The 57,671-nt window shown below is 49.9% G+C and carries 51 protein-coding genes (1 of these 51 running past the window's edge); 34 read left to right on the top strand and 17 right to left on the bottom strand.

Annotated elements, in window-relative coordinates:
* A protein-coding gene (gene mreC / locus ACYVJG_RS06700) for a rod shape-determining protein MreC (protein ID WP_460430361.1) crosses the window boundary here: on the bottom strand, nucleotides 1-748 show its 5' portion. The gene continues 155 nt to the left of window position 1, outside the view; 748 of the gene's 903 nt are visible here — the first part of the coding sequence; the start codon lies at nucleotides 746-748; the stop codon falls past the left edge of the window.
* A 64-nt stretch (nucleotides 749-812) separates the two neighbouring features.
* A complete protein-coding gene (locus ACYVJG_RS06695) occupies nucleotides 813-1,856 on the bottom strand; it encodes a rod shape-determining protein (RefSeq protein ID WP_022653873.1) in 1,044 nt (347 codons plus the stop codon).
* A gap of 168 nt (nucleotides 1,857-2,024) precedes the next feature.
* Here ACYVJG_RS06695 and gatC point away from each other — a divergent pair, with 168 nt between their 5' ends.
* The 19 genes from gatC (at nucleotide 2,025) to ACYVJG_RS06600 (ending at nucleotide 23,101) form a co-directional block, all read left to right on the top strand.
* Nucleotides 2,025-2,312 carry an Asp-tRNA(Asn)/Glu-tRNA(Gln) amidotransferase subunit GatC gene (gatC, locus tag ACYVJG_RS06690; protein WP_022653872.1) on the top strand — a complete coding sequence of 96 codons (288 nt, stop codon included), beginning with the start codon at nucleotides 2,025-2,027 and terminating at the stop codon, nucleotides 2,310-2,312.
* 34 nt (nucleotides 2,313-2,346) lie between these two features.
* On the top strand, nucleotides 2,347-3,801 hold the full coding sequence (gene gatA / locus ACYVJG_RS06685) for an Asp-tRNA(Asn)/Glu-tRNA(Gln) amidotransferase subunit GatA (RefSeq protein ID WP_460430360.1): 1,455 nt from the start codon (nucleotides 2,347-2,349) through the stop codon (nucleotides 3,799-3,801).
* Nucleotides 3,802-3,834: 33 nt separating this feature from the next.
* Nucleotides 3,835-5,262 (top strand): Asp-tRNA(Asn)/Glu-tRNA(Gln) amidotransferase subunit GatB, encoded by a 1,428-nt coding sequence (gene gatB / locus ACYVJG_RS06680; protein WP_460430359.1) that lies wholly within the window; start codon nucleotides 3,835-3,837, stop codon nucleotides 5,260-5,262.
* The gene (gene rsmH / locus ACYVJG_RS06675; RefSeq protein ID WP_460430358.1) at nucleotides 5,262-6,239 is read left to right on the top strand and encodes a 16S rRNA (cytosine(1402)-N(4))-methyltransferase RsmH; all 978 of its coding nucleotides are present in this window, start codon (nucleotides 5,262-5,264) and stop codon (nucleotides 6,237-6,239) included. The genes gatB and rsmH overlap by 1 nt, the downstream gene beginning before the upstream one ends.
* Nucleotides 6,221-6,547 carry a cell division protein FtsL gene (ftsL, locus tag ACYVJG_RS06670; RefSeq protein WP_460430357.1) on the top strand — a complete coding sequence of 109 codons (327 nt, stop codon included), beginning with the start codon at nucleotides 6,221-6,223 and terminating at the stop codon, nucleotides 6,545-6,547. Before rsmH ends, ftsL begins: the two co-directional genes overlap by 19 nt.
* Nucleotides 6,544-8,313 carry a peptidoglycan D,D-transpeptidase FtsI family protein gene (locus ACYVJG_RS06665; protein WP_460430356.1) on the top strand — a complete coding sequence of 590 codons (1,770 nt, stop codon included), beginning with the start codon at nucleotides 6,544-6,546 and terminating at the stop codon, nucleotides 8,311-8,313. Before ftsL ends, ACYVJG_RS06665 begins: the two co-directional genes overlap by 4 nt.
* Nucleotides 8,310-9,809, top strand: a complete 1,500-nt coding sequence (locus tag ACYVJG_RS06660) for a UDP-N-acetylmuramoyl-L-alanyl-D-glutamate--2,6-diaminopimelate ligase (protein WP_460430355.1) — start codon at nucleotides 8,310-8,312, stop codon at nucleotides 9,807-9,809. Before ACYVJG_RS06665 ends, ACYVJG_RS06660 begins: the two co-directional genes overlap by 4 nt.
* Nucleotides 9,806-11,170, top strand: coding sequence for a UDP-N-acetylmuramoyl-tripeptide--D-alanyl-D-alanine ligase (locus ACYVJG_RS06655; RefSeq protein WP_460430354.1), 1,365 nt, complete (start codon nucleotides 9,806-9,808; stop codon nucleotides 11,168-11,170). The genes ACYVJG_RS06660 and ACYVJG_RS06655 overlap by 4 nt, the downstream gene beginning before the upstream one ends.
* A 99-nt stretch (nucleotides 11,171-11,269) precedes the next feature.
* Entirely contained in the window at nucleotides 11,270-12,355 is a 1,086-nt protein-coding gene (gene mraY, locus ACYVJG_RS06650; protein ID WP_460430353.1) for a phospho-N-acetylmuramoyl-pentapeptide-transferase, read from the top strand.
* A 47-nt stretch (nucleotides 12,356-12,402) separates the two neighbouring features.
* Entirely contained in the window at nucleotides 12,403-13,791 is a 1,389-nt protein-coding gene (gene murD, locus ACYVJG_RS06645) for a UDP-N-acetylmuramoyl-L-alanine--D-glutamate ligase (RefSeq protein ID WP_460430352.1), read from the top strand.
* Nucleotides 13,792-13,832: 41 nt separating this feature from the next.
* Nucleotides 13,833-15,008: a putative lipid II flippase FtsW gene (gene ftsW, locus ACYVJG_RS06640; protein ID WP_460430351.1), complete on the top strand. Its 1,176-nt coding sequence runs from the start codon at nucleotides 13,833-13,835 to the stop codon at nucleotides 15,006-15,008.
* Nucleotides 15,005-16,072 (top strand): undecaprenyldiphospho-muramoylpentapeptide beta-N-acetylglucosaminyltransferase, encoded by a 1,068-nt coding sequence (murG, locus tag ACYVJG_RS06635; protein ID WP_460430350.1) that lies wholly within the window; start codon nucleotides 15,005-15,007, stop codon nucleotides 16,070-16,072. Before ftsW ends, murG begins: the two co-directional genes overlap by 4 nt.
* A gap of 159 nt (nucleotides 16,073-16,231) precedes the next feature.
* Nucleotides 16,232-17,632 carry a UDP-N-acetylmuramate--L-alanine ligase gene (gene murC / locus ACYVJG_RS06630; protein WP_460430349.1) on the top strand — a complete coding sequence of 467 codons (1,401 nt, stop codon included), beginning with the start codon at nucleotides 16,232-16,234 and terminating at the stop codon, nucleotides 17,630-17,632.
* 47 nt (nucleotides 17,633-17,679) lie between these two features.
* Nucleotides 17,680-18,615: a D-alanine--D-alanine ligase gene (locus ACYVJG_RS06625; RefSeq protein WP_460430471.1), complete on the top strand. Its 936-nt coding sequence runs from the start codon at nucleotides 17,680-17,682 to the stop codon at nucleotides 18,613-18,615.
* A 6-nt stretch (nucleotides 18,616-18,621) separates the two neighbouring features.
* Nucleotides 18,622-19,368 carry a cell division protein FtsQ/DivIB gene (locus tag ACYVJG_RS06620; protein WP_460430348.1) on the top strand — a complete coding sequence of 249 codons (747 nt, stop codon included), beginning with the start codon at nucleotides 18,622-18,624 and terminating at the stop codon, nucleotides 19,366-19,368.
* A 47-nt stretch (nucleotides 19,369-19,415) separates the two neighbouring features.
* Nucleotides 19,416-20,630, top strand: a complete 1,215-nt coding sequence (ftsA, locus tag ACYVJG_RS06615) for a cell division protein FtsA (RefSeq protein ID WP_460430470.1) — start codon at nucleotides 19,416-19,418, stop codon at nucleotides 20,628-20,630.
* A gap of 131 nt (nucleotides 20,631-20,761) precedes the next feature.
* Nucleotides 20,762-21,955, top strand: a complete 1,194-nt coding sequence (gene ftsZ / locus ACYVJG_RS06610; RefSeq protein WP_460430347.1) for a cell division protein FtsZ — start codon at nucleotides 20,762-20,764, stop codon at nucleotides 21,953-21,955.
* A 2-nt stretch (nucleotides 21,956-21,957) separates the two neighbouring features.
* The gene (gene lpxC / locus ACYVJG_RS06605) at nucleotides 21,958-22,881 is read left to right on the top strand and encodes a UDP-3-O-acyl-N-acetylglucosamine deacetylase (protein WP_460430346.1); all 924 of its coding nucleotides are present in this window, start codon (nucleotides 21,958-21,960) and stop codon (nucleotides 22,879-22,881) included.
* A gap of 40 nt (nucleotides 22,882-22,921) precedes the next feature.
* Nucleotides 22,922-23,101, top strand: coding sequence for a hypothetical protein (locus ACYVJG_RS06600; RefSeq protein ID WP_460430345.1), 180 nt, complete (start codon nucleotides 22,922-22,924; stop codon nucleotides 23,099-23,101).
* Here the strand turns inward: ACYVJG_RS06600 and ACYVJG_RS06595 are convergent.
* Entirely contained in the window at nucleotides 23,098-24,984 is a 1,887-nt protein-coding gene (locus ACYVJG_RS06595; RefSeq protein ID WP_460430344.1) for a DUF4214 domain-containing protein, read from the bottom strand. The two genes, ACYVJG_RS06600 and ACYVJG_RS06595, sit on opposite strands and share 4 nt — an antisense overlap.
* 107 nt (nucleotides 24,985-25,091) lie before the next feature.
* Here ACYVJG_RS06595 and ACYVJG_RS06590 point away from each other — a divergent pair, with 107 nt between their 5' ends.
* The 3 genes from ACYVJG_RS06590 (at nucleotide 25,092) to ACYVJG_RS06580 (ending at nucleotide 28,276) form a co-directional block, all read left to right on the top strand.
* Nucleotides 25,092-26,321: a glycosyltransferase family 4 protein gene (locus tag ACYVJG_RS06590; RefSeq protein ID WP_460430343.1), complete on the top strand. Its 1,230-nt coding sequence runs from the start codon at nucleotides 25,092-25,094 to the stop codon at nucleotides 26,319-26,321.
* A 6-nt stretch (nucleotides 26,322-26,327) separates the two neighbouring features.
* The gene (locus tag ACYVJG_RS06585; protein WP_460430342.1) at nucleotides 26,328-27,914 is read left to right on the top strand and encodes a M10 family metallopeptidase; all 1,587 of its coding nucleotides are present in this window, start codon (nucleotides 26,328-26,330) and stop codon (nucleotides 27,912-27,914) included.
* Between the two features lie 62 nt (nucleotides 27,915-27,976).
* On the top strand, nucleotides 27,977-28,276 hold the full coding sequence (locus ACYVJG_RS06580; protein ID WP_460430341.1) for a hypothetical protein: 300 nt from the start codon (nucleotides 27,977-27,979) through the stop codon (nucleotides 28,274-28,276).
* A gap of 27 nt (nucleotides 28,277-28,303) precedes the next feature.
* On the opposite strand, the gene rng is transcribed toward ACYVJG_RS06580, so the two are convergent.
* From rng to secA, 3 genes are read right to left on the bottom strand one after another with little or no spacing between them, the layout of a single operon-like run.
* Entirely contained in the window at nucleotides 28,304-29,800 is a 1,497-nt protein-coding gene (gene rng / locus ACYVJG_RS06575) for a ribonuclease G (protein WP_460430340.1), read from the bottom strand.
* The gene (locus ACYVJG_RS06570; RefSeq protein ID WP_460430339.1) at nucleotides 29,800-30,429 is read right to left on the bottom strand and encodes a Maf family protein; all 630 of its coding nucleotides are present in this window, start codon (nucleotides 30,427-30,429) and stop codon (nucleotides 29,800-29,802) included. Before ACYVJG_RS06570 ends, rng begins: the two co-directional genes overlap by 1 nt.
* Nucleotides 30,408-33,131: a preprotein translocase subunit SecA gene (secA, locus tag ACYVJG_RS06565; protein ID WP_460430338.1), complete on the bottom strand. Its 2,724-nt coding sequence runs from the start codon at nucleotides 33,129-33,131 to the stop codon at nucleotides 30,408-30,410. Before secA ends, ACYVJG_RS06570 begins: the two co-directional genes overlap by 22 nt.
* A gap of 253 nt (nucleotides 33,132-33,384) precedes the next feature.
* Between secA and ACYVJG_RS06560 the strand changes: the two genes are divergently transcribed.
* Both ACYVJG_RS06560 and ACYVJG_RS06555 read left to right on the top strand, forming a co-directional pair.
* The gene (locus ACYVJG_RS06560; protein ID WP_460430337.1) at nucleotides 33,385-34,572 is read left to right on the top strand and encodes an HD-GYP domain-containing protein; all 1,188 of its coding nucleotides are present in this window, start codon (nucleotides 33,385-33,387) and stop codon (nucleotides 34,570-34,572) included.
* 126 nt (nucleotides 34,573-34,698) lie between these two features.
* Complete coding sequence (locus tag ACYVJG_RS06555) at nucleotides 34,699-36,423, top strand: methyl-accepting chemotaxis protein (RefSeq protein WP_460430336.1); 1,725 nt, start codon at nucleotides 34,699-34,701, stop codon at nucleotides 36,421-36,423.
* A gap of 108 nt (nucleotides 36,424-36,531) precedes the next feature.
* Here ACYVJG_RS06555 and ACYVJG_RS06550 read toward each other — a convergent pair whose 3' ends face one another.
* The 3 genes from ACYVJG_RS06550 to ACYVJG_RS06540 form a co-directional block, all read right to left on the bottom strand.
* Nucleotides 36,532-37,023: an aminoacyl-tRNA deacylase gene (locus ACYVJG_RS06550; protein ID WP_460430335.1), complete on the bottom strand. Its 492-nt coding sequence runs from the start codon at nucleotides 37,021-37,023 to the stop codon at nucleotides 36,532-36,534.
* Nucleotides 37,024-37,028: 5 nt separating this feature from the next.
* The gene (gene pyrE / locus ACYVJG_RS06545) at nucleotides 37,029-37,676 is read right to left on the bottom strand and encodes an orotate phosphoribosyltransferase (RefSeq protein WP_022654131.1); all 648 of its coding nucleotides are present in this window, start codon (nucleotides 37,674-37,676) and stop codon (nucleotides 37,029-37,031) included.
* Between the two features lie 117 nt (nucleotides 37,677-37,793).
* A complete protein-coding gene (locus ACYVJG_RS06540) occupies nucleotides 37,794-38,573 on the bottom strand; it encodes an exodeoxyribonuclease III (RefSeq protein ID WP_460430334.1) in 780 nt (259 codons plus the stop codon).
* Between the two features lie 196 nt (nucleotides 38,574-38,769).
* Here ACYVJG_RS06540 and ACYVJG_RS06535 point away from each other — a divergent pair, with 196 nt between their 5' ends.
* Nucleotides 38,770-38,919 carry a hypothetical protein gene (locus tag ACYVJG_RS06535; RefSeq protein ID WP_460430333.1) on the top strand — a complete coding sequence of 50 codons (150 nt, stop codon included), beginning with the start codon at nucleotides 38,770-38,772 and terminating at the stop codon, nucleotides 38,917-38,919.
* A gap of 2 nt (nucleotides 38,920-38,921) precedes the next feature.
* Nucleotides 38,922-40,460, top strand: a complete 1,539-nt coding sequence (locus ACYVJG_RS06530) for a methyl-accepting chemotaxis protein (protein ID WP_460430332.1) — start codon at nucleotides 38,922-38,924, stop codon at nucleotides 40,458-40,460.
* A 156-nt stretch (nucleotides 40,461-40,616) separates the two neighbouring features.
* Here ACYVJG_RS06530 and ACYVJG_RS06525 read toward each other — a convergent pair whose 3' ends face one another.
* The 7 genes from ACYVJG_RS06525 to ACYVJG_RS06495 form a co-directional block, all read right to left on the bottom strand.
* Entirely contained in the window at nucleotides 40,617-41,033 is a 417-nt protein-coding gene (locus ACYVJG_RS06525) for an HIT family protein (protein WP_460430331.1), read from the bottom strand.
* A 4-nt stretch (nucleotides 41,034-41,037) separates the two neighbouring features.
* Nucleotides 41,038-41,655: a hypothetical protein gene (locus tag ACYVJG_RS06520; RefSeq protein WP_460430330.1), complete on the bottom strand. Its 618-nt coding sequence runs from the start codon at nucleotides 41,653-41,655 to the stop codon at nucleotides 41,038-41,040.
* A 12-nt stretch (nucleotides 41,656-41,667) separates the two neighbouring features.
* Nucleotides 41,668-45,525, bottom strand: a complete 3,858-nt coding sequence (locus ACYVJG_RS06515; protein ID WP_460430329.1) for a DUF3683 domain-containing protein — start codon at nucleotides 45,523-45,525, stop codon at nucleotides 41,668-41,670.
* Nucleotides 45,526-45,595: 70 nt separating this feature from the next.
* Nucleotides 45,596-46,342 carry a response regulator gene (locus tag ACYVJG_RS06510; protein ID WP_460430328.1) on the bottom strand — a complete coding sequence of 249 codons (747 nt, stop codon included), beginning with the start codon at nucleotides 46,340-46,342 and terminating at the stop codon, nucleotides 45,596-45,598.
* A gap of 160 nt (nucleotides 46,343-46,502) precedes the next feature.
* Entirely contained in the window at nucleotides 46,503-47,489 is a 987-nt protein-coding gene (gene pdxA / locus ACYVJG_RS06505; RefSeq protein WP_460430327.1) for a 4-hydroxythreonine-4-phosphate dehydrogenase PdxA, read from the bottom strand.
* On the bottom strand, nucleotides 47,486-48,790 hold the full coding sequence (locus tag ACYVJG_RS06500) for a peptidylprolyl isomerase (protein WP_460430326.1): 1,305 nt from the start codon (nucleotides 48,788-48,790) through the stop codon (nucleotides 47,486-47,488). Before ACYVJG_RS06500 ends, pdxA begins: the two co-directional genes overlap by 4 nt.
* Nucleotides 48,787-51,063 carry an LPS-assembly protein LptD gene (locus ACYVJG_RS06495; protein WP_460430325.1) on the bottom strand — a complete coding sequence of 759 codons (2,277 nt, stop codon included), beginning with the start codon at nucleotides 51,061-51,063 and terminating at the stop codon, nucleotides 48,787-48,789. Before ACYVJG_RS06495 ends, ACYVJG_RS06500 begins: the two co-directional genes overlap by 4 nt.
* 30 nt (nucleotides 51,064-51,093) lie before the next feature.
* Between ACYVJG_RS06495 and ACYVJG_RS06490 the strand changes: the two genes are divergently transcribed.
* The 7 genes from ACYVJG_RS06490 to ruvB are packed head-to-tail and all read left to right on the top strand — an operon-like array spanning nucleotide 51,094 to nucleotide 56,608.
* Complete coding sequence (locus ACYVJG_RS06490; RefSeq protein WP_022654235.1) at nucleotides 51,094-52,125, top strand: aminoglycoside phosphotransferase family protein; 1,032 nt, start codon at nucleotides 51,094-51,096, stop codon at nucleotides 52,123-52,125.
* Entirely contained in the window at nucleotides 52,125-52,808 is a 684-nt protein-coding gene (gene murU, locus ACYVJG_RS06485) for an N-acetylmuramate alpha-1-phosphate uridylyltransferase MurU (RefSeq protein ID WP_460430324.1), read from the top strand. The genes ACYVJG_RS06490 and murU overlap by 1 nt, the downstream gene beginning before the upstream one ends.
* Nucleotides 52,799-53,332 (top strand): crossover junction endodeoxyribonuclease RuvC, encoded by a 534-nt coding sequence (ruvC, locus tag ACYVJG_RS06480; RefSeq protein WP_460430323.1) that lies wholly within the window; start codon nucleotides 52,799-52,801, stop codon nucleotides 53,330-53,332. The genes murU and ruvC overlap by 10 nt, the downstream gene beginning before the upstream one ends.
* Nucleotides 53,329-54,285 (top strand): UbiA family prenyltransferase, encoded by a 957-nt coding sequence (locus tag ACYVJG_RS06475; protein ID WP_460430322.1) that lies wholly within the window; start codon nucleotides 53,329-53,331, stop codon nucleotides 54,283-54,285. Before ruvC ends, ACYVJG_RS06475 begins: the two co-directional genes overlap by 4 nt.
* Before the next feature lie 10 nt (nucleotides 54,286-54,295).
* Nucleotides 54,296-54,871, top strand: coding sequence for a Holliday junction branch migration protein RuvA (gene ruvA / locus ACYVJG_RS06470; protein ID WP_460430321.1), 576 nt, complete (start codon nucleotides 54,296-54,298; stop codon nucleotides 54,869-54,871).
* Nucleotides 54,872-54,874: 3 nt separating this feature from the next.
* On the top strand, nucleotides 54,875-55,555 hold the full coding sequence (locus ACYVJG_RS06465) for a phosphatase PAP2 family protein (RefSeq protein ID WP_460430320.1): 681 nt from the start codon (nucleotides 54,875-54,877) through the stop codon (nucleotides 55,553-55,555).
* 18 nt (nucleotides 55,556-55,573) lie between these two features.
* Nucleotides 55,574-56,608: a Holliday junction branch migration DNA helicase RuvB gene (gene ruvB / locus ACYVJG_RS06460; protein WP_460430319.1), complete on the top strand. Its 1,035-nt coding sequence runs from the start codon at nucleotides 55,574-55,576 to the stop codon at nucleotides 56,606-56,608.
* Between the two features lie 3 nt (nucleotides 56,609-56,611).
* Here ruvB and ACYVJG_RS06455 read toward each other — a convergent pair whose 3' ends face one another.
* Entirely contained in the window at nucleotides 56,612-57,202 is a 591-nt protein-coding gene (locus ACYVJG_RS06455; protein ID WP_460430318.1) for a hypothetical protein, read from the bottom strand.
* Between the two features lie 162 nt (nucleotides 57,203-57,364).
* On the opposite strand from ACYVJG_RS06455, the gene ACYVJG_RS06450 reads away from it, so the two are divergent.
* The coding region (locus ACYVJG_RS06450) for a hypothetical protein (RefSeq protein ID WP_460430317.1) at nucleotides 57,365-57,671 on the top strand (307 nt) is incomplete at its 3' end.

Raw genomic sequence — 57,671 nt, 5'->3', positions numbered from 1 at the left:
CGGCGTGACGTTCAACACTGCTGACCCGTGCAACATCCAATCCAGCAGGATAGACCCCATCAATGCCCGACGTAACCAACAGATCGCCAGCGCGAATATCAGCGCTGCCACTGACAAAGCGCAATTCAATACCGTTACCCGTACCAAAGAGCACCGTGCGCAGTCCGTTGCGTTGCACCATCACCGGTACGGAATGATTTTTTTCAATAATGAGGGTGACTTCTGAGGTCAGCGGTGAAACACGTGTAATTTGACCAATCAAACCACGATCATCCACCACCGGAAAGCCAGATTCAATGCTGTCTTGGCTTCCTTTGTCGATCACGATTTTGTGGCTAAATGGGTCACGGCCGGTATATAACACCTCAGCCAGACGTGCCTCGCCTTCCCGCGCTTGGGCTAATTGATGTAAGGCGCGCAGTTGGCGGTTTTCTTGGGCAAGTTCTTCATGGCGTTGTAAACGTGCAGACAAAATCAGCGCATGTTCACGCAAGGCACGGTTTTCTGCTTGTAGCTCACTTTGCTTTACCATGAACTCGCTGCCTTGCCGAATCAAGCTGGTTGGCGTATTCACCACCCATTGTAATGGGTAGAGCAGCAGCGACAGGGTATCGCGCAGCGGAACCAATAAACCTAGCCGGCCATCGGCAATTAAACAGGCTATCGACAGCACAGCGCAAATCATCAGCTTGGTGAGCGGACGTAGACCACGGCGAAAAAAGGGAGGCGGGGAAGATGCAATGTCCATACACACTCAAGATGAAACAAGCGACGCCGCACAAGGCGGCGTCGAATGGAACGCAAAAAAGCAATTAGTCGTTGGTAAAGATGGTACCAACTGCCTTGTCCATTTTTTCTAAGGCTTTGCCCGAGCCGCGCACCACACAAGTCAGTGGGTCTTCTGCCACAAACACGGGCAATCCAGTTTCTTCGGCTAACAAGCGGTCGATGTCACGCAATAAAGCCCCACCACCGGTCAACACCATGCCTTTGTCGGCAATATCTGCCCCCAATTCTGGTGGTGTTTGTTCCAAGGCAATTTTCACTGCCGAGACAATTTGATTCAATGGTTCGGTGAGGGCCTCGAGAATTTCATTACTCGAAATGGTGAAAGCACGTGGAATCCCCTCGGCGAGGTTACGGCCTTTGACTTCCATCTCTTTCACTTCCGGTGCGGGGAAGGCCGAACCAATCGTTTTCTTGATTTCTTCAGCCGTGGTTTCACCAATCAACATGCCATAGTTACGGCGAATATAATTGATGATGGATTCATCGAATTTATCACCGCCGACGCGAACCGAGTTTGAATAAACGATGCCACCGAGTGAAATCACCCCGACTTCGGTTGTCCCACCGCCGATATCGACCACCATCGACCCCGTGGCCTCTTCCACTGGCAGGCCAGCACCAATCGCTGCTGCCATCGGTTCTTCGATCAGTTCTACGCGGCGGGCACCTGCGCCCAAGGCCGACTCACGAATGGCGCGGCGTTCTACTTGAGTGGAACCACAAGGCACACAAATCACAATGCGTGGACTAGAAGCAAAAAAGCGGCTTGGGCTGACTTTTTTAATAAACTGTTTGAGCATTTGCTCGGTGACAGTGAAGTCAGCAATCACACCATCTTTCATTGGGCGAATCGCCGAGATAGAACCGGGGGTTCGACCTAGCATTTTTTTAGCTTCAAGACCGACGGCCAGAATCGATTTTTTGTTGCTGCTGGCTTCGTGTTGAATCGAGACCACAGAAGGCTCGTTAAGGACAATGCCTTTTCCGTTGACGTAAATCAACGTGTTGGCAGTGCCCAAGTCAATGGCAAGATCGTGAGAAAAATAGCCGGTGATGGAGCGAAACATGGTTAACCTGTCGTGTGTGTGCGAAAAAGTCGTATTGTCAGGTACAAAACGGCTCGAATTGAGTTCGTGGTATTAAGCGGACGTCTGAGCTTGGCCGAGAATGGGCAGAAATAAGCGCTCTATGATACCCTACAAAGCTTGGATTATTAAAGTTTTCACGGGGTTCTTATGTCTTTATCTGCTGCAGACATTACACGTCTTGCGCGTTTGGCAAGAATTGGCATCGAAGCTGGGGAAGTGGATGCGGTAGCCAATAAACTCAACAATGTGTTTGGTTTGATTGAAAAGATGCGTGCCGTGGATACCACTGGTGTGGCGCCAATGTCGCATCCTCAGCCATTAGGATTACGGTTACGTGACGATGTGGTCAGTGTCGAGAACCAACGCGAAGCGTTTTTGGCCTGTGCCCCACAAACTGAAGCTGGCCTCTATTTAGTGCCACGCGTTATTGAATAATCGAGTTGATTCTGTTCCTCGCCCTAGGATGTTTATGATTCACGCTACGCTAAAAGAGCTGACCCGTGCCTTAGCTGCGCGGGAGCTATCCAGCCGTGAGCTGGTGAGTGCTTACCTTGATCGCATTGCTGCGGTTAACCCGACTTTAAATGCTTTTATTTCTGTTGCCGAGCGCGAGAGTGCCTTAGCGGCGGCAGATGCGGCAGATGCGGCACGCGCAGCTGGCCAAGCCGGTTTGTTTACTGGTATCCCCTTGGCACATAAAGATTTATTTGTCACCCGCCAATTGCCGACCACCTGTGGCTCAAAAATGTTGGCCAACTTTGTTTCACCCTACGACGCCACCGTAGTCGAGCGCTGTCAAGCCGCTGGTTTTATCAATTTAGGTAAAACCAATATGGACGAATTCGCGATGGGGTCGACCAACGAGAGCAGTTATTTTGGTGCGGTGAAAAACCCTTGGGATGTGCAAGCCGTGCCGGGGGGCAGTTCTGGTGGTTCGGCGGCGGCGGTGGCCGCTCGGATGGTGCCGGTGGCAACAGGCACTGACACCGGTGGTTCGATTCGCCAACCGGCGGCATTTTGTGGGATTACCGGTATTAAACCTACGTATGGTCGTGTCAGTCGTTATGGCATGGTGGCTTATGCCAGCTCACTCGATCAAGGTGGGCCGATGGCACAAACTGCCGAAGATTGTGCGTTGTTGTTAAACGTGATGGCTGGCTTTGATGGCCGTGACTCGACCAGTCTTGATGTGGCAGCGGAAGATTTCTGCCGTGATTTACAGCAACCCTTGACCGGTTTGAAAGTCGGTTTGCCAAAAGAATTTTTTGCAGCTGGGTTAGATGGTGATGTGGCGCGGGTCATGGATGAGACCGTGCAACAGCTGAAACAACTGGGTTGCGACATCGTTGAGATCACGCTGCCTAAAACCGAATTGGCCATTCCTGCTTACTATGTGATTGCGCCAGCAGAAGCCAGCTCGAACTTAAGCCGCTATGACGGGGTGCGTTACGGTCATCGTGCAGCAGAATATCGTGATCTCAACGATATGTATGAACGTACGCGTGCCGAAGGCTTTGGGGCTGAAGTGAAGCGGCGTATTTTGGTCGGCACGTATGTGTTGTCGCATGGCTATTACGATGCGTATTACTTACAGGCGCAGAAAATTCGCCGCCTGATTGCCGACGATTTCCAAGCTGCCTTTGCGCAATGTGATGTGATTTTAGGGCCTGTGGCCCCCACGCCGGCATGGAATTTGGGCGAAAAAGCCGACGATCCTGTGCAAATGTATTTAGCTGATATCTACACGTTATCGGTCAACTTAGCTGGCTTACCGGCAATGAGCGTACCGGCTGGGCTATCGGCGCAACAACGGCCAATTGGTGTGCAACTGATCGGAAACTATCAACAAGAAGCGCGTTTGTTGAATGTGGCCCACCAGTTCCAACAAGTGACCGACTGGCATCAGCGTCGCCCTGCTCTCTAATCTCTGCCTCGTCTTGCAAGAAAGATCCTGTCTATGAAATGGGAAGTTGTGATTGGTCTGGAAGTGCATGCGCAGCTTTCGACCCATTCTAAAATTTTCTCGGGTGCCAGTACGGCATTCGGTGCCGAGCCGAATACACAAACGGCAGCGGTGGATATTGCGCTCCCGGGTGTGTTGCCGGTGATGAATCGCGTGGCATTACAAAAAGCCATCCGTTTTGGCTTGGCGATTGGTGCCAAAATCAACCAAACCTCGGTATTTGCACGCAAAAACTATTTCTACCCTGACTTGCCAAAAGGCTATCAAATCAGTCAGTTAGATTTGCCGATTGTTGAAGGTGGGCAAATCACCATTACGGTAGGCGAAGCAGAAAAAACCGTGCGTTTAACCCGCGCCCATTTGGAAGAAGATGCGGGTAAGTCGTTGCATGAAGATTTTCATGGCATGACCGGCATCGACCTCAACCGTGCAGGCACACCGTTGCTAGAAATTGTGTCCGAACCCGATATGCGTTCGGCGGCAGAAGCCGTGGCGTATGCGCGTGCTTTACACGGTTTGGTGACTTGGTTGGGCATTTGTGACGGCAATATGCAGGAAGGCAGTTTCCGCGTAGATGCCAACGTCTCGGTCCGGCCTGAAGGTCAAGAGGCCTTTGGCACTCGCCGTGAGATTAAAAACCTCAATTCTTTCCGTTTCCTTGAACAAGCGATCAACTACGAAATTCAATGGCAAATTGAGACCTTAGAGGATGGCGGACGAGTGCAACAGGCCACCGTGCTGTTTGACCCTGATAGCGGTGAAACACGCCTGATGCGGACCAAAGAAGATGCCCACGATTATCGCTACTTCCCCGATCCTGATTTATTGCCCATGAAAATCAGTGATCAAGAAGTGGCCGCGATTCAAGCCGAACTGCCCGAATTGCCGAGCCAAATGAAAGCCCGTTTTGTCGAGCAATATGGGGTGTCTAGCTATGATGCTGCGTTATTGACAGCAAACCTAGACATTGCTCGTTTCTTCGAGGCCATTGTGGCCGAACAAGTCGAAGGCAAATTGGCTGCAAACTGGCTTAACGGTGAATTTGCCGCACGCTTGAACCGCGAAGAAAAAACCTTGGCCGATTCGCCAATCAATCCGGCGCGCTTTGCCTTGTTGTTACGCCGCATCAGCGATAACACTTTGTCGTCAAAATTAGCAAAACAAGTATTTGATGCAATGTGGAATAGCGAGCTATCAGCAGACGACATCATTGAACGCGATGGTTTGAAGCAAGTTTCTGATGTAGGCGCGATTGAAAAGCTGGTGGAAGAGGCGATTGCCGCCAATCCAAAAGCGGTGGAAGAATTCCGCGCTGGCAAAGAAAAAGCCCTGAATGCTTTGGCCGGTCAGGTGATGAAAGCCTCTAAGGGCAAAGCCAACCCTGCACAGGTGCAAGAGATTTTGCGCCAGAAATTAGCATAATGACGACGGTGGCAGCCAACACTTCTGCCCAATCTGCTTTCGTTCACCGCACTGTCCTCTTGGACGAGGCGGTGGGCGCCTTAGCGATACGGGCAGACGGGGTGTATGTTGATGGGACGTTTGGCCGTGGTGGACACTCGCGTTTGATTTTATCCAAACTCGGTGAACAGGGCCGTTTGGTGGTGTTTGATAAAGATCCTCAGGCCATTGCCTGTGCACAAGCGATAGCTGACCCTCGGCTGGTGATTGTGCATGATGGTTTTACCACTTTCCGCCAACAGTTAGATGCCTTGGGCATCGCACAAGTTGATGGTGTATTACTCGATTTGGGAGTGTCTTCCCCGCAAATTGATCAAGCAGAACGTGGTTTTAGTTTCCGCTTTAATGCGCCCTTGGATATGCGGATGGACACCACCCGTGGCATGACTGCAGCCGAGTGGTTAAATACAGCGGCAGAGGCTGACATTGCCGAGGTGATAAAGACATATGGCGAAGAACGGTTTGCTCGCAAAATTGCAGCGGCAATTGTGCAAATACGGGCCGAAAGCCCGCTTGAAACTACGGGCCAGCTCGCCCGCTTGTGTGCGGAAAACGTCCGCTCTCGCGAACCGGGTCAAGATCCGGCGACACGAACCTTCCAAGCTATTCGCATTTTCATCAATCGCGAACTTGAGGAATTAAAAGCGGTATTGCCGCAGATTGTCGCCAGTTTGCGTGCCGGTGGCCGCTTGGCGGTGATTAGCTTTCACTCGCTGGAAGACCGCATAGTCAAACATTTCCTGCGTGATCTAGAGCAAACCGACGATTTACCGTCATGGGTTGCGGTGCGCCGTGAAGACATTCCTGCATCGCCGATTACCACGGTGGGTAAGCCTATCAAAGCCTCTGCCGCCGAGGTTGCGGCCAATCCACGGGCACGCAGTGCCATTATGCGGGTGGCAGAACGCACAGCAACGGCATGGGAGCAGCCAGTGTGATTCGTACCAACTTGGTTTTGTTAGCCATTTTGATTGTGTGTGCGATGAGTGTCATCAGTGCCCGTCATCAGTCGCGCAAGCTGTATAGCGACCTACAGCGTGAGATCAAATTTGCTGCCCAACTCGAAGTGGAATATGGCCGCCTACAACTAGAACAAAGTACGTGGGCGGCACATGGTTTGATTGAGCGTGCCGCGACTGACCGTCTGCAAATGCAAATGCCCGAGCCAAAAGAAATTCAGGTGTTACCGAGCCGAGGTAGCTTACATCTTCCTGCGCCAAAAACCACTTCTGGGGGCCAGCGATGAGTCTGTGGCGTGGTTCTAGCAATCTTTTGCAGCAGCGTAACCGTGTCAATAAGCCAGCGAGCAGCACCGTTCGTCTTCCAACCATGCGTGTGCGTTTGGTGGCATTGGGTTTGGGTCTGCTTTTGGTGGCGCTGTTGAGCCGAGCGGTGTATCTACAAATCTACAAACAAGATTTTTTAGAGGGCCAAGGTGAGGCGCGTTATAGCCGTACTTTGCGTCTAGAAGCCAATCGAGGCCAAATTGTTGACCGCAACGGTGAACCCTTGGCGATTTCCACGCCGGTAAAATCAATTTGGGCCAGTCCTGCTGATATGGCACCGATTGAGCCTGCTAAATTACAGCAACTGGCACGTCTGTTAGAAATGTCGTCAGGTGAGGTGCAGGAAAAATTGGCCGACCAGCGGCGCGAATTTGTGTATCTCAAACGCCAAGTCAATCCTGATTTGGCAGACCAAATCATGGCCTTAAAAATTCCGGGTATTGCGGCACAGCAAGAATTCCGCCGTTTTTACCCTGCCGGTGAAATGATGGCGCATGTGATTGGCTATGTCAGTGTCGATGGCAAAGGTCAGGAAGGCTTGGAGCTGGCACGGGAAAATATGTTGGCTGGGCGGCCGGGCAGCCGCCATGTGATTAAAGACCGGCGTGGCTATATTGTTGAAGATGTGGCAGCGATTGAACATCCACGAGATGGCCAAACGCTGGCCTTATCGTTGGATCGCAAAATTCAATATTTGGCCTACCGTGAACTGAAGGCAACCGTCGAACAATTTAAAGCCAAAGCCGGTGGGTTGGTGGTGTTAGATGCCCACAGTGGTGAAGTGTTGGCGATGGTGAATTTGCCGACTTTCAATCCAAACAATCGTGCCAAGCTCGACCCCGCTATGCGCCGCAATCGCGCTTTGGTTGATTTATTCGAACCTGGTTCAACACTCAAGCCATTTCCGATTGCGTTGGCCTTAGAAAAAGGGCTGGTGCATCCAGACAAAGTATTCGATACCAACTCATTTACGATTGGGCCAGCACGGGTACGCGATTCTCACCCTGAGGCGTCGTTGTCGGTGACGGGGATTTTGCAAAAATCGAGCAACGTCGGCACCAGCAAAATCAGCTTGATGATGTCGCCGCAAGAAGTGTGGACATTCTATGACGAGCTTGGTTTTGGTCGTAAACCGCAAACCGGCTTCCCAGGCGAGGCCTCAGGCAAATTGCGTCCCCATAAGAACTGGCGTCCGATTGAACAGGCTACCATGAGCTTTGGTCATGGCATTTCATTGAGTCTGATGCAGTTAGCGCGGGGCTATACCATTTTTACCCACGATGGCCAGCTGTTGCCGATTTCCTTCTTGAAACAAACGGTCCCTCTACCTGGGCGGCAAGTGATCAGTGCAGAAACGGCACGCAAGATGCGCGAAATGCTGTTAACGGTGACTCAACCGGGGGGGACCGCCGTACGGGCACAGGTTTTAGGATATAGCGTGGGTGGCAAGACTGGTACGGCGCGTAAGTTAGAAAATGGTGTCTATAACCGCGATAAACATATCGCTTCGTTTGTGGGGTTTGCACCGGCGCACCAACCACGTTTGATTATCGCGGTGATGATTGATGAACCGACGGAAGGCTCGTACTACGGTGGTTTAGTCGCTGGGCCGGTGTTTAGCCGCGTGATGGCAGGGAGCTTGCGTATCTTAGGCGTTGAGCCCGATCAACCTCATCAAAACTCCATTATCCCGACCGATGCCCCAGAAATCCGAGAAGAAACATGATTAGCTGTTTAACCCCTTTATCTGCTTTTGATTTATCGCAGCTCAACACCGTTATTCCTGCAGGGGCACGGTTGGAAAACGACAGCCGCCGTGTTCAAGCCGGTGATGTCTTTGTCGCCTGCCGTGGTGAATACAGCGATGGCCGTGATTATATCGCTGCCGCCTTACAACAAGGGGCGGTTGCTGTGTTATGGGATGATGCCGACGGCTTTCAATGGCAACCTTCATGGCATGTGCCCAACTTGGCCATTCCCGCATTGCGGGCGCGGATTGGTGTGGTATTAGCACATGCTCTTCACTATCCATCACAGTCGTTGGATGTGGTGGGCGTGACGGGCACCAATGGTAAAACTTCGATTACCCATTGGTTGGCGCAAGCATGGCAAGCCGCAGGGCATACTGCGGCGGTGATTGGCACCGTTGGCAATGGTTTATGGGGGCAACTCTCTCCAGCGACCCACACCACGCCCGATCCCTTACGGGTGCAATACCTGTTGGCGCAATATCGCCAAGCAGGGGCACAGGCCGTGGCGATGGAAGTGTCGAGTCATGGTTTAGACCAATATCGTGTGAATGGTGTCGGGTTTCGCTGTGCAGTATTTACCAACCTGACCCGTGACCACCTTGATTATCATGGTGATATGCAGGCCTATGGTGAAAGTAAACGGCGTTTATTTTATTGGGAAGATCTGCAAACAGCAGTGATTAACCAAGATGACGCGTTTGGACAGCAGCTGTTACAACAAGGGTTGCCAGCTCGCTGCCTTTCTTATGGTCTGCTTGGGGGTGACATTCGGCCACTGGCGATGCAGATGGATTTATCGGGTTTTCAATTAGATATTGCCACGCCATGGGGCAATACCGAATTACACAGCCGCCTGTTGGGGCGCTTTAATGTGCAAAATCTCTTAGCGTGCTTGGGCGTGTTGCTCAGTGGTGGTATGCCGCTGGCGCAAGCCTCTGCCGCTTTAGCTGCGATTCAACCGGCACAGGGACGGATGCAAAGTTTTGGCGGTGGTGAACAGCCGCTGGTGTTGGTCGATTATGCCCATACCCCCGATGCGCTGGAAAAAGCCCTGTCCACTTTGGCAGAAATTCGCCCTGCAGGTGGGCGCTTGTGGGTGGTGTTTGGCTGTGGTGGCAATCGTGATCGCGGTAAACGGCCTTTAATGGGTGAAGTTGCTGGTCAATTAGCAGATATTGCGGTGGTCACCAGTGATAACCCACGTCATGAAGACCCCGAACAGATTGTGCAAGATGTGGTTGCTGGGATGCGCGCTGCCCGTGCGGAAGTCGTGGTACAGGTCGATCGTCGTCAAGCCATTCAGTGGGCGATTCAACAGGCCGCTGCCGGTGATGTGGTGTTAATTGCCGGTAAGGGGCACGAAGATTATCAAGAAATTGCAGGGGTAAAAACCCCATTTAGTGATGCTGAAGAAGTGCGCTCTGCCCTCAACGGCATGGCTTCTCCCCTCGATTCTGTGGAAAAAACATGATGTTTGCTCTGTCTCAAGCTGCAAGCTGGTTGGGTGTGGCATCGGTGCCCGAATGGTCGACAATCATCGTCAAGCGGGTTGTCACCGACAGCCGCGCCATTCAAGCGGGTGATCTATTCATTGCCCTAGTCGGTGATCGCTTTGATGGCCATGATTTTGTGGCACAAGCCTTGCGTGATGGTGCCGTGGCGGCAGTGGTTGCCCATTCGGTGGCGGATTGTACCGGCCCGTTGTTGCAGGTTGACGATACCTTGCTGGCGCTGGGGCAATTAGGGCGTTCGTGGCGAGAGCAATTCTCTTGTCCTGTGGTGGCCATTACTGGGTCGAACGGTAAAACGTCGGTGAAAGAAATGGTCGCGGCGATTTTACGCGCCGCTTGTGCTGATGATGCCGCTGTGCTGGCAACACATGGCAACCTCAATAACGAAATTGGTGTGCCACTGACCTTGCTGTCTTTGCGTCCACATCATCGTTTTGCCGTCATTGAAATGGGCATGAATCATCGTGGTGAGATTGCCCGTTTGACACAATTGGCACAGCCTTCGGTGGCTTTGGTCAATAATGCCATGCGCGCCCACTTGGGGCATTTCTCGGATGTCAGTGAGATTGCCGAGGCCAAGGGCGAGATTTTCCAAGGCTTGCAAGCTGATGGGGTGGCAGTGATCCCGCTGGATGATCCACATGCTGCACGATGGCAACAGTTGGCAGTGGGCTGTCAACAACTGACCTTTGGGATAGAGGGGGGGCAGGTGTATGCCTCCTCCGTGTCGTTAGCGGATGAAGGCAGTCGTGCAGAGTTTCACCTTGCGAGTGAAAGTGTGCTGGTGCAATTACCGTTGCCTGGTGAACATATGTTGCGTAATGCACTGGCTGCGGCAGCGATTGCCCATGCCTTGTCGATTCCTGCAACAGCGATAGTGACGGGTTTGGCACAGTTACAACCGGTCAAGGGGCGTTTATATCGGCATCGGTTGCCAGATCAACGGGTGGTGATTGATGACAGTTATAACGCTAACCCTGATTCTGTCCGCGCTGCGATTCGGGTATTAGCGGCAGGCCCCGAACCACGTTGTCTCATTTTTGGCGACATTGGTGAGTTGGGGGTATTTTCCGCTGCGGCACATCGTGAGATAGGCGACTATGCCGCTGAACAAGGGATTGATTATGTGCTGACATTGGGCGAGTCGAGCGCCTTAGCCAGCGCTGCATTTGGCGATGGCGGATGGCATTTTGGGCAGGATATCGAGGCCTTATTACGTGCCTATCATGCCTTACTGCCCTTGCCGCACACCACCTTAGTCAAAGGGTCGCGCTTTATGGCAATGGAGCGAGTGGTACAGCGATTGTTGGCGAATAAATAGTAAGCTTCTGCGCTACAATGTTGCACCGCAATGTCAACATTGCTGGCAAAGAAACCATTGATACCTGATAAGGCCGCCATTTGGGGCAAGGAGAGTTGTGTGTTGTTGTGGTTGGCCGATTGGCTAGGCGGCTATGTTCGCGCATTTAACGTTTTTAATTACATCACTCTGCGGGCCGTATTGGCATCGCTGACTGCCTTAGGGATTTCTCTGTGGTCGGGGCCGTGGGTGATCCGCAAATTAACTCAACTGAAAGTGGGACAGGCCGTCCGTGATGATGGCCCACAAACCCACTTAGTGAAGGCTGGCACCCCAACGATGGGGGGCACCTTAATCTTGCTGTCGATTGGGATTACCACGCTGTTATGGGCCGACTTATCGAATAAGTATATTTGGTTGTTGCTGGCCGTGTTATTTGGCACAGGTGCGATTGGTTTTTACGATGACTGGCAAAAGGTCGTCCACAAAGACCCAAAAGGGATTTCTGCCCGCGCTAAAATGTTTTGGCAATCGGCGATTGCGATTGGTTCGGGGGTATTTTTAGTCACCACCGCTTCGTTGCCGGCTTCAACTGAATTTATCGTGCCCTTTTTCAAAAATGTGATCTATCCCTTTGGGGCGATTGGGTTTTGTGTCCTGACTTACTTTGTCATTGTTGGGACATCAAATGCCGTCAATCTGACCGATGGCTTAGACGGTTTGGCGGCGATGCCAGTGGTGTTGGTGGCTGCAGCGTTATCTGTTTTTGCTTATGTGGCCGGCCATACAGTGTTTGCGCAATATTTAGGACTACCCCATATTCCGGGGGCACACGAAGTTGTCGTATTCTGTGCCGCGATGTGTGGGGCGTGTTTAGGTTTCTTGTGGTTTAACGCCTATCCCGCGCAAGTCTTTATGGGCGATGTCGGTGCTTTGGCTTTAGGTGCGGCGTTGGGTGCAGTGGCGGTGATTGTGCGGCAAGAGATCGTACTATTTGTCATGGGTGGCGTTTTTGTGATGGAAGCTGTCTCGGTGATGCTGCAAGTTGCGTCCTTTAAATTGACCGGCAAACGTATTTTCCGAATGGCACCACTTCATCACCATTTTGAATTAAAAGGTTGGAAAGAAACCCAAGTCGTGGTGCGCTTTTGGATTGTTACCATGATGTTGGTGTTGGCTGGGTTGGCGACGTTAAAACTGCGCTAAGGCGAGGGCTTCAGCGTTTTTGCGGATGTGGCGGACGAAAAATGAACATGACGGCAACAACTTTATCGCGTGGCCTAGACGGTAAAACCGTGGGCATTGTGGGGTTAGGGGATTCTGGTGTCGCAACCGCACACTGGTTACGTGGACACACCAAACAGCTGATCTTGATCGACAGCAACCCCGATTCCCTCGCAGCACAACACCTACAAGAACTCGAGTTTCCCGCCGAGTTCCGTTTAGGCTCATTCACTGCAACCACCTTTGCGGGTTGTGATTGTTTGGTCGTCAGCCCGGGGGTGCCGTTGGCAACCCCCGAAATTGCCGCTTTCCGGCGTCAGGGCGGCGAAGTGGTCGGGGATGTCGAGCTGTTTGCTCGTACGCTGTCTCCACACGCAGTGAAGATCATCGCCATCACTGGTTCTAACGGCAAATCGACGGTAACCGAGCTGTGTGGGCATTTATGTCGTCATGTTGGGCTGGATACTGTGGTAGCAGGCAATATTGGTTTTCCGGTGTTAGCCGCGTTATTACAAGCAGAAAATAACGGCGCGTTGCCCGATATTTTTGTGTTGGAGCTGTCTAGTTTCCAACTGGAAACCACCACCTCGTTAAATGCCACGGCGGCAACGGTGCTGAATATCTCAGAAGACCATCTCAACCGTTATACCGATTTACTCGACTACGCTCATAGCAAGCGTGCCGTGTTTAATGGCAATGGGGTGCAAGTACTCAACCGCGACGATTTATTTGTCCGTGCGATGGCGCGACAAGGTCGTCCGGTAAAAACCTTTAGCCTGAGTTTTCCCGCTGATTATCGGATGGTGACCCGCGAAGGGGCGCCTTGGTTGAATATTGATGGCATTGCTGTCTTTGATTTAGCCAGTTTTCCGCTGACTGGTTTGCATAATGCGGCGAATGCGTTAGCTGCGCTGGCATTGTGTGAGGCCTGTGGTTTAGACCGTGAACAACTGTTGGTTGGATTAGCCTCGTTCCGTGGGTTACCACACCGAGTGGAGTGGGTTGCCAAAATTGGAACGGTTGATTTTTACGATGATTCAAAAGGCACCAATGTCGGTGCTACCGTGGCCGCATTGAATGGTATGTCACGCCGTGTGGTGTTGATTGCTGGCGGCGACGGAAAAGGACAGGACTTTACGCCACTGGCGCCAGCTTTGGCACGAATTGGTCGCGCAGTGTTATTGATTGGTCGTGACGGGCCGACAATTGAACAGGCCTTGGGCGAATTAGACATGCCGGTTGAACGCTGTGCTTCCCTCGAAGAAGCCACACAAAAAGCCTTGGAATATGCACAACCAAACGACGTGGTGTTGTTGTCTCCGGCGTGTGCCAGCTTTGATATGTTCCGCAGCTATGCCCATCGTGCCGAGGTATTTGTGATGGAAGTGTTGCGTTTGGCGGGTGAAGCCTCCGCCTAAATCACCCACCCCTATCCTGTGGGTTTTTCTTTGAGGTAACTATGAAATTGCGTTTGCGCTGGAATCAAAGCGTTGGACGCCCTTCTATTCCCCAAACCAGCTTAGATGAGCCTTTGATGTGGGTCATTGCTGCCCTGCTATCCATTGGGTTGGTCATGGTGTTTTCGGCATCAATTGCGTATGCCGAAGCGGGGCGTGATACCAACAGTCGTTATTTCTATCTCGTCCGTCACTCAATCGTATTAGTGATTGCACTGACGGGCGCTTGGGTGACTTTTCAATTTCCTTCTGAATTTTGGCGCAAGCATGCGCCAAAGTTGTTTATGTTTGCCATGTTTTTATTGGTGCTGGTGTTAGTACCCGGTATTGGTAAGGTGGTCAACGGTTCGCGGCGTTGGATTTCATTGGGGTTTATGAACTTACAACCGTCAGAAGTGATGAAGCTGGCCGTGGTGTTGTATGCCGCTGATTACACGGTACGCAAAGCCGAGTTTATGCACAGCATTGTCAAGGGCTTTGTCCCCATGGCGGTGGCGGTGTTACTGGCGGGGACGTTGTTGCTATTAGAACCCGATTTTGGTGCATTTGTGGTGGTGGCCTCGATTACGATGGGGACGCTGTTCCTCGGTGGCATTAACGGCAAAATTTTCACCGGTCTGATTTTTACCTCACTGGCTGGCTTTGTGTTGTTGATCATCAGCTCACCCTATCGTTTAGAGCGGGTGGTGGGGTTTATGGATCCGTGGCGTGATCCCTATGGCAAAGGTTATCAGCTGTCACATTCTCTTATCGCGATTGGTCGCGGGGGGTGGGATGGTGTTGGCTTGGGTAATAGTGTGGAAAAGCTGTTTTACCTACCAGAAGCACACACCGACTTTTTGATGGCAGTGATTGCAGAAGAATTTGGTCTCATTGGGGTGTCAACCGTAATTGGTTTGTTTGCATGGTTAGTCTGGCGTGCTTTTCAAATTGGCCTCACTGCGCGTTCACAAGAACGCTATTTCCAAGCGTTGGTGGCACAAGCAACCGGCATCTGGATTGGGGTTCAGGCATTTATCAATATCGGGGTGAATATGGGTCTGTTACCGACAAAAGGTCTGACCCTACCTTTATTGTCCTATGGTGGCAGTGCTTTATTAGCCAACTGTGCCATCTTGGCCATTTTATTGCGGATCGATTGGGAAAACCGGCGAATTTTACGGGGATATAAACTGTGAGCAAACGAACAGCACTGATTATGGCAGGGGGGACCGGTGGTCATATTTTCCCTGCTTTGGCTGTCGCGGATCAATTACGGGAAAAGGGCTGGGACATTATTTGGCTTGGTGCCGAAGGGGGTATGGAAACACGCATTGTCCCCCCGCGTGGTTATACGGTAAATACCTTGGCCATTAAAGGTTTGCGTGGCAATGGTTTGTTGGGGTGGTTAAAACTGCCATTCACCCTGTTGCGTGCGTTTAGTCAATGTGCGGCCTTGATTCTGAGCCGGCGGCCTGATGTGGCCTTTGGTTTTGGCGGCTACACTGCCTTTGCCGGCGGGGTGATGATGCGCTTTTTCTGGAAGCCGTTGGTAATTCATGAACAAAACTCGGTGGCTGGTTTAACCAACCGTGTGTTGGCGAAAATTGCTTCGCGCACGCTGTATGCTTTTCCAACCGCTTTTTCTGACAAAACGGGCTTAGTGGGTAACCCTGTACGCGAAGAGATTGCACGCTTGCCCCTGCCGGCACAACGCTTTGCCGAACGTCAAGGCCCATTACGAATCTTGGTGGTGGGTGGTAGCTTAGGGGCTAAAGTCTTTAATGATGTGGTGCCCGCTGCTTTGGCCTTATTGCCAGTAGAAAAACGCCCGACGGTGATTCATCAGGCAGGAAAACAACATATCGAAGCACTGCAACAGGCCTATCAAACAGCCGCTGTACAAGCCGACACCCGCGCTTTTATTGATGATATGGCTGCCGAATATGCCAAAGCCGATATTCTAATTTGTCGTGCCGGTGCTTTAACCATTGCTGAATTAGCAGCAGCGGGTTGTGCCAGCATTTTGGTGCCCTTTCCACATGCGGTTGACGATCATCAAACAGGCAATGCCCGTTTATTGTCCGATTGCGGTGCAGCATGGTTAATTCCTCAACCTGAATTAACTGCAGCAAAACTCGCCGAATTATTAAGCGGATTATCCCGTGACACCTGTTTAACGATGGCAGAAAAAGCACGACAACATGCATGCCCTGATGCGGCAAAGCGGGTTGCTGAAATCGGTATTTCACTCACTGCTTAAGTGAAAATACGGAAAAACCGCAAAAAATACGGTATTCTTACAAGCTGTTTATGAAGAACTCGGCAGTGGTAGAAACAGGCAATTACCTGTACTATTTCGCCCCTTTTCATGCTTAAGTCATCCCGTTTATCTGCCTAAATTTATAGAAGCGTTTGTGCAATGAAACATAAAGTTAAACATATTCATTTTGTCGGTATTGGTGGGGTTGGCATGTCGGGGATTGCTGAGGTGTTATTAAACCTTGGTTATCGTATTTCTGGGTCGGATGTCGCCGATGGGGTTGTGACTCAGGCGTTAAAACGCGCGGGTGCCGAGATTTTCTTTGGTCATGATGCCCATTATGTCGCTGGGGCGGATGTGGTGGTGACCTCAAGCGCGGTTAAAGCGGATAACCCTGAAGTGATGGCCGCACGGGTGGCTGGGGTGCCGGTGGTACCTCGCGCCATGATGTTGGCAGAGTTGATGCGCTTTAAGCAGGGGATTGCGATTGCCGGTACCCACGGCAAAACCACAACCACCAGTTTAGTGGCATCAATTTTAGCGGCTGCCGGCCTTGATCCGACTTTTGTGATTGGTGGGCGTTTAGAAGCGGCAGGGAGCAATGCCCGTTTAGGCTCGGGGGAATTCTTGGTTGCAGAGGCGGATGAATCTGATGCCTCGTTTTTGCATCTGATGCCGGTGATGTCGGTGGTGACGAATATTGATGCTGACCATATGGATACCTATGGTCATGACTTAGAGAAATTACGCCAAGCTTTTATCGATTTTTTACATCAGCTGCCTTTCTATGGTCGTGCTGTGTTGTGTATGGATGACCCCGGTGTGCAGGCGATTTTGCCGCAGGTAAAAAAACCCGTGACCACCTATGGCATCACCAGTGCAGCCCAATTACGGGCAGAAAATATCCAAGCGGTGGCAGGCACCATGTGCTTTGAAGCCTGTTGGAAAGAAGAGCAACAGAGTTATTGTTTACCGATTACCTTGAATCTACCCGGCCGCCACAATGTGTTGAACGCGCTGGCGGCGATTGCAATTGGGTTGGAATGTGGTGCCAGTCATGCCGCTATTGTGAAAGCGCTTGCGGAATTTTCTGGCGTGGGGCGACGTTTCCAGCGTTATGGTGAGTTGGCATTACCAGATGGCCGCCGTTTTACCTTGGTGGATGATTATGGTCACCACCCTGTTGAAATGGCTGCCACACTAGAAGCCGCTCGCGGGGCGTTTCCTGATCGACGCTTAGTTTTGGTGTTTCAGCCTCATCGCTATACCCGTACGCGTGATTTATTTGAAGACTTTGTGCGTGTGTTATCAAAAACCGATGCCCTGATTTTGACAGAAGTGTATGCCGCAGGTGAGCAGGCTATCGTGGCGGCGGATGGGCGTGCGTTGGCACGTGCTGTCCGTGTATCGGGCAAAGTAGAACCCGTGTTCGTGGAACAGATGGCGGAGTTACCTGCCTTGGTATTAGATCAAATCCATGATGGGGATGTGGTGATGACAATGGGGGCAGGGTCGATTGGCTCGTTGCCGAACAAATTAGTCCAAATGGTAAACGCATAAAGGATTGCAGCGTGGAAACACCGATTTCTTTTTCCATTGACCCCACCATGCAAGCTCGTTATGGCAAGGTGGCGGTGTTATTAGGTGGCCACTCTGCCGAACGTGAAGTGTCTTTGATGAGTGGTCAGGGGGTGTTACAAGCTTTACGCAGCCGAGGTGTTGCGGCTTATCCTTTTGATCCTGCGGAAAAACCGTTATGGGTGTTGAAAGAAGAAGGGTTTGACCGTTGTTTTTTGGTGTTGCATGGCCGTGGTGGTGAAGATGGCACCGTGCAAGCGGTATTAGAAGTGCTGGGTTTGCCCTACACCGGTTCTGGGGTTATGGCTTCTGCCATTGGGATGGATAAATTCCGTACTAAGCTGGTATGGCAAGCCTTAGGGATTTCAACCCCCGATTGTGTGGTATTGACAGCAAATAGTGACTTTACTGCATTAGAACAACAGCTCGGTTTGCCTTTGATGGTTAAACCTGCCCATGAAGGGTCGTCGATTGGGATTGTCAAAGTCACTCAGCCCGGGCAACTCGCATTGGCGTATCGTGAAGCGGCGAGCCGTGATTCGTTGGTGATTGCAGAAAAATTTGTACATGGTCAGGAATACACTGCGCCCGTGCTTGGTACACAAGCACTGCCCTTGGTGAGAATTGAAGCTCCGCAGGGCAATTATGATTATGAGCATAAATATTTTACTGATGATACCCAATACTTCTGCCCCAGTGGTCTAGATGCCGAACTTGAAGCCAACATCCAACAACTGGTGTTACAAGCGTTCAAGGCAGTAGGTGCAGAAGGGTGGGGACGCATTGATTTAATGTTAGATGCGGCACAACAACCGTGGCTATTAGAAATCAATACCACGCCGGGTATGACCAGCCACAGTTTGGTGCCGATGGCTGCTCGGGCCGCTGGTCTTGAATATGAAGACCTTTGTTTGGCGGTATTAGACAGTACCTTGGCCGATGACGGGAAGCGACACAAGGAATAACCCGCCATGTGGGATAATCATCAAGCCTTAAAAGCGATTGCTAACCTGTTGTTCACAGCGGCATTTTTGATGTTGCTGTATGCAGCAGGTTTTTGGCTTGCACACTCGCCTTATGTCCCAGTCAAAAAAATTCGCATTGATGGCGAATTGAATCATGTTACGGCTGAGCAGTTACGTGCGATTGCTGAAAATGAACTCAAAGGGACTTTCTTCACCTTGAATCTTGATGCAACCCGCGCTGCGTTTGAAAAGTTGCCGTGGGTGCGGCGTGCCGCAGTGCGCCGACAATGGCCAGATCAGCTCGATATTTGGATTGAGGAGCATGTGGCTGTTGCTCGTTGGGATGAGACCGGATTGTTATCGTCCAAGGGTGAATGGTTTGATGCCGCCACCAGTGAGGTATTGCCGCTGGCGCATGGCCCTAAAGGCAGTGAAAAACAACTGGCAGAAGGTCTTATAAAATTTACTGAGATTTTGGCCCGAGCCGATTTAAAGCCGGTCGAATTTCGCCTAGAAGCGCGTCAAGCTTGGGAGCTGGTGTTAGAAAATGGCATGGTATTAAAGCTTGGGCGGGTTGATGTCGAGCCACGGCTCCAACGATTTGTTGGGCAATGGACACGACATTTAGCCACTTTGCCTTATCGAATTGAGTATATCGATCTGCGTTATCCAAACGGATTCGCAGTTAAGATGCCCGACTACAAACCGGGTGTGAACAAGATGCCGTCGCGTCTGACGGCCCCAGCAGCCTAAGAGACATTGGGAGCGATGTGGTGAGCAAACCCAAGGAACACAATCAGATGCTAGTTGGCCTCGATATTGGCACGTCCAAAATCGTGGCGGTGGTGGCAGAAGTGCTTGAAGATGGTTCAATTAACATCATCGGCATGGGGAATGCCCCATCGCGTGGCTTGCGTAAAGGCATGGTGGTGAATATTGAATCCACCGTCAAAGCCATTCAGCGAGCGATTGAAGAAGCCGAACTGATGGCTGATTGCAAGATTCATGAAGTATTTACAGGGATTGCCGGCAGTCATATCAAGAGTGTGAATTCTCATGGCATGGTGGCAATTCGTGATGGAGAGGTGACACAAGCGGATATTGATCGGGTCATTGAAACCGCCCGCGCTGTGACTATTCCTCCCGATCATCAAGTTTTGCATATTCTGACTCAAGAATTTTGCATCGATGGACAAGAAGATGTGCGCGAGCCACTCGGCATGTCGGGGGTACGGCTTGAGGCACGGGTGCACATTGTGACCGGTGCGGTGTCGGCGGTGCAAAACATCAATAAATGTGTTCGTCGCTGTGGCTTGGATACCTTGGACTTGATTTTACAGCCGTTGGCTTCGGCCACAGCTGTTTTGACCGATGACGAGCGTGATTTGGGTGTCTGTTTGATTGATGTGGGTGGAGGAACAACCGATATCGCAGTGTTTGTGAATGGTTCGATTCGTCATACGGCGGTGATTCCGATTGCTGGTGATCAAATGACTAACGACATTGCGATGGCGTTACGGACACCCACCAAAGAAGCGGAAGAACTCAAAATTGCGCATGGTTGTGCCTTAGCCCGTTTGGCAGATCAAGGTGAGATGATCAATGTGCCGGGGGTGGGCGAACGCGGCACTCGGCAGCTCTCACGGGCTACGCTGGCAGAGGTAATTGAACCACGTGTTGAAGAGTTGTTTACCCTCGTCCAACAAGAGTTACGCCGCAGCGGGTTTGAGGATGTGATTTCATCCGGTGTAGTGTTGACTGGCGGCTCTGCTTTGATGCAAGGGATGTGTGAATTGGCAGAGGAAGTCTTTCATATGCCAGTTCGTGTTGGGGTGCCAAAGTACTTTGGCGGTTTAGCCGGTGCAGTGAAAAACCCTCGCTTCTCAACAGCAGTGGGTTTGTTGACGTTAGGTAAAGAACAAATTCACCGTCCTAGCCCAGTTGAGAAAAACGAAAACGGCTCAGTGGGGCATTTATTTAGTAAAATGAAAGCATGGTTTGCTGGCAACTTTTAAGCTAATTACCTCAATTTTTGGCAAATTTAACAAGGTTCCTGCGTAAACCACTGGCTAGGGATAACATTTTTTAATTCAAGATAACGTAGTTCGGGCAAAGATCTTTACGGAATTGAATCGAGGAGGCTGTGATGAGTATGGTGTTCGAAATGGTGGACGAGGCGCATGCCAAAGAAGCCATTATTAAAGTAATCGGTGTCGGTGGCGGAGGATGTAACGCAGTCGACAATATGATTGATGCCAGCGTGCAAGGTGTTGAGTTTATTTGTGCCAATACCGATGCAAAAGCATTAAAGCGCAATAAAGCCTCAACCCTGATTCAGCTTGGACAAACCCTCACTAAAGGTTTGGGCGCGGGTGCTTTGCCCGAAGTGGGGCGTAACGCTGCGATTGAAGACCGTGACCGCATTGCAGAATCTTTACGTGGTTCGAATATGGTGTTTATTGCCGCAGGGATGGGCGGTGGTACGGGAACCGGTGCGGCGCCGGTTGTCGCAGAAATTGCAAAAGATTTGGGAATTTTAACGGTTGCTGTGGTGACTAAACCGTTTATGCACGAAGGTAAACGGATGAAAATTGCGCAGGATGGCATCGACTCCCTACGCAAGCATGTTGACTCGCTGATTGTCATCCCCAATGAAAAGTTGATGGAAGTGTTAGGTGATGATGTCACCATGCGCGATGCCTTCCGTGAAGCAGATAATGTTCTGCGTGGTGCGGTTGCGGGGATTGCTGAAGTGATCACCACCCCTGGTTTAATCAGTGTTGACTTTGCTGATGTACGCACAGTGATGAGCGAAATGGGGATGGCAATGATGGGCTCGGCGCTGGCCAGTGGTGTTGATCGTGCGCGTGTAGCAGCGGAACAAGCAGTGGCAAGCCCATTGTTAGATGACATTACCTTAGATGGGGCTCGTGGCGTGTTGGTGAATATCTCGACTGCACCGGGTTGTCTGAAAATGAAGGAATACCACGAAGTGATGGGGATTATTCGTCAGTATGCTGATCCTGATGCACAGGTAAAATTCGGTACAGCAGAAGTCGAAGACATGGAAGAAGACGAGATTCGGGTGACTTTGATTGCCACCGGTTTGACTGCACGCAAACCGACTCGTGAAGACCGTCCGGATATTCGCGTCGTCCGCACTGGCACCGACAATTCTCCGCTAGAACCATTATCCGGTTTAGCTGAATTAGATCGTCAGCCAGCGGTGATGCGTCGCGCGCGTCGTCCAGCCACATCGGTTGAACCGGTTGATTTCACCAAACCAGAAATCAGTGAGTCTTACGATATTCCCGCTTTCTTGCGCAAGCAAGCGGATTAACCATGATCTATCAGCGAACACTCAAAACAGTGATAACAGCAAGCGGAGTGGGTCTGCACTCTGGCGACCGCATCCGCTTAACCCTTCGACCGGCACCGGTCGACTCGGGTATCGTTTTCTGCCGCACAGATTTGCCCGAACCTTGTGCGCTGAAAGCCGACCCCACGCTTGTGAATGACACGCGGCTATCCTCGACGCTAGTTAATCCACAAGGTGTGCGGGTTGGCACTATTGAACACTTGATGAGTGCGTTTGCTGGGTTGGGGATTGACAACATTGTGGTCGAAATGACGGCACAGGAAACCCCTATTATGGATGGGAGTGCTGCGCCGTTTATTTTTTTACTACAATCTGCGGGGATTATTGAACAAAAACCTGCTTTAAAAAAATTTATTCGTATTAAAGAGCCGTTATACGTGAGCGAAGGTGATAAATGGGTGCGTTTGGATCCTTATGAAGGATTTAAAGTCAAACTGTCCATTGAATTTAATCATCCCGTTTTTCGCCGCTCACCGCAGACGGTAGAAGTCGATTTCGCCCAACGTTCTTATATCGATGAAATTGCTCGTGCACGGACATTTGGTTTTATGCACGAAGTTGAAACCATGCGTAATCATGGGCTTGGTTTAGGTGGAAATCTTGATAATGCTATCGTGATTGATGATGAATATGTGTTGAATCAAGATGGCCTGCGTTTTCCCGATGAGTTTGTCAGACATAAACTACTCGACGCTATCGGTGATTTATATATCATTGGACATCCTCTGATTGCTGCTTTCTCTGGCCATAAATCTGGTCATGCCCTCAATAATCAGCTGCTACGGGTTTTATTGAACACCCCACAGGCTTGGGAATTTGTCACTTTCCAATCTTCCGATGCAGCCCCTTCTAGTTTTCATCAACTTCCTGAATCAATGACGGTCTAAACGCTTACCTCTTATCTATCTCCACAGATGTCAGGAGCGCATGATGCTGTTTTTTCGTCTTTGGTTAATTGGGTTGATTGTAGGTGGCGGTTGGGCATTGATTTGCTTCCTCTTTACCCGCGACCGCCGCTACCTACGCACTAGCCGTGCGATTGTACTTTCTTCCCTACTTTTTGCTGCTGTGTTGGTGGGATTGCGTTTTTTGCAACGAATTTTCTAGACAAAAATAAAAGTATCTTTGTTTAGGGTAACGTTCCAGCTTTGGGCAGTTAATGTTCCAACTAGAGAAATTTCGTTGAGCGTGATATTAGCAACGTCCAATTCATTTTGGATAAACCAGATATCTGCTTGTTTATTTCTAATATCTGTCGTGATAATAATTGATCTACCGGCGATGGCTGGAGTCGGGGGAGAAAAACTTGTCCCAAACAGTGCAAATATGTCATTAGATGTCGGTCGGTTTGGAATAATATTGTTTGACCAAACACCATTTGCTTCAATAACATAAACTCCACCATTTTCAATCGCTGTTATTGGTGTAATCCCTAATTCTATTGAAACTGCTTTTGGTGCTTTGCTATAACCAAGTAGCTTACTAAAATCTAAACTATCTTTTTCTGTACCAGAGCTGCCTCGATAGTCGGTAACCTGGGTATAACTCTTGCCTGATAAATATCCCGTTGCAAAATCGAATACAAACCTATCGGCACCTTCTCCCCCAGTTAACACATCTTTACCCTCACCACCATATAGGGTGTCAGCTCCTTTTCCTCCAGTAAGCGTATCATTCCCACTTCCTGTGGTAAAAGAGGCAGAGGTGTTGTCTAGCATCGGTGCTTTTAATACTAAATTTTGACCACTCTGATCATTGAACTTTATTGTGCTTTTGCCTGTTATATTTGAAAAGTCGAATGTCGTGATATCGCTCAGATCGTCTTTGCTGACTTTAAATGGTTTACCACCACTTGAAAGCGTGATGGTTTGCTTGCCATCTACTGATAAATAAGGAATGGCTGTGTTAATATCAATCGTTTTTACAGTTCCTTCTAGCTTAATTCCTGACTCTGATAGCTCTGCATCATAAAAATCTATCATTTTCAAATCAACCGATAAATTCGCTCCCATGACTTGGGCAGATTTTGCCCCAAAGAAGCTTTTATCTGAAAAAGAAAACTTGACCGTTGTATCTTTATCAGAGGTGTGTGTTTTTGCACTCCCTAAAAAAGTAATTTCTGCATGTTTACTATCCAGCTTAATAATTTCTGCCGTGATTCCAGAAGGCAAACCTGAAACAACCTTGGCATCGGTTATTTTTGCACCAATCACACCAGAGAAATCAACATTATCAAGTGCTAGTATCACTTTTTTTGAGAATGTTCCGTTGTTTGTGTTGTCTTCAAATAGTTGGCTATCACTTGCCGATAAGGAGGGCCAACCAGTGATAGGTGTTCTCATCAATGCCTGATCTGCTATGGTTTCAATAGAAGCATTTTCATAGGCTGTAATTTCGGCAGGTGTCGGTTCTCTCCCCGTTGCGGCAAGAAAAGCTAAACTGACTTTGACTTTCTCTGTGATAATCGATTTATCTTTGAAAGAGCTAGATAATAACGACTGGGTCAAATCTCCTCGCGTTTTCTCTCCATCGCTCAATTCTTGTAAGTATTTATTTAGCGTTGTACTATCGATCTTTCGACCTGTGATACCCTGATAAAGATTTTCGACAAATTTTTGATTATCTGGGAAAGCATCATTGCTATATTTCTTACCGGGAACAGAGAGCGCCAAATCAGCAATTTGACCCAATGATATCCCTGATTTATGTAGATTCATTGCCTCAAGATAGGTTGGGTAATCTGGGGCTCTGTCGAGTAGTGCAAAGAACATTGTGCCAATATCTTCGGCGCCGCCACCTATGCGAGAAGGTGATTTGTATAAACCGGTCAGGATATCTTTAAACACAGACATACCATCTTTGCTGAATTTTTTCACTGCAAGTGAAATTTCTGTGGCTGGTTGTGAACCGGTCATGACTCGATATATATTGCCAATCAGCAGTTCTGCATTTGCCAAATCAGTGGTGCTAGGAAAAATCATGGTTGTCATTTTGAATGCCTACCCTTGAAAGACTTGATCTATGTTACACATCTTGTTAAATCAACTCAAATCGATTGATTAATTGCTTCAATTTTCTCTTTGAATAACTCGTTAAAATGAAAAAAATCCTACTCGTTCATCAAAACTTCCCTGGTCAGTATAAACACCTTGCCCCAGCCCTCGCTGCTCGAGGTGATCAAGTGGTGGCCTTAACTATCAATCCTGCCCCCGCTATGTCGGGTGTACAAGTGTTTCGCTATGGACTCACTAGAGGTGCTTCTTCAGCGATTCATCCACTGATTGCAGAGCAAGAGGTGAAAGTTATCCGTGGTGAATCCTGCGCTCGTGCCGCTCGTGCATTAAGAGAACAAGGCTTTGTGCCTGACATCATTTGTGCACATCCGGGCTGGGGCGAAGCTTTGTTTTTAAAAGATGTATTTCCTGAAGCTGCTTTACTGTTGTTTCACGAATTTTTTTATCACGCCCGTGATTTTGATGTTGGCTTTGACCCAGAATTTCCTGCTCAGGGGTTGGAAAGCGATCAGCGTTTACGGATGAAAAACGCCCATCTTTTATTATCTTTCAATGCCGCAGATGCCCTCGTTACACCGACTTATTTTCAGCGAGATACGCTACCTGTCTGGGCACATCCCATCACGGAAGTGATTCATGATGGAATTGATACCCAGAATTTGTTGCCCGATCCCACCGTGTCTCTGACCATTGATGGTAAAGCGTTGCGTTATGGCGATCCTATCGTGACATTTGTGAACCGCAATCTTGAGCCATACCGTGGTTATCACCAATTCATGCGTGCTTTGCCATTATTACAACAACAATGCCCTGAAGCGCAGATTGTGATCGTAGGCGGCGATGATGTGAGTTATGGGGCACGACCGCCTGCCGGAAAAACATGGAAACAGATTTTCCTTGAAGAAGTAGAAAGTAAACTGGATCTGAGCCGGATTCATTTCGTGGGTACGTTGGCTTACCCACAGTTCATCACTTTACTGCGACTGTCCGCTGCTCATGTTTACTTAACCTATCCTTTTGTATTGTCTTGGTCGTTGATTGAGTCGATGAGCTTGCAGTGTCCGATTGTTGCTTCAGATACAGCGCCGGTCCGTGAGGCTATCCATCATGGTGAGAATGGATTATTGGTGGATTTCTTCCAGCCTCATCAATTAGCCGATGCCATCGCACGCCTACTCAAGCAACCCGACTATGGACGGCAGCTTGGTGCACAAGCAAGAAAAACCGCCGTTGCAAACTATGATCTAAAAACCGTATGTTTACCGCAACACTTGGCATTGATTGATCGTCTTATTGATATGAGAAAAGGCTAAATAGTCATGGAAAAAACACTCGTTGCGACCGCTGCCGGTTCAACTTCTCTTCCCCCTGCTTTTCCAAACCCAATCTTGAAAACCAAATTCAGTGGCGATTATCGTATTGATGCTTTAATTGAGGATATTGATTTTCGTTGGAATAAGGATAAACCTGTTGGCTCGGCAGTTGAAGTGACCTTCAGTTTTATGGAAGCAAAACCACTTTATGGTGGAACAGACGATGGTTCCGGTTCGGGGTTTTATCGTTTTTCTGAACAACAGAAACAGGCAGCGAGGAATATCCTCACAGAGATTTCCGCACAGACAGGTTTAACCTTTCGTGAAGTAAGTGACACTAGCCAAACTTATGGGCAACTTCGCTTTGGTAATAATAACCAAAGTTTTTCTGGTTATGCTTGGTTGCCGTATTCGAATACAGGTAGTAGTGCCGATTTAAATGGTGACGTTTGGATTAGTCGTGATTATTCAGATAAACAGACACCTGGAGAATTCAATTATGCCACGTTAGTCCATGAAACCTTACATGCCTTGGGTTTAAAACATCCGGGCAATTATGATGCTGGCGGTAATAATCAAACTAGCAGTGGTAATTATCTAGGCGTTAAAGAAGATAATTTGCAGTACACTACAATGTCCTACCGTGATGCTGCAAATGGTTTGGAGTTACAGCAAAAGGGGATGGGACTTTATGATTTATTAGCATTACAGTATCTATATGGCAGTAAAGCTTATCAAACTGGAGACAATGTCTATCGTTTTACAGATCAAGATGGTCAGGCAATTCAGTTGTTAAATGATACTGCAGGATATGATATTTTGAATTTTTCAGCTATTTCGACTGGCTTGACGATTGATATCAATGAAGGAGGATTTGCCTCATTTGGTAAAACCAATGACGGTAGAAACAGTGCTGATAATCTAGCAATGGCTTTTGGTACGCAAATTGAGGAAGTCGTTGCGACGGATAGCAATGATATTATCACCGGTAATTCTTTAGCGAATGTCGTTTATTTGCGACGCGGCACAGATCGTTTCAATGGTGAAAAAGGATTGGATACCGCTGTTTTAGAAGGACGAATGCAGGATTATCAACTGCAGTTGACTAATAGCAGCTCAATTATTGTGAATCCGATTTCTGCGCAATCAAATGGAAGCAAAACCCTGAACCAAGTCGAACGAGTGGGTTTTAGTGATGGTTATTTTGCCTTTGATGTAGGTATGAACCAAAACGGCGGTAAAGCATATGCATTATGGTATGCGGGATTTGACCGTGCGCCGGCACCCAAAGAAATTGGACGTTGGTTGGCTGAGTTTGATGCAGGAAAAACCATGTCACAAGTCGCTGATAGTATGTTAAAAGCGTATGCGCCAACGGTCAGTCACCAAGATTTAGTCAGTGTCTTGTATCACAATGTCGTGGGTTTTTGGCCAGACCAAGCGGTATTAAATCTTTATACTGGTATGTTACAACGAGGTGAGCAGACACAAGCGAGTCTATTTGCCTTAGCCGCCACGACAGCTGAGAACCAGAATCAGGTTATTGCTGTGGTTGGGAGTCAATTTGCTTATCAGCTGGACGGACAAGCTTAATTTTTTGAGGATGAGAACGGATGTTGGGTCACAGAAAGCCAATTGGGCGGTGGATTGTTGTCATGCTGTGGTGTTTCAGCAGTGGTATGGCGTTGGCACAAACAGCAGATGAAGCTTTGTTGGCGGCTCAACTCAATTTTCAACGTGCAAAAGCCAGTATTGATGAAGCAGACAAAAAACTGCAATTGGCCACTCAAGCCCATACGCTGGCAGAACAACGATTGTTGGATGCGCAGCGTATGTTGCAGCAGGCTAGCCAAGATTTACAGCAAGCGCAGCTAGGCCGGCAAACTGCAGACACGGATTTATTAGAAGCCACCGAGCGTTTGAATCAAGCATGGCGGCGTAAACAGGCAGAGTGATTCTCTTAAAATGCTGCAGCGGTAAGATCAAAGCAACACAATATCAAACTGCTCTTGGCTATACGCAGTTTCAACCTGTAGCGAAATGGGTTTACCGATAAAATCGACTAACATCGCCAGTGATTGTGATTCTTCGTCGAGGAACATATCAATCACCGGTGGCGAAGCTAGGATGCGGAATCCGCGTGTTTCAAATTGGCGTGCTTCACGCACAATTTCTCGTTGAATTTCATAACACACTGTCTGTGCGGTTTTAATCTCGCCTCGCCCTTGGCAGGTAGGACACGGTTCACATAACACATGGGCTAAACTCTCGCGGGTCCGCTTACGGGTAATCTCAACCAAGCCCAAACTGGTAAACCCGTTGAGGGTGACACGGGTTCGGTCACGGGCTAAAGCTTTTGCCAATTCGTTTAATACCGCTTGTTTGTGCTCATCGCTGTCCATGTCGATAAAATCGACAATAATAATCCCGCCGAGATTGCGTAATCTGAGCTGTCGTGCAATGACGTGGGTGGCTTCTAAATTGGTTTTAAAAATCGTTTCATCAAAGTTACGCGTGCCAACAAAGCCACCCGTGTTGACATCAATCGTTGTCATTGCCTCAGTTTGATCGATGATGAGATAACCACCAAACTTCAGATTGACTCGTCGTGCTAATGCGCGATCGATTTCTTCTTCAATCCCATGCAGTTCAAACAAAGGACGTTCGCCGCTATAGCGTTCAATCCGACTCATCACTTGGCTGACATATTGCGCTGCAAATTCGGCCATCTTTTCGTAATTCTCTGTCGAATCAACGATGATTTTTTCTGTGTTTTCACTGACCATATCGCGTAATACACGCAGCGATAGGGATAAATCTTGGTAGAGCACTGTTTCGGGCGGCATCAGCTTAGTTTGTTGGCCAATATCAGCCCAAAGTTTAGTCAGGTATTCGATATCGGCAGCTAATTCTTCATCCGTGGCGGTATCGGCACTGGTGCGAATGATATAACCGTGTGGGCCAGTATTCGGTAATAAGGCTTCTAGTCGGCTTTTGAGCTGGTGGCGTTCGGTTTCCGACTCTATTTTTTGCGAAACACCAATATGGTTTTCTTGTGGTAAGTGGACTAAAAAACGTCCTGCCAAACTGATTTGTGTCGAGAGCCGTGCACCTTTGGTACCGATAGGGTCTTTAATCACCTGCACTAACAGCGTTTGTCCTTCCCGCAGCATATTTTCGATGCGTTGGGTTTCTGCAGGGTGTTGTCGTTGTTCGAGGATATCTGCGACATGAAGAAAAGCGGCCCGTTCTAACCCAATCTCGATGAATGCCGATTGCATTCCTGGTAACACGCGCCGTACTTTACCAAGATAGATGTTGCCCACAATCCCTCGGCTTGCAGTCCGTTCGATATGCAGCTCCTGTACCACGCCATCTTCAATAATTGCCACCCGTGTTTCCTGTGGGGTGATATTCACCAGAATCTCATCACTCAATCGGACACTGTCGCGGGGGGGGAGCGGTATTGGCGCACTCATCAGGATTCTTTCGGCTGTAAAACAAAAGGGATAGCAAAGCGTTGTAGCAATAAAGCAGTTTCGTGCAGTGGAAGACCCATGATGCCAGAGAAACTACCGTCAATTTTACGGACAAAGGTTTCGGCTAAGCCTTGGATGCCGTATGCCCCTGCTTTATCAAACGGTTCTCCGCTGGCGAGATAGTGCGCTAACCACGTATCAGGAATTGTAAAAAAGCTCACATCACTTTGAGAGACCACACTGACGATCTCATCTTGATCGGCAATAGCGACCGCAGTAAAGACTTGATGCTGTTGGCCCGACAGCTGCTGCAACATCGCTCGGGCATGAGCAGGCGTATCTGGTTTACCAAAAATGGTTGAACCCAAAGCAACGGTGGTATCTGCAGCGAGTACAGGCTTGCTTGGCAGGCCTTGTTGTTGACACAGTTGTTGCGTAGCAAGGGCTTTGGCGCGTGCGAGTCGCTCCACATAGTGCAAAGGAGCTTCCCCATCCATTTCCGTTTCATCGATATGGCTGGGGATAACGTGATACACCACCCCCAACCGCGTCAATAATTCGGCGCGGCGAGGGCTGGCAGAAGCCAAATACAGATCGACTGCGGCGGTCATGCCAGCTTGCCGTGGCATTGTTTGTATTTCTTCCCTGATCCGCATGGGCAAGGGTCGTTACGTCCCACACGGATGCCTTGGGCTGCCAGATTTTCTGGGCTGTACGGGTTACCGTTTTCCTCATCCTGTTGCATAGGGTGCAAGCTGTCTGTGGCGGCGGGATGATTCGCGATGCCGGCGATGGTTTCCGGCTCTACCGCATCGACATCTTCTTGCCCACGCACTTGAACTGTCATCAAGATTTGTGCGACATCGCGCTTAATCCGTTCCAACATATCAGAGAACAGTTCAAACGCTTCGCGTTTGTATTCTTGTTTCGGATTTTTCTGGGCGTAGCCACGTAGATGAATCCCTTGCCGCAGGTGATCGAGTGCAGCGAGGTGTTCGCGCCAATGTTGATCAAAATGTTGTAACAACACAGCACGTTCAAATTGCCGCATTACATCCACACCAGCCAGATCAATTTTGGCCTGATATTGGTCACGCGCAAGGTCTAACAAGCGTTGTTTGATCGCGACCAAGTCGGCATGTTGATCTTGGCTTAGCCAATCGGCGATTGGGGAACGTAGTTGGAATTCGGCATGTAAAGCCATTTCCAAACCCGCTACATCCCATTCTTCTTCCATCGACTCAGGCGGAATATGGGCGTCAAACAAGCTGGACAGCACATCATCGCGCATGGTGCTTACCATCTCGGCAACGTCCTGACTTTCTAGAATTTCGTTGCGTTGTTGGTAAATCACACGGCGTTGATCGCTGGCAACATCATCGTATTCCAACAGTTGCTTACGGATATCAAAGTTACGGCCTTCTACCTTGCGTTGGGCATTTTCAATCGAACGGGTCACCCAAGTGTGTTCAATCGCTTCGCCTTCTGGCATTTTCAGCTTGTCCATGATGGCTGCGACGCGATCAGAGGCAAAAATCCGCAACAAAGGATCTTCTAAACTGAGATAGAAACGGCTAGAGCCCGGATCGCCTTGTCGACCGGCCCGTCCGCGTAGCTGGTTGTCAATCCGGCGTGATTCATGGCGCTCGGTGCCGATAATGTGTAAACCACCGGCAGCCAACACCGCATCATGGCGTTGTTGCCATGCTTGCCGTAAATCGGCAATGCGTTGGGTTTTTTGTTCTGGGCTGAGTGTTTCGTCCACTTCGATAGCACGAATTTCAGGTTCGGGATTCCCCCCCAACACAATATCCGTTCCTCGGCCTGCCATATTGGTGGCAATGGTCACAGCGCCGGGTCGCCCCGCTTGGGTGATAATGTCAGCTTCTCGGGCATGTTGTTTCGCATTCAACACTTCATGACTGAGCCCTTCTCGTTGTAACAGCTGCGACAACAATTCAGAGCTTTCAATCGATGTGGTACCCACTAACACCGGCTGTCCACATTCGCGACAAGCACGAATATCAGCGACGATAGCCGCATTTTTTTCTTGCGATGTTTTATAGACCAGATCGAGATGATCTTTCCGCACCATCGGACGGTTAGTCGGGATAATGACCGTCTCTAAACCGTAAATTTGCTGGAATTCATACGCCTCAGTATCCGCAGTCCCCGTCATCCCCGACAGTTTTTGATATAGCCGGAAGTAATTTTGGAAGGTAATCGAAGCGAGAGTTTGGTTTTCGCGTTGAATAGCGACATTTTCCTTCGCTTCAACGGCTTGATGCAGCCCTTCTGACCAACGGCGGCCAGACATCAGACGGCCGGTAAATTCATCGACAATGACCACTTCGCCGTTTTGCACCACATAGTGTTGATCTTTGTGGAATAGCGCGTGGGCCTTCAAAGCGGCGTTGAGGTGATGCATCAGGGTGATATTGGTTGCCGAATACAGACTATCGCCTTCTTTCAACAAACCCGCCTCAATCAGCAAGGTTTCTGCATGTTCATGGCCTGCTTCTGATAACAACACTGAGTGTGCTTTTTCGTCCACCCAATAATCACCTTCGCCTTCTTCTTCTTGTTGCCGAATCAGTTTTGGCGGGATGGCATTCATGCGGCGATAGAGATCAACATTATCTTCGGCAGGGCCGGAAATAATCAGCGGTGTCCGTGCCTCATCAATCAAAATCGAGTCAACTTCATCCACGATGGCAAACGACAACGGACGTTGTACCCGTTCCATTGGGCTATAGACCATGTTGTCACGCAGATAGTCAAAGCCAAATTCGTTGTTGGTACCGTAGGTGATATCAGCAGCATAGGCCTCTTGTTTTTGATCATGTGGCATCTGCGACAAATTGACGCCAACGGACAAACCGAGGAAGTTATACAGCCGCCGCATAATGTTGGCGTCACGTTGTGCCAGATAATCGTTCACTGTCACGACATGCACACCTTGTCCGGCCAAGGCATTGAGATAGGCGGGTAGGGTAGCCACCAAGGTTTTCCCCTCACCTGTCCGCATCTCAGCAATTTTGCCATCATTGAGCACCATGCCACCGATCAGCTGGACGTCAAAGTGCCGCATATTCATCACTCGCCGGCTGGCTTCACGGCATACGGCGAAGGCTTCGGGTAGCAGCTGTGCCAATGTTTCGCCATTGCTCAATCGTTGGCGAAATTCAGCAGTTTTGGCTGTTAATTCAGCATCCGTCAGCTTTAGTAAACCCTCTTCAAGTGCGTTAATGCGAGTCACCGTCTGTCGGTATTGTTTAAGCAAGCGGTCATTGCGACTGCCGAATACTTTTTTGAGCAACGTGGAAATCATTGGAGTCTTTTAGTCTAGGGCTAGGCCAAGGAAATGGCGTCAAGTGTAGCACAGCGCAACCCTAATCAGCATCGATAGGTCTTTTTTGATAATGTTTTTGTCATTAAACATCTTTAAAAATGCTTATGTTGTTGCTCATGTTGACGTCAATCAAAAATTGATAAATTTGTTTCATTTACCCCTATGCGAATATAGAAAAGTTCTGTCTTATTGCAGCCTTGTCATAAACCTTTAGCTTAGAGTGTGGAAGGCCATGCGTCGCATCCGCCAGACCGATTTGGTTCTTAACGAACCCCTACCTTGGGCACTGCACGACGAGCACGGCAATTTGCTGTTGCGCCAAGGTTATGTGATTACCATGCAACGTCATGTCGATAGCCTACTTGCGCGCGGGGTGTTTGTGCGTGAAGCTGGCGATGATGACGAACCGATGGTAGATGGTGGGCCGCTGCCTGCCAAAACTGTGCAACTCAAAGATCCTGTCTTTGCTCGGGCTGATAGTATGGCCCTGAGCTTAAAGCGTTTATTCGCCTTAGCTTTACAAGATCCCGGTCGAGTTGATTTTTCCACCCATGTGCAAACCTTGGCCAATCATTTAATTGAAGCCGCACAAGACGATCCAGACAGTCTATTAGCGGCCAGCCATCTCGATCGCCAAAATCCCTATCGGGTGATTCAGCAATTTCTCGGTGCGTGTTTAACGGCCTTGTTAGCCCCTGCTGTCGGCATTGCCGGTCAGGAAAAAGTGATGCTAGTTTGTGCGGCACTGACGCGTGACCTTGGCCTATGGCCAATGGATGAAGCACTCGCCGGAGCAGGCAAAACCCTTTCTGACAGTCAGCGGGCTTTGGTGAATGAACATTCGGTGCGTTCGGTGGCCTTGTTACAACGGCAGGGGGTCACCGAGAGTCTGTGGTTGCAATGGGTGAGTCAACATCACGAGCGTTGTGATGGTACTGGCTATCCGGCTAAGTTAGCGGGAGATCAGTTGGATGCCGGCACCCGCCTGCTTGGTCTGTGCGATTCGTATGCCGCGATGGTCATTCCCTATCCAGCGCGTAAACCGCAATTTCCTGCTAATGCTTTGCGGCAGCTCTTTTTAGAGCGTGAAACCCGTTATGATGCTTTGCAAGTTGCCGCTTTATTTAAATTACTCACAAAATATCCGCCTGGGGCATTGTTGAAACTGAACACCGGTGAAATTGCTGTGATTAAAGCGCGCCCTACTGCCCCCGAGCTACCACCCACCTCTTTTGTGTTGTATGACGTACAAGGTATGCCCATGTTGCAACCGAAACCCTGTCATATTGTGAATCCTGAACAGCAAGTGACGGCGATGGTGCCGGTTGAAGAATGTCGTTCTGCTTCGCTGATTATTAAACGGTTGTGGTTAAAGCCCGAGGCCAGTAAAGAAAAAGAAACTGTTGCTGCGGCTTCTTAATGCTGTGGTGGGTTGAGATTAAATCTGGATAGCAAAATCAACATAGGAGGGCGAGAACAGGGGCATGATTATCATGCTGTGCTATCCCTGCCTGCGGTGTCACAGCAGGTCTCTCGCAACATGACGATGAAACAGAATCTGCCTGTTATTGATCGAGAAACCGAACTCGAAGAAGGTGTTTCGCTGGTTTCGAAAACCGATTTAAAGGGGGTCATTACCTATGCCAACGAAGCATTTATCAAGGTCAGTGGCTTTTCTGCTGATGAGTTGATTGGGCGTAGTCACAATATCGTCCGCCATCCCGATATGCCGCCAGCGGCCTTTGCGTGGATGTGGCGCACCCTACAACGTGGCCGCCCTTGGCGTGGTTTGGTGAAAAATCGCTGTAAAGACGGCGGTTTTTATTGGGTTGATGCTTGTGTTGTGCCGGTGCGAAAGAATAACGAAACCATCGGCTATATGTCGGTACGGCAACGCGCTGATCGTAAAGAAATTGAACGCACAGAGGCGCTTTATGCACAGTTGCGTGAAACCGGCGCAGGCATTCCCGAACGCAAATTGCCCAATTTAATGACCATTAAAAATGGTTTTTGGTTGGGGTGTATTTTTGTGATTTTCCTGATGCTTGCTGGTGGTATCTTGGGGATTGGTGGCTTGCGGCTATCGAATGATGCCTTGACCTCGTTGTATCAACAACAACTGATTCCGATTGGTAAGGTCAGCGAGATCGACCGATTGATGCTAGAGAATCGCGCGGTTTTGCTCGAATTTCAGCGTGATGCCGATCAACAACGGCAAGGGGATGAACAGGCGATGACTCCTGCCTCGCGCCTTGCTGATATTCAGGCACGGCGCACCGAGATGGAACGCTTATGGCAGGAAGTGCAAGCGGTTGAAATGGATGTCGCTGCAAAAAGTGCGCGGCTGGCATTTGAACACCGCTACCAGCGTTATCTTGAGCATGGCCTAAAACCGATTGAAGCCGCTTTAGCCGCCGGTCAATTCGAACGTGCCGCCCAGTTAGTTTCGTTGCATTTATCACCGCTGTATCACGAGGCGGCACAAACCAACCAAAAACTGCAACAAACCATGCGCGCGAACGCTCAAATAGCCTATCAAGAAACCCGTGAACGCAACCGCAGTATTTGGGAAGCCGCCATGGCAGGGATTGCGTTTGGTATTTTTGCGGTGTTGATTGTGGGCGCGATTTTCCTGCGCGATATTGTGCAGCCGTTAAATAAAGCCATCACGCGTTTTGACCGTATTGCACAGGGTGATTTAACCGACCCAGTGGATTTATCTGGTCATGGTGAAACCGGACAGCTAAACCGCGCCATTGCGACGATGCAGCTGCATTTAAAAGTGATGATGGATGAGATCAGTTTGGTCTCGAATCGCATCTATGGCAGCTGCCATCATCTCAATACCGCCTTGTTTGAAGTGGCGGAACATTCGGAAGAACAGCACGACCGGGTATATCAAGCCACAGCTGCGATGCGTGATACGGTTGCCGAATCGGGGCGTTTGGGTGAACAAGTGGAGCAGTTGGCGACGACGGCAGAACAGTTGCACTTTACGGTTCGTGATCGTGAGCTGATTCGGGCGGAGTTGGAAAGTTTGGCGCAGCAGGTGATGGCGCTGGCACAACAGGCGGCGGTATCGACACGCTTGCAGGCGTTTGGTGCAGAAGAGATTGCGGAAAAAATGGGGCAGATTGCTGAGTTAATTGTCGATAATCGCCATGAAACCCAATCGGCGTATGCCGCTTCTGAACGCCTTAAAACCGCAGCCGATCAGCTTAAACAGTTAGTGGGATATTTCGAAACCACGAAGTCGGTAAACCCACAATAGCTTGTTGCGCAGAGTGTGGGTGCATTGACGAATGCGCCATATCTGGACTGGTATGGCGCGTTCTTTGTGCTTAGGTTTCGCGGTATGTTGGCAGTTAGCGACTGCCCATTAAGCGTCTTTAGGAATCGCTACATCAACCAGCGTAGGTTGTAGGATCGGCAAAATTGCCTGAGGCGAGAGGCCAACCAGATAACCGCGTTTACCCCCATTGAGGTAAATTTTCTCTAAATCGACAATGCTGGCCTGCATATAAACCGGCATCGGATTACGGGTACCAAATGGGCTGGTACCGCCAACAAGATAGCCCGAGTGTTTATTGGCAACCTCTGGCGGGCAGGGGGTGATGGTTTTAACCCCGATCTGCCGCGCCAAATTTCGCGTTGAAACCTCACAATCACCATGCATCAACACAATCAGTGGCTTGCGCTGCTCGTCTTGCATGATCAATGTTTTAATCACCACATGCTCATCAACGCCTAAGGCTTGCGACGACACTCGCGTGCCGCCTTTTTCCTCGTAGTCGTACAGATGATCGCTGAACACAACCCGATGTGCGCGTAGCACACGAATAGCGGCGGTGACAGGCGGCTTCTGGCTCATCTAAGTTAGCCCTCAACACCATATTGCGCCCGATAAGCGGCGACGGCATCGCGATATTGCGCGAGTGCTTCACTGTCTTGCAAAAAGGTCATTAAATCACGCAGCGTGGCAATCGCAATGACGGGAATGCCATATTGCTGTGCCACTTCTTGAGTCGCAGACAATTCACCTTGCCCACGCTCCATGCGGTCTAATGCAATCGCTACCCCCGCTGGCTCCGCACCCGCAGCCCGAATCAGATTGACCGATTCACGGACGGATGTACCCGCAGAAATCACATCATCAATAATCAAAACTTTGCCTTGCAACGGTGCCCCGATCAGCACCCCACCTTCGCCGTGGTCTTTGGCTTCTTTGCGGTTAAACGCCACAGGAATATCTCGGCCATGCTCCGCCGCCAACATCATCGACGTGCCAGCAGCAAGGGTAATGCCTTTGTAAGCGGGGCCAAAGAGCATGTCGAATTGGACACCAGATTCGGTAATCGAACGTGCGTAGAAACGTGACAAGGCTAACAAGCTTTGGCCGTGGTTGAACAAACCGGCATTGAAGAAGTAAGGAGATAAACGCCCGGCTTTGGTCACAAACTCGCCAAAGCGTAGCACTTGTTCATCTAGGGCAAAACGAATGAAATCTTGACGAAAATCGCTCATGGTATCCAAGCTCAACGATGAAAAATGCGACAAGGATACCATGAGCTTTTATGTCTTTGCTGCAGTGCATGAATAGCGACGTTATCTTTGCTCAAATCAGCAAAAATCCGTATTCATTTACGGCATATCGAGGTAATCCAGCACCAATGGCGCGTGGTCGGAGAATTTCTGCTCTTTATAGACATAACCCTGTGTGGCTTGGGCAGCGATAGCGGGGGTGGCGACTTGTAGATCAATCCGCCAACCAACATTATTGGCATACGCTTGGCCGCGATTGCTCCACCATGTATAGCCTTCCTCGCCGGCGGTGGGATAGCACTGACGATAGACATCAACCCAACCACTGGCATACAAATCGGTGAGCCATTGCCTCTCCTCGGGTAAAAATCCCGAGTTTTTGAGATTGCCTTTCCAATTTTTCAGATCGATTTCCTGATGCGCGATATTCCAATCACCACAAATTACAAATTGTCGTTGTTCTTGCTGCATCATCTGTAATAACGGTTGAAAAGCAGCTAAAAATTCAAATTTCGCCTGTTGTCTTTCCTCGCTTGATGAACCCGAGGGTAAATAAACTGAGATCACCGATAACATGCCGAAATCGGCTCGGATAAACCGACCCTCGGCATCAAACCGTTCATGTCCCATGCCATAGATCACCCGATCCGGTGTTTGACGACAGTAGAGACCTACGCCCGAATACCCTTTTTTCTCTGCATGATGGAAAAAACCATGATACCCCGCTGGATGCTTCATGCTTTCGGTGAGGTCGGCCGCTTGTGCCTTGAGCTCTTGCACACAAACAATATCGGCATCACTACGGGTCATCCATTCAAAAAATCCTTTGCTTGCAGCAGAGCGAATGCCATTTAGATTGGCTGAAACAACACGTAACATGAAAGAAGCCTTTGCAAAAAAGGAGCGAAAGCTAACACAGCCGGTGGCAAGGCGTGAATGCTGGCTAGAACTTGAATATCTATTCTATTGATTTGTAAAATGAACCTGAAAAAATTTGTTGTTTTTAATAAATGAACGTGAAAATCATGCTGCTTTCGTGTAAAAAGGCAGTAAATTTGTGTTTTCGGGATAAAACATGAAATCTTCTCGACGTACTAAGTATATTGTGATGCTATTGATATTGTGGTTGGGATATAGCTTCGGTAGCTTATGGTGGTTGGCATGGCGTGATGGTCTCCCAGCCAGCTTTTGTATCACCCCTCAAAGCATGATAACGAAGGGTTAAGCATGAATAACGACACAATTTCCATTGCAGGGCATTTGAATCAATCGCGCCATAAAGCCGATTTGATTTTTATGCCGGTGTTGGCAGTGCTGTTCCTCGCCAGTTTGGGCTTGGCAACATGGTATGGCACGTGGTTAGAGGCGCTGTTAATTGGCCTCCCTGCGGCAGGGATGCCTTTCGTTATTATGCGACTGAGCCCGCAAGGAGCCTTGGCCACACGCATTGCCGTTGCGGCTTCTTTTATGATCTTTTCCGCATTGTTTATTCATCAGGCACACGGTCTGATTGAAATGCACTTTGCTATTTTCTGTTTCCTTGCCTTTTTGCTGTATTACCGTGACTGGTTACCGATTGTGGTGGCAGCGGTGTTAATTGCTGTTCATCATCTGGTGTTCTTTTGGCTAGAAGCACAACAATTCCCCGTTTGGGCTTATCCCGAAGGTACCCAATTTTGGACGGTGTCGATTCATGCCCTGTTTGTGGTGTTGGAAACCGCTATGTTAGTTGTGATGTCGATTCGCATGCGGCAAGAGGCGATTGAAAGCGCGGCGGTGTCGATGTTGGCGCAAGTGATGTCAAATGGTGATTTAGCGGCGCAAATTGAGATTGAAGGCGCTCAGGCGCATAGCAAGCTGTTTAATTCAGTGGTGGAAATGCAAACCAAATTCCGCCGCTTGATGCGTGGCATTGCTGAACATGCGGTAACGGTACACGATAACTGTGCCTCGTTACACCACGCCTCACAAACCGTTGCGGAACATTCAGCCCGTCAAAGCGACTCTGCACAACGGATTAGTAGCGAAGTAAAACATCTCACTGATAGCTTTAATACCGTTGCTTCATTTGCTGTGCGTGGTGAAACCTTGTCGAAAACTTCCGCCAGCGAAGCGCGGGAGAGTGGTCAGGTGATGATTCGGACGGTACAAGATATGCGTCGGATGTCCGAAGTGATTCAGGTAACGTCTGCTGATATTGATAAGTTGGGTCAACAAACCGACCGTATTGCTGGCATTGCAAATGTGATTAAAGAAATTGCCGAACAAACCAACTTGTTAGCATTGAATGCAGCGATTGAGGCTGCACGGGCGGGTGAGCAAGGGCGGGGTTTTGCGGTGGTGGCGGATGAAGTTCGTAAATTGGCCGAACGGACGGCGACATCCACTAACGAAATTCAGAATATGATTGCTGATATGGCGCAAAGTAAAGATTCTGCGCTATTGAGTATGAGTAGTTTGGTCAGTCAGGTGGGGCAAAGTGTGGGGGTGGCGGGGGATGCTGGCGAAGCGATTAGCCGTATTACGCATTCTTCGGAACAAGTGGCACAAGCGGTGCAAGAAATTGCACAGGCGATCAATGCCCAATTAGCTGCAACTGATTTAATCGGTCAGCAAGTGGAAGACGTTGCACATAGCGCACAGGCTAATGATGAGTTGGTGAAACAGTCGTTGGTCTTAGCCACCGAAATTCGCGCTGTGGCAGAAGAATTACGCGATAGCGTAAGCACTTTCAACGTCAGAAAATTACCGCCTAATAATTACTAATTAACAAAAATTTATTAAATCCAATTAGGGGCACTTCGTAGGTGCCCCTAATTATTATTCTTCTTTGAAGATGAAGGTAGACACTGCTTTTGTGCCTATCTTTTGTCGGTATACCTATTTGGTTTGTTTCATAGACACAAAATCATGCCCACCATGCTACTGATCTAAAATTTTTTTGATAAAAATGTCCTGCGTAGCGGCATCAAGGTTTGGGCGTTGATAGGGGCGATCTGGGGCAGGAGCCCAGATGGGGGCGGGGAAGTGGCGGTCGGTTTGATAGCGTGCGATGAGATGCCAATGTAAATGGGGCACCATATTGCCTAGGCTGGCTAGGTTAATTTTATCTGGCATGGCGACCTCACGCATCGCCTGTTCCACCTTCCACACCCAACTTAGCAAATAATCACGATCTTCTGCGGATAAATCGGTCATCTCGGCCACATGCTGCTGCCAAATCACCCGTATAAACCACGGATAGTCTGGTTCATCGGTGACCCAAACTACCCGCACTTTTTCATCTTGATACAACAATTCACCCCCTGTGGCGTGGCACAGTGGACACACGTTTGGCATCACATTACCCCTTCTGCGTCACCAACTGCTGCTGCATGATGTGGCCGGCTGGAATATGTGCCACAGGATCACCTAATTTCCCTTTAAACACCACTTTATCAATCAACCGAATAACCTCGGTGGCGAGTGCACCGGTTTCACGGTATTGCACAATCAGGGCTTCTAATAAACCAGCACAGCGGTCGATATTAGGCGGTTTCTCTGGATTGGCCATTGCAACGATTTCATAACGTAAAGTATCTGCCAAACTCGATGTGGCGCGTACCTTCAACAAAAAGCGTTGTAATTCACGGCAAACCGCTGGTTGTTCCAGCATCAGGGCAGCAAAGCTGCTTTCATGAAAGGTTTGCACCGGTGCCATCCGCAAAATACTGTGGATGGCCTTGGCCAATTCACCAGAATTACGTGAGGTACGTTGTGGGCCCAAGAGGGCTTCGGCAAAGGTGGAGTATGAAGCCAACTCGCCTACGATAACCAGCCATGCTTCCCGTTTTGCCCGTTGTTCCTCGCGCCGCGAAAACCCCCGCAACACATAATAAGTTAGGGTGCTACCGAACAAGGCACCGATGATGCCCTGAAAATCGCGTAGCCACTCTAGCAATTCAGGTGGGTTCATAGGCATGGCCAACTTTCCTTATAACAACACACGCTCAATCCCCCCTTGACGTGCCTTCTCAATATAAGACGGCAACCAATTTTCACCCAAAACATGCCGTGCCAGTTCAATGACGATGTAATCAGCTTCTGTCCCCGATTCAGGGCCATAGCGATTGAGGCCTTGTAAACAGGAGGGGCAGGAGGTCAAGATTTTAACTTGCTCGGTGGCGGCTGGTGCCAAAGTAGCCAGACCTTTTTGGATTTCCTCTGCTTTGCGGAAACGGACTTGATTGGATACATCCGGTCGTGTCGCTGCCAAGGTGCCCGATTCACCACAGCAACGGTCGGATAAAACCGCCTCGGCACCAACCAAAGCCTGTACGGTTTTAATCGGCGATTGTTGTTTCATCGGTGTGTGGCAGGGATCGTGATAGAGATATTTCACCCCATTCACCCCTTCCAATTTCACGCCTTTTTCCATCAGATATTCGTGAATATCAACGATGCGACAGCCGGGGAAAATTTGCTCAAATTCATATTTTGCCAGCTGGTCGTAACAGGTACCACAGCTGACCACCACGGTTTTGATGTCGAGATAATTTAAGGTATTGGCCACACGATGGAACAGCACACGGTTTTCGGTGGTGATTTTTTCACCTTTGTCTGCCTGTCCACTGGCATTTTGTGGATAACCGCAGCACAAATAGCCCGGCGGCAACACCGTTTGCGCGCCAACATGCCACAGCATGGCTTGTGTTGCGAGGCCGACTTGTGAGAACAAACGCTCGGAGCCACAGCCCGGGAAATAGAATACTGCTTCGCTGTCTTCGTTAGCTAATTGTGGATTGCGAATGACTGGCACGATATTGCTATCTTCAATATCCAATAAAGCGCGTGCCGTTTTCTTCGGCAAATTACCGGGCATCGGACGATTGATAAACTGAATCACCTGCGCTTTCACCGGCAATTTACCGACGGTGGCGGGTGGGGTCTGCGTTTGTTGTTGTGCCAATCCGGCTTTTTTGGCGACTTCATGGCCAAAGCGTTGTGCTTTATAGCCAAGTTCAATCACCCCTTTACGCAAGAGCTTAATCGTCGAAGGATCTTTTGCATTGAGGAATGCCATTGCCGCTGCGGTGCCGAGATTGAACTTGCGCTTGCCGGCTTTGCGTAAGAAATTACGCATAGCCATCGATACATCACCAAAGTCGATTTTCACTGGGCAAGGGTTGACGCACTTATGACACACGGTGCAATGGTCGGCCACATCAGCCAGTTCATCGAAGTGTTTAAAACTCACACCACGACGAGTTTGTTCTTCGTATAAGAACGCCTCAGTGAGTAGACCCACGCCTAAAATTTTATTGCGTGGCGAATAGAGCAAGTTGGCGCGCGGGACGTGCGTGGAACAAACAGGTTTACATTTACCGCAACGCAAACAGTCTTTCACCGAATGGGAAATTTGCCCAAGATCGGATTGCTCTAAAATCAGCGATTCTGCCCCCAACAGTTCAAAAGAAGGGGTATAGGCATTGCTTAAATCTGCCCCACGATGCAGCTTGCCTTTATTAAAGTGTCCGTTCGGGTCAATCCGTTTTTTATATTCGATAAATGGGGCCAGCTCGTCATCGGTGAGGAATTCAAGCTTGGTAATGCCAATTCCATGTTCGCCTGAGATGACACCGTTGAGGCCACGTGCCAATACCATAATCCGTTCCACCGCGCGGTGGGCGGTTTGGAGCATGTCGTAGTCGTCGGAGTTGACCGGAATATTGGTGTGGACATTACCATCACCGGCGTGCATGTGTAATGCCACAAACACCCGTCCACGCAGAACGCGCTGATGGATGGCGCGGATAGCTTCCATCATCGGTGCATCGGTTTTTCCACCAAACATCGACTCTAAGTCGGCCAGTAACTCGTGTTTCCAACTGACCCGCAACAGAAAATCACGCAAGGCGTGGAAGACCGTTTGCGGTGGTTCTGGTGGCGTCACATTTTCTAGCGGCGCTTCTGGATAGCGCGTGCGGTATTCACTGAAGGGTTGATCTAAGCCTTGCAAAATCCATTGCCACCGTTCACGCACTGCCTCGATCAATTCCAAGGCACTATTACGGCGATCACCGATGAGCTCAGTCGAGGGCAGATTCGAGCCCAATTTATCCACCGGCAACCGGCCATGAAAGAAAGCCGCGAGTTGTTCGAGTAGTTTGATTTTATTGCTGATCGAGAGCTCGATATTGATGCGCTCAATCCCATCCGAGTAATCCCCCAACCGTGGCAGTGGAATGACCACATCTTCATTGATTTTGAAGGCATTGGTATGGCGGGCAATGGCGGCGGTACGGCTGCGGTCGAGCCAGAATTTTTTGCGTGCCTCGGGGGTAACGGCAATAAAGCCCTCACCGGCCCGTGCATTTGCCAAACGTACAATTTGGCTGGCCATGTCACCCACAGCGTTTTCATCATCCGACACAATATCGGCGATCAACACCATTTTTGGGCGGCCTTTCGACTTGGCTTTGGTGGCATACCCCACTGCCCGAACATAGCGCCAATCTAAATGTTCCAAACCAGCTAATTTCACCCCAGCAGCGGTACCTGCGCCTTCGGGCTTAAACAAATCGGTAATTTCAACAATTGCTGGTGTGGCTTGAGCCACCGTACCAAAAAATTCTAAGCACACGGTACGGGTGTGTTTTGGCATCCGGTGGAGGACAAAGCGGGCACTGGTGATAATGCCATCGGTGCCTTCTTTTTGTACGCCGGGGAGTCCAGATAAAAATTTATCGGTGACATCTTTACCCAAGCCAACTTTACGGAATGAGGCGCCTGGGATGTCTAATGTCTGTTGGCTCAGTTGGGTGAGTCCATCGGGGGTAAACCGTGTGATGCGGAACTGTGCCACATCAACATCATGAATTTTGCCGTAGTTGTGGCCAACCCGTTCAATAAACAGCCAGTTACCATCGGGATCGACCATTTTCCATGAAGCGAGGTTGTCTAAGGCAGTGCCCCATAACACCGCCTTTTTGCCGCCGGCATTCATGGCGACATTGCCCCCAATACAGGAAGCCTCGGCAGAGGTCGGGTCAACCGCAAACACTAAGCCATTGGCGCCGGCGGTTTCTGACACCCGCGCCGTGACCACCCCTGCGCCACATTGAATGGTGGCGTGGGTGCCGGTTAAACCGGGTAACTCGATATATTCCACCCCTTGGTGTTGATCGAGTTTTTCCGTGTTAATCACGGCAGAATAGGGCGTGAGTGGAATGGCACCACCGGTATAACAGGTGCCACCGCCTCGCGGAATGATGGTGAGGCCAAGTTCAATACAGGCGGCGACCAAGGGGGCAATTTCGGCTTCGCTATCGGGATTTAACACCACAAATGGGAATTCAATCCGCCAGTCGGTGGCGTCGGTGGCGTGCGAGACACGGGCTAGGCCATCGAAACAGATATTATCGCGGCGGGTCAGCGAACCCATGCGGGTGAGCACTTTTTGCCGTAGTTGTGCCGTTTCATCAAAACGGCGTGCAAAGTTGACGACGGCTTGTTCGGCGGCAGCGAGTAGAGCATGAACGCGGTCGTTACCGCTGCGGCGTTTGGCAATTTCTGCTAAACGATGACCCATGGCTTGAACCAACGCATCTAAGCGGGCACGGTTTTCCAGTAGATCATCTTGCAAGTAGGGGTTGCGCTCGACAACCCAAATATCTCCCAGCACTTCAAACAACATCCGCGCTGAACGACCGGTACGGCGTTCACTGCGTAAGCTATTGAGCAGGGACCACATCTCTTCGCCTAACAGACGAACGACGATTTCTCGGTCGGAGAAGGAAGTGTAGTTATAAGGTATTTCGCGGAGGCGTTGCACTGGGAGAGTCGCGGTCATATCCGTACAGGCAAAAAGCAGAAAACCGCGATGTTACCCCAATCTTGCTGCGTTGCAGTGTGAAAACCGTTCATTCCCGCGCTAAATGCTCAATAAAGTCGGCTAGATGGGTGCGAATTTCCTTTTCCATGGGCCGAAAGCGCAGGGCAATACGGATCATATCGGTTTTCCCCGGCGCCATCGGGTCGGCTTCTAAACGAATGATTTGTATGGGTAAAAGCAGTTTTTCTCGCTCGGCAAGCTTGGTTTCAATTTTGGCTTCTCCATCATCAAACACACAAATGCCACGCGCTTGTTCCGCCGATACCATCGTCAACATGCCAGAGAGCGAAATATCGAGCATCGCTGCTTCGAGGTCGCGATTGTCGGCAAAGTGCAAAGTCAATGGCAATTCACTGACAGTTTGGACACGATCGGCATTGCGGCGGTCCATCTTGTTGTGCAGCATCATCACTTTGTCAATGACAGTCTTGGCGTTAAACGGCTTAACAATATAGGCCGATACCCCAAGCTGAACCGCTGAGACCAAGGAGTCACGGTCAGAACGGGTGGTGATCATAATAAAGGGCAAGTGTGCGGTATTGGGGTCGGAGCGCACCGCCGTTAATACTTCATCTCCATTCATGCGAGGCATGTCCCAATCGCAAAAAATCCAATCGACCCGTTCATGGTGATTGCGCAGCAGGGCTAACCCTGTTTGGCCGTCTTCTGCTTCTAAAATCTGTTGGCAATGTAATTGCTCACGCAGAATGCTACACACGGCTTTACGTGTGGCGTGGGAATCATCGATAACCAAGGCGGTATCATTATCTAGCATGATCGTCGAGCTCTGCGTTAGAAGGCTAATCAGTTAAACAAGAGTATGAGATTGTATCGACAATACCTAAAAAATACAGTTAATGATACTGCGTCCTTGCTTATCCGCAAATGAAGTTTATAAAAGTGAAAATATATTAAATTTAATGAAAATTTAACTGCTATTGTCGTTGTTTCACTAATTGCCACGCCAAATCGACCGCTGCCCACAAACTGCCAGCTTCGGCTTGGCCGCGTCCTGCCAAATCGAGGGCGGTGCCATGATCCACTGATGTGCGAATAATCGGCAGCCCTAATGTGATGTTCACCCCTTGCCCAAAGCTGGCATGTTTTAACACCGGTAATCCCTGATCGTGATACATCGCTAACACGGCATCGGCTTGTTGCAAGTATTTTTCTTGAAACAGGGTATCTGCTGGTAAAGGGCCCACCAAGTCCATCCCTTCCTGCCGCAGTTGGGTTAACACCGGGATGATGACATCAAGCTCTTCGCGGCCTAAATGGCCGCCTTCTCCTGCATGTGGATTCAAGCCTGCAACTAACAATCGTGGTTGGCGGATGCCAAATTTTTGCTGTAAATCGGCATAGGTAATGCGAAGTACCTGCGCTAATCCTTCCGGTGTAATGGCATCTGCCACTGCCCGTAGCGGCAGGTGGGTGGTGGCCAGCGCCACGCGCATGCCGCTGCCAACCAACATCATCACTACCAGCGGTGTGCCTGTGCGCTCGGCCAGCCATTCGGTATGACCACTGAAAGGCACGCCGGCATCGTTAATAACGCCTTTGTGAACCGGCGCCGTTACCATGGCAGCAAAGCGGCCACTGAGACAGCCCGCGCACGCGGTTTCCAACAGGGCCAATACATGGGCGGCATTGGCACGGTTGAGCTGGCCTGCTATCACGGGCGCTGCCACCGGATGATGCGCCACCCACAGGTGATTGTCTGGTAGCGCTTGTGGCTCGGCGGTCTCGGTCCACGGCATCCATTGCACTGTGTGCCCGAGCTGGGCAGCACGCGCCGACAAGACCTCGATATCAGCCAACAACACTGAATGCGCGGCGGCAGGATGGCGAATCAGTTGTAACAGCAGGTCAGGGCCAATCCCTGCTGGTTCCCCTGCTGTGATTGCAAGCCATGCGTGGTTCATGAGTTTGTTTCGTCGTTCAAATGGTTTTCGATATAGGTCGAATCACGCAGTTGGCGTTGCCAGTCTTGGTATTGCTGTTCTGCTTTACGCGCTTTTAATTCTTGGCGAATTTGTGCCCGTTCCCGTTCAGAGCCTAAATCTTGGCGGCGTTTTTCAATCACTTCGATTAAATGCCAACCAAACATCGACCGTACCGGTGCACTGATCTTATTGGGTGCCAAGCTATACATCACTTTTTCAAACTCAGGCACGGTATCACCTGGGCTGAGCCAACCCAAATCACCACCGCGTGATGCGCTACCATCTTCTGAATAACGGCGCGCTGCTTCGACAAAACTCATGCCCTGCGCTAAACGCTGTTGCACTTCATCTAAGCGTTGTTTGGCTTCTTTATCCCCAACGCTATCACTGACTTTAATCAGAATGTGGCGGGCGTGTACTTGTTCGACTAACTGCGCTTCACCACGGCTACGTTTATCCAATAATTTAAAAATATGAAAGCCAGAGGCAGAACGTAATACACGGCTAGTTTGGTTACGCTCCAAACTGTTCAACACCTCAACAAAAGGTGGTGGCAGTCGCGATGCAGGTCGCCAACCGAGTTCACCGCCAGACAAACCATCAGCGGCATCAGAATAACTGGCTGCGACTTGGGCGAAGTTGGCCCCTTGTTTTAAGCGATTGGCGGCTTCTTCTGCGCGTTTAGCTTTTTGTTCAACTTGGGCAGGTGTGGCGGTTTCGGGCACCGCAATCAAAATATGCGCCAAGCGATATTCGCTGCGGCCTACGTTGACCGCACTGTTGAGGAACGCATCCACTTCGGAATCGCTGACGGCCACTTTGCTGTCAATCTCGCGTTCGCGTAAACGCTGCATAATGACTTCGCGGCGTACGTCTTCACGGAAAGTTTGATATTGAATGCCTTGTTGTTTGAGTTTTTGCCGAAATGCCTCGGGACTGAGTTGATTGGCCGCTGCGAGGCGGTCGATGGTTTGTTCTAGCTCTTGTTCATCTAAGCGCACACCATTGTTATAGGCATACTGCATTTGCGCTTCTTCGCTAATCATGCGTTCCAACACCTGTGCTCGTAATTGGTTATCTGCCGGTGCTGGCACATTTTGTCGCTGTAAATTTTGTTTTGCTTGTAAAACACGATCGTTTAAGCCGCGTTCTGTAATCACGCTTTTATTGACCACGGCAATAATCCGGTCAACGGTTCGTACCGGCTGGGGTTGTGCTGCCCAAACACTGGCAGAGAGACATAAAGCAAGGCAAAGCGTAGAAAGACGAGTGGTAATCATGGTGCGAGCCCTTCGGGTTCATTGATTTTGCTGTAACCGGGAATGGCTAAGCGCAGAGTTTCTAAAGGATTAGAGCCTAAACCGCCTAGCTCGTTAAGTTCGAGTTGTAAGAAGACACCGTTAGAAGATTGGTTAACACCACTGACATAGCGTTGACCCACCGCACGGATTGCCCAGCAATCGGCGTGGTATTCCACCCCTAGCAAATGTTCTAGCGAGCGTTTATCGCGCAGTGAGTAGTTTTCACGGGCAACCACATACCAATTGCGAGTCACCGGCCATTGGGCTGCAATATCGAGCTGGCGCAGGGTATCGCGGGTTTGCGTGTTAAAGAACAACTCATTGCGACCATAGCGATAGCGGGCTGATAAGGTTTTACCGGCGGCAGGTTGATAGCGCAAATCGACGGCATAGCGCTCGGTCTTCCGCAGTTCGGTGTTGTATTGATAGGTGGCTTGCAGTGTGGTGTGACGGAAAATTTGGCCGCCAACGCTGGCTAAAAAGTCAGAACGTTTGCGTTCATCTGGTAGCCCCGTCAAAGTGACTTTTTGATCGGTGAAGACATAGCGTTGACCAATACCAAGGCGGAAACGCTCTACACCGCTGTCTTGGTCAATAAACCGTGTCGTCAGTGCTGCGGTGAGGGTATTCGCATCACTTAATCGATCTCCACCAGAAAAGCGATTTTCGGCGAACATCTGTGCAAAATCGAAGCTGTTTTCCGTGGTATCAAACAACGGCAACATATCTTGATTGCGGTATGGTGTTCGCACATATAGCAATCGTGGTTCTAAGGTTTGAATGGCCTGATCACCAAAGAAAGTCGCTTCACGTTCAAGTTGTAAGCCAGCATCGAGCGAGAAAGTCGGGGTGAAAAAACTTTTATTGGTAGCCGCCTGTTGTTGGAAACGATCCAGTTGATACTGGCGATAATTCAGGCTGAGTTTGGGGATCAGATGGGCATAGCTGGTGCGTAACGGTAGGCTGATGCTTGGCTGGAGGGTGAGCCGCTGTCCTTCTCGTTTGGTGTCGTGGGCAAAATCGACATATTCACTGTTAAAACTCAATTCAAAACCATAGGGTAAAGTTTGAGCAGTGGAAAAGGTGATTTGAGGCAGCCGCGAGTAGGGTGCATCAATTTTTGCAATACGATCTTGCAGCGTTTGATAGCGTTGAATACGCAGTTGCCCCACCCCAAACCCGGGCAGCCATGTCAACACTGCTTCGCGTACCAAATTTACATTGTCGGCCAGACTGGCACGATTACCGAAGTCGCGGAAATAGTCATCATCCGAGGCATAGTTGACCCGTGCACTGAACAGTAAATCGGAACGCAGTTTTTGTTCATGCTCAAAACGCAGGGCATAGCGGTCTTGTTGGGAGAGCTGATCGTCTGGCAGATACTCACCAGAAATAAAGCCTTTGTAGTCAGGTTGCAGGTAACGGAACTCGCCACCCAACATCAAGCCACGCCGTGACAGAATGCGCGGTGCCAATGTCAAATCGTAATTCGGTGCCAAATTAAAATAGTACGGCAGGCGGAAGTCTGCGCCAGCATCGCTGCGTGAGGCGAAGGTTGGGGCTAAGAAACCACTTTTACGGTTGCCATTGACGGGGAAATCAAGATAAGGCGAATACAGAATGGGTATACCATGAAATTCAAGCACCCCATCGCGTGCCACCCCGACATTGGCTTGATAATCGACATCAATCTGTCGAGCTCGGATATACCAATCATCATTGCCGGGGGCACAGGTGGTGACACGGGCTTGTTCTAGCCCATAGCGTTTTTGGCCATATAACCGTGCAACAGCAGCATCAGCACGCAATTTACGTTCACTGACGCGGATATCCGCTTGGTGCAGTACCCCTTGTTCTGCCGCAGGATCAAATACATAGTCTAAGGTCGTTCCCGTGAGCACATCGCCGTTACGTTCTACTCGCACACGATCACCGGCAACCACACGCTGTCGATTTTGGTAGTAATCGAGCCAGTCGGCTTCCACCTGCTCTTGCCCACGTTGGATTTTCACCTGCCCTTTGGCATGGAGTCGTTGTTCTACCACCCCTTCAATATGATCGGCTTCAACAGTGATCTGTCCATCGACGGCTGGCGGCGCGGTGACCAGCACCGGATCATCAGCATAAACAGACACGGGCAGTAAAAATGCCGTACAGACGGCAAGCACAACAGGGCGGAGACGGGGCATAGGATAGGACGCAATCTGGTGTAGATGCCGTGCGGCAAAAATCAAAGGCGGATAAAATCGCATAAATCCTTTCTTCTCGCAACGAAAGCCCCCATGTCTCGTACCTCTTTGATGCAAACTTGGTTAGTTTCTGTTCTTGGTCATACTGATTTTACCGTGGCCCCTGCTTCAAGTGATGCCAGTTTTCGCAGCTATCACCGTGTTAGCTTGCCACAAGGTAACAGTTTTATTGTGATGGATGCGCCACCTGAACACGAAGATTGTCGCCCATTTGTGCGGATTGCTGAATTATTGCGTGCCGCAGGGGTTAATACGCCACGTATTCAAGCACAATCGTTGGAACAAGGTTTCTTACTACTAGAAGACTTTGGTTCACAAACCTATCTTGATGTTTTCGCACCCTTTGCCGGCTTCATCCCGTTTAATAACCCTGCCTTGCCACAGGTGCGCCTGTTATTGGGCCACGCAATTGAGAGTTTGGTGGCATTACAACAAGCGGATGGCAGTCAACTTCCTCCCTATGATGAGGCCTTATTGCGCCGTGAGGTGATGCTATTCCCCGAATGGTTTGCTGCCAAACACCTCAACCGTCCTTTGACAGTACAAGAACAGCAAGTATGGGAAGACGGTATTGCGATTTTGTTGGCCAATATCACCCAACAAGCGGCGGTGCCGGTGCATCGTGATTTCACGGTTCGCAATTTGATGCTGACTGCCGAACATAACCCGGGGGTGTTGGATTTCCAAGATGCCGTGGTTGGCCCAATTAGCTATGACATTCTGTCTCTAACCCGTGATGCTTTCATCGGTTTTGATGATGAATTGGTGTTGGATTGTGTGGTGCGTTATTGGGAACAAGCTCGCAAAGCCGGTTTACCTGTGCCAGAACAGATTGATGAGTTTTGGCGTGATTTCGAGTGGATGGGTGTGCAGCGTCATTTGAAAGTCGCCGGTATCTTTGCTCGTCTGCACTATCGTGATGGCAAGAGCAAATATTTGGCCGAAATTCCTCGTTTCCTCGATTACATCCGCAAAACCTGCAATCGTTACGAAGAATTGCGCCCATTGGGTGCCCTTGTGCGCGATCTAGCAGGGATTGAAGAACAAGTTGGGTATACCTTCTGATGCGGGCGATGATTTTGGCGGCTGGGCGTGGTGAAAGAATGCGCCCTCTCACCGACCATACCCCTAAACCGTTGCTGAAAGTGGCTGGCAAACCGTTGATTGTTTGGCACCTTGAAGCGTTGGCGGCGGCAGGGGTGCGTGAGGTGGTGATTAACACCGCTTGGTTAGGCGCTCAGCTGCCGCAGGCACTGGGCAATGGTCAAACTTGGGGTATCGACATTGCTTACTCCCATGAGGGCGCCGATGGCCTAGAAACGGCAGGAGGGATTGCCACCGCACTGCCGTTGTTGGGTGAACATCCTTTTCTGGTGGTCAACGGCGATATCTGCACCCGTTTTCCTTTTGCTGCGCTATTGCCACAGCTTGCAGCATGGCCGGCAGACCGGCTTGCCCATTTGGTGTTAGTGGATAACCCAACTCATCATCCAGAGGGTGATTTTTCGTTGACTGCCCAAGGGCAAGTTATCGATCAACCCACTCTGACCTTCAGCGGCATCGGCCTGTACCATCCCCATTTGTTTGCGCCAGTCGCTGCAGGACAGCGTGCCAAGTTAGCTCCCTACTTGCGGCAAGCGATGGCACAAGGCCGTGTATCGGGTGAATATTTTGCTGGCCCGTGGTTGGACGTAGGAACGGTAGCGCGTCTGCAAGAGGCCGAGCAATTGGCAAACACATGGCAATAAGCGCAGTGCGTGTCTTGGGGATCGACCCCGGCAGCCGTCTCACGGGGTTTGGCGTCATTGACTTACACGGACAAGAACGCCGCTATGTTGCCTCGGGGTGTATCCGCACCCCTCAAGGGGCCACTTTGCCGGAACGCATCAAGGTGTTGTTAGATGGCTTAAGCGAAGTGGTGATGCTGTACGCGCCGCATGAAGCCGCCGTCGAGCAGGTATTCGTGAATGTGAATCCTGCGGCAACTTTGATGTTGGGGCAGGCGCGAGGGGCAGTGTTATCAGCCTTGGTCTTAGCGAGTTTGCCAATTCATGAATACACCGCGCTACAGGTCAAGCAATCGGTAGTCGGCCATGGCAAAGCAGCAAAAGAACAGGTGCAGGCGATGGTGGTGCATCATTTGCGTTTATCGGGTACGCCACAGGCGGATGCCGCGGATGCCTTGGCGGTTGCTTTGTGTCATGCCAATCACCGCACCATGGCAGCGCGGGTGCCGCGTGGATTAACCGTCAAAGGAGGACGTTGGGTATGAGTGCGGTGCCATTACAAGAACCTTTGCCGGAGCATTTTTCGCATCCACTCTCTCGTTACTGGGCTGCAACGCGCCCAGCGTTTCTCACGTTGACGGTGGTGGCTTGTGTCCTTGGTGCGGCATTGGCACAGTTTCACCACGCCACTGACTTTGCTTTATTGCTATGGGCAATGCTGGGAGCGATGTTGTTACATGCAGCGGCCAATGTGATTAACGATGTGGCAGATGCCCATAATGGTACAGACTCAGCCAATGAGCGCCGCTTATTTCCTTTTACCGGCGGTAGCCGCTTTATTCAAAACCACGTCTTGACGGTGCAACAGATGACACTGTTTGGCGTGGTTTTGCTGTTGGCAGCAACAGCGATAGGCGGCTATTTGTGGTGGCAGCGTGGCAGCGGTGTGGTGATTTGGGGGCTGATTGGGGTGGGACTGGCGTGGGCCTATTCTATGCCACCCTTGCGTTTGAACAGTCGTGGTTTGGGCGAGCTGTGTGTGTGGCTGGGTTTCGCCCTATTGCCTATCGGCTGTGCCTGGGTTGCTGGCGCCCCCTTATCACCTGCCGTATTGGCTGCGGGTGGCAGTTTTGGCGGTTTGGCGATGGTGTTGCTCTACCTCAATCAATTCCCCGACCGTGAAGCAGACCAATTGGCCGGTAAGCGGCATTGGGTTGTTCGGTTACCGCTGGCAGTGGCGGCAGTGGGTTATGGTGTATTGGCGGTCGTTGCCTACGCCATCTTGTTATCGGCTATCCTGTACCAGATATTGCCGGTATGGGCAGGTTTGGCGGCCCTACCGTTACCGTTATCTCTTTTTGCATGGCAACAGTTACTGCGCCATGCAACACAACCACAGGCATTACGCCCTGCGATTATCGCGACGCTGTTAGCAACCCATCTTTCTCCCTTATTGCTGGCGTTGGGACTGTGGCTGCACGTCTTTTTTCCGATTTGAAAAGGTTGTCATGATAGGACGTTTACACGGTGTGTTATTAGAAAAACACGCACCGCAGATAGTATTGGATGTGCACGGGGTGGGGTATGAAATTGACGTGCCATTACGCTGTTTTGAACAACTGCCTGCTTTGGGAGAAACCGTCACTCTGCATACGCATTTGGTGATTCGAGAAGACGCTCATTTACTATTCGGTTTTCTCACGGCGGCTGAACGTGCCACGTTTCGCCAACTGATCAAAGTGTCGGGTATCGGTGCCAAAATGGCACTTGCCATCCTCTCGACGCTATCACAACAAGAACTGGCTCAAGCGTTGGCAACCGACGATGTGAAAAAGCTGTCTTCTGTCCCCGGCGTGGGTAAAAAAACTGCTGAGCGTCTGATTTTAGAATTACGTGGCAAGCTGACCGCATCGGATACGATAACGAGTGCGCCGCTTTCCAATGCCCACGGTGATATTACACAAGCCCTTATTGCACTGGGGTATCAAGAAAAACCTGCACTGGCGGTGGTTGAGACATTACCCACTGACATCGAGGTTGGGGCGGGTATCCGTCTCGCCCTTAAACAATTAGCAAAGCTCTAACTTATGGCAACGTGGTCTTTTTATTCCGATCGACAAGGGCAGCAATCGCGCTGGCGCTGGTGTGGTGGGATGTTGGTCAGCGGGATATTTTTGGTGATGTGGTTAGCATTGGCATGGCAAGGTCAACAACCTTGGTTAATGCAAATTGATCAGTGGGGTATGCAATGGGTGCAGTGGCGTGAAGGGGCGATTGCTACCTTGGCATGGCATTTTTCTTTGACCATTGACTGGTTGGGGCGTGCTGCCGTATCGATTGCTTTGTCTTTGCTATTAGGACTGTGGTTTGCAAAACAACAGCGTGGTTTATGGTGGGCGCCGCCGGTTTTATTGGGCAGTGGGTGGTTGATCAATTTCCTGTTGAAAGTTGCATTCGATCGACCAAGACCGACGTTAGAGGTAGCGATTTCAACCAGTGGCAGCGCTTTCCCCAGTGGCCACGCCACTGCAACGACCTTGTTATTGGCATTATTGGCCTATGGGTTATGGCCATTATTACCGCGTTGGTTACGCTTGCCAGTGATGTTGTTGTTATTGATTTTGGTGGTGTTGGCTGCGTTGACCCGTCCTTTGTTGGGGGTGCATTACATCAGTGACGTGGTCGCTGGCATGGCTTTAGCAATGAGTTGTTTTGCTGGCTTTTTACTTCTGGCACCTGTTGCGCGCAGACGGCGTTTGTTCTCTTAAACTTGAAAAGTCAGTGCAATGATTGAAACCGATTCTTTACACAGCCAAGCCCCCCGTATGATCAGTCCTGCGCCCCAATCGCGGCAAGAGGAAGTATTAGAACGGGCGTTACGGCCAAAACAATTGCAAGAGTATGTTGGGCAACGTAAGGCACGCCAACAATTAGAAATTTTTATTGAAGCCACCAAACGCCGCCGTGAGGCCCTAGATCATGTGTTGCTATTTGGCCCTCCCGGCCTCGGTAAGACCACTTTGGCGCATATTATTGCCTATGAACTGGGTGTGAATTTGCGGCAAACCTCTGGCCCAGTATTAGAAAAAGCCGGTGATTTAGCTGCTTTACTGACCAATCTTGAGCCGAACGATGTGCTATTTATCGATGAAATTCACCGCTTATCGCCAGTAGTTGAAGAAATTCTATATCCAGCGTTAGAAGATTTTCAAATTGACATCATGATCGGCGAGGGCCCTGCGGCACGCTCAGTGAAAATCGATTTGCCCCCGTTTACTTTGGTGGGTGCAACAACGCGAGCGGGTATGTTAACTAACCCACTGCGAGACCGATTTGGCATTGTGGCGCGGTTGGAGTTTTATACCCATGAGGAATTAACCCAAATTGTGACACGCTCTGCCAATTTGTTGGAAATGCAAATGGAAGCAGCAGGGGCGCATGAAATTGCTCGTCGGTCTCGTGGTACACCGCGTATTGCCAATCGTTTGCTGCGGCGGGTTCGTGATTTTGCCGATGTGCGGGCCGATGGGGTGGTCAGTGCAACCGTAGCGGATGCGGCGTTGTCGATGTTAGATGTTGATAGCGCAGGCTTGGACGTCATGGACCGCAAGTTGCTTGAGGCCATTATTTATAAGTTTGCCGGTGGTCCGGTAGGTTTAGACAATGTTGGCGCTGCGATTGGTGAAGCGAGTGATACGATTGAAGACGTGATCGAACCGTATTTAATTCAACAGGGTTATTTACAACGTACCCCTCGCGGTCGTGTTGCAACAGCCTTGGCTTATCAGCATTTTGACCTCACTCCGCCAGTTATTGGCTAAAACTTAATCATGGATTGGACGAAAATAACCCTTAATACAAGATAAATCCCTGACGCAGATTTGGATATGGTCTCTGTCATTGAAACCTGCGCCAGGGTAAACCTCTGCACCTTCTGTAAAAACGCCACGTACAGTTTGATAGGCAGGTTCTTGTAGTTCTTGTCGGGACGTATGAAGCGCCTGGATGACTGCACAATCTAATTTCCGCAATAATTTTGCTTTGCCGTTGCTTGGTAAGACGCTTTCAGTGGCTTGTAGGATTTGATAGGCATCCTGCAATTCTTGTAAGGCATGACTGTCGAGCAGGTTGAGACACTTTCCTAAATCAATAATGGCGCCGAGCACAAACGGATGCTTGATTTTCCCTTTGGAGTTTTTTCCTCCAAGAGCTCGTTCTTCAGCAAACGCTAATGCTCGGGCAGGGTTGGTTTCCCAAAAATAAATTCCATGCCCAAGCCAATCATAATCATTTTGGCTTGGCTCAAGATGAGTGGTTTTCCCACCTAGAATGGCTTCCCCTACTGTTGCATCGCATCCGTGGAAACCGAATACATGAGAGGGATAAGAGGTATAAATGGACCAATTCATTTTCATAGAATCTCCGCAAGGAAACCCCTGACTTGAGTCAGGGGAGGAATTACGGGTGCGCTTCGCGCACCCTGTGGTATAAACTGTGACGTATGGTTGATGTTGTCACGAAACATAATTGTGTCTATCAAACGGCATACCGAGTATGTCACCAAGAGGCGATGAGCGATGATGCACACGGCGTCGATTCGGCTTGATACGACGGCAGAACACGCGGGCCGTCTTGCAGCACTTCAAGTGGCCTATGCGGACGCCTGCAACCGTCTCGTTCCCATCGTGCGCGAGCACCGTCTCTACAACCGCGTCGGCCTGCACCAGCGCACCTATACGATGCTGCGCGAAGCGACACCGCTGGGCAGTCAGATGTGCTGCAACGCCATCTTCTCGGTCTGCAAGGCGTATAAGGCACAAAAAGAACTCGGGCGCATCAGGAAGGACGCACCCATCCCCGACATCCGCTTCAACCGCACCAGTG

The organism is Aquaspirillum soli (assembly GCF_054781915.1).
The sequence above is the reverse complement of the archived record's forward strand: the minus strand, read 5'-3'. Positions and strand labels throughout refer to the sequence as shown.

Coding starts and splice junctions, on each gene's coding strand:
- ACYVJG_RS06695 (WP_022653873.1), bottom strand. CDS start 1,856: ATGTTTCGCTCCATCACCGGCTATTTTTCTCACGATCTTGCCATTGAC.
- gatC (WP_022653872.1), top strand. CDS start 2,025: ATGTCTTTATCTGCTGCAGACATTACACGTCTTGCGCGTTTGGCAAGA.
- gatA (WP_460430360.1), top strand. CDS start 2,347: ATGATTCACGCTACGCTAAAAGAGCTGACCCGTGCCTTAGCTGCGCGG.
- gatB (WP_460430359.1), top strand. CDS start 3,835: ATGAAATGGGAAGTTGTGATTGGTCTGGAAGTGCATGCGCAGCTTTCG.
- rsmH (WP_460430358.1), top strand. CDS start 5,262: ATGACGACGGTGGCAGCCAACACTTCTGCCCAATCTGCTTTCGTTCAC.
- ftsL (WP_460430357.1), top strand. CDS start 6,221: ATGGGAGCAGCCAGTGTGATTCGTACCAACTTGGTTTTGTTAGCCATT.
- ACYVJG_RS06665 (WP_460430356.1), top strand. CDS start 6,544: ATGAGTCTGTGGCGTGGTTCTAGCAATCTTTTGCAGCAGCGTAACCGT.
- ACYVJG_RS06660 (WP_460430355.1), top strand. CDS start 8,310: ATGATTAGCTGTTTAACCCCTTTATCTGCTTTTGATTTATCGCAGCTC.
- ACYVJG_RS06655 (WP_460430354.1), top strand. CDS start 9,806: ATGATGTTTGCTCTGTCTCAAGCTGCAAGCTGGTTGGGTGTGGCATCG.
- murD (WP_460430352.1), top strand. CDS start 12,403: ATGACGGCAACAACTTTATCGCGTGGCCTAGACGGTAAAACCGTGGGC.
- ftsW (WP_460430351.1), top strand. CDS start 13,833: ATGAAATTGCGTTTGCGCTGGAATCAAAGCGTTGGACGCCCTTCTATT.
- murC (WP_460430349.1), top strand. CDS start 16,232: ATGAAACATAAAGTTAAACATATTCATTTTGTCGGTATTGGTGGGGTT.
- ACYVJG_RS06625 (WP_460430471.1), top strand. CDS start 17,680: ATGCAAGCTCGTTATGGCAAGGTGGCGGTGTTATTAGGTGGCCACTCT.
- ACYVJG_RS06620 (WP_460430348.1), top strand. CDS start 18,622: ATGTGGGATAATCATCAAGCCTTAAAAGCGATTGCTAACCTGTTGTTC.
- ftsA (WP_460430470.1), top strand. CDS start 19,416: ATGCTAGTTGGCCTCGATATTGGCACGTCCAAAATCGTGGCGGTGGTG.
- ftsZ (WP_460430347.1), top strand. CDS start 20,762: ATGAGTATGGTGTTCGAAATGGTGGACGAGGCGCATGCCAAAGAAGCC.
- lpxC (WP_460430346.1), top strand. CDS start 21,958: ATGATCTATCAGCGAACACTCAAAACAGTGATAACAGCAAGCGGAGTG.
- ACYVJG_RS06600 (WP_460430345.1), top strand. CDS start 22,922: ATGATGCTGTTTTTTCGTCTTTGGTTAATTGGGTTGATTGTAGGTGGC.
- ACYVJG_RS06595 (WP_460430344.1), bottom strand. CDS start 24,984: ATGACAACCATGATTTTTCCTAGCACCACTGATTTGGCAAATGCAGAA.
- ACYVJG_RS06590 (WP_460430343.1), top strand. CDS start 25,092: ATGAAAAAAATCCTACTCGTTCATCAAAACTTCCCTGGTCAGTATAAA.
- ACYVJG_RS06585 (WP_460430342.1), top strand. CDS start 26,328: ATGGAAAAAACACTCGTTGCGACCGCTGCCGGTTCAACTTCTCTTCCC.
- ACYVJG_RS06580 (WP_460430341.1), top strand. CDS start 27,977: ATGCTGTGGTGTTTCAGCAGTGGTATGGCGTTGGCACAAACAGCAGAT.
- rng (WP_460430340.1), bottom strand. CDS start 29,800: ATGAGTGCGCCAATACCGCTCCCCCCCCGCGACAGTGTCCGATTGAGT.
- ACYVJG_RS06570 (WP_460430339.1), bottom strand. CDS start 30,429: ATGCCACGGCAAGCTGGCATGACCGCCGCAGTCGATCTGTATTTGGCT.
- secA (WP_460430338.1), bottom strand. CDS start 33,131: ATGATTTCCACGTTGCTCAAAAAAGTATTCGGCAGTCGCAATGACCGC.
- ACYVJG_RS06560 (WP_460430337.1), top strand. CDS start 33,385: ATGCGTCGCATCCGCCAGACCGATTTGGTTCTTAACGAACCCCTACCT.
- ACYVJG_RS06555 (WP_460430336.1), top strand. CDS start 34,699: ATGAAACAGAATCTGCCTGTTATTGATCGAGAAACCGAACTCGAAGAA.
- ACYVJG_RS06550 (WP_460430335.1), bottom strand. CDS start 37,023: ATGAGCCAGAAGCCGCCTGTCACCGCCGCTATTCGTGTGCTACGCGCA.
- pyrE (WP_022654131.1), bottom strand. CDS start 37,676: ATGAGCGATTTTCGTCAAGATTTCATTCGTTTTGCCCTAGATGAACAA.
- ACYVJG_RS06540 (WP_460430334.1), bottom strand. CDS start 38,573: ATGTTACGTGTTGTTTCAGCCAATCTAAATGGCATTCGCTCTGCTGCA.
- ACYVJG_RS06535 (WP_460430333.1), top strand. CDS start 38,770: ATGAAATCTTCTCGACGTACTAAGTATATTGTGATGCTATTGATATTG.
- ACYVJG_RS06530 (WP_460430332.1), top strand. CDS start 38,922: ATGAATAACGACACAATTTCCATTGCAGGGCATTTGAATCAATCGCGC.
- ACYVJG_RS06525 (WP_460430331.1), bottom strand. CDS start 41,033: ATGCCAAACGTGTGTCCACTGTGCCACGCCACAGGGGGTGAATTGTTG.
- ACYVJG_RS06520 (WP_460430330.1), bottom strand. CDS start 41,655: ATGCCTATGAACCCACCTGAATTGCTAGAGTGGCTACGCGATTTTCAG.
- ACYVJG_RS06515 (WP_460430329.1), bottom strand. CDS start 45,525: ATGACCGCGACTCTCCCAGTGCAACGCCTCCGCGAAATACCTTATAAC.
- ACYVJG_RS06510 (WP_460430328.1), bottom strand. CDS start 46,342: ATGCTAGATAATGATACCGCCTTGGTTATCGATGATTCCCACGCCACA.
- pdxA (WP_460430327.1), bottom strand. CDS start 47,489: ATGAACCACGCATGGCTTGCAATCACAGCAGGGGAACCAGCAGGGATT.
- ACYVJG_RS06500 (WP_460430326.1), bottom strand. CDS start 48,790: ATGATTACCACTCGTCTTTCTACGCTTTGCCTTGCTTTATGTCTCTCT.
- ACYVJG_RS06495 (WP_460430325.1), bottom strand. CDS start 51,063: ATGCGATTTTATCCGCCTTTGATTTTTGCCGCACGGCATCTACACCAG.
- ACYVJG_RS06490 (WP_022654235.1), top strand. CDS start 51,094: ATGTCTCGTACCTCTTTGATGCAAACTTGGTTAGTTTCTGTTCTTGGT.
- murU (WP_460430324.1), top strand. CDS start 52,125: ATGCGGGCGATGATTTTGGCGGCTGGGCGTGGTGAAAGAATGCGCCCT.
- ruvC (WP_460430323.1), top strand. CDS start 52,799: ATGGCAATAAGCGCAGTGCGTGTCTTGGGGATCGACCCCGGCAGCCGT.
- ACYVJG_RS06475 (WP_460430322.1), top strand. CDS start 53,329: ATGAGTGCGGTGCCATTACAAGAACCTTTGCCGGAGCATTTTTCGCAT.
- ruvA (WP_460430321.1), top strand. CDS start 54,296: ATGATAGGACGTTTACACGGTGTGTTATTAGAAAAACACGCACCGCAG.
- ACYVJG_RS06465 (WP_460430320.1), top strand. CDS start 54,875: ATGGCAACGTGGTCTTTTTATTCCGATCGACAAGGGCAGCAATCGCGC.
- ruvB (WP_460430319.1), top strand. CDS start 55,574: ATGATTGAAACCGATTCTTTACACAGCCAAGCCCCCCGTATGATCAGT.
- ACYVJG_RS06455 (WP_460430318.1), bottom strand. CDS start 57,202: ATGAAAATGAATTGGTCCATTTATACCTCTTATCCCTCTCATGTATTC.